Annotated in this window: 50 protein-coding genes (1 of these 50 cut by a window edge); 14 read left to right on the plus strand and 36 right to left on the minus strand. The window is 63.4% G+C overall.

The window, feature by feature from the left end:
- Positions 1-220 precede the first annotated feature (220 nt).
- From HX851_RS32470 to HX851_RS32525, 12 genes are all read right to left on the minus strand, one after another.
- Entirely contained in the window at positions 221-850 is a 630-nt protein-coding gene (locus tag HX851_RS32470) for a class I SAM-dependent methyltransferase (RefSeq protein ID WP_177056173.1), read from the minus strand.
- Between the two features lie 343 nt (positions 851-1,193).
- Positions 1,194-1,838, minus strand: a complete 645-nt coding sequence (locus HX851_RS32475; protein WP_177063571.1) for a methionine ABC transporter permease — start codon at positions 1,836-1,838, stop codon at positions 1,194-1,196.
- Positions 1,828-2,949 carry a methionine ABC transporter ATP-binding protein gene (locus HX851_RS32480; protein WP_177065045.1) on the minus strand — a complete coding sequence of 374 codons (1,122 nt, stop codon included), beginning with the start codon at positions 2,947-2,949 and terminating at the stop codon, positions 1,828-1,830. Before HX851_RS32480 ends, HX851_RS32475 begins: the two co-directional genes overlap by 11 nt.
- Before the next feature lies 1 nt (position 2,950).
- Complete coding sequence (locus tag HX851_RS32485; protein WP_177065047.1) at positions 2,951-3,760, minus strand: MetQ/NlpA family ABC transporter substrate-binding protein; 810 nt, start codon at positions 3,758-3,760, stop codon at positions 2,951-2,953.
- A 196-nt stretch (positions 3,761-3,956) separates the two neighbouring features.
- The gene (locus tag HX851_RS32490) at positions 3,957-5,333 is read right to left on the minus strand and encodes an LLM class flavin-dependent oxidoreductase (protein WP_177065050.1); all 1,377 of its coding nucleotides are present in this window, start codon (positions 5,331-5,333) and stop codon (positions 3,957-3,959) included.
- On the minus strand, positions 5,333-6,529 hold the full coding sequence (locus tag HX851_RS32495; protein ID WP_177065052.1) for an SfnB family sulfur acquisition oxidoreductase: 1,197 nt from the start codon (positions 6,527-6,529) through the stop codon (positions 5,333-5,335). The genes HX851_RS32490 and HX851_RS32495 overlap by 1 nt, the downstream gene beginning before the upstream one ends.
- Positions 6,530-6,549: 20 nt before the next feature.
- Entirely contained in the window at positions 6,550-7,791 is a 1,242-nt protein-coding gene (locus HX851_RS32500) for an SfnB family sulfur acquisition oxidoreductase (protein WP_177063566.1), read from the minus strand.
- A gap of 209 nt (positions 7,792-8,000) precedes the next feature.
- On the minus strand, positions 8,001-8,756 hold the full coding sequence (locus HX851_RS32505) for a hypothetical protein (protein WP_177063565.1): 756 nt from the start codon (positions 8,754-8,756) through the stop codon (positions 8,001-8,003).
- 507 nt (positions 8,757-9,263) lie between these two features.
- Entirely contained in the window at positions 9,264-10,013 is a 750-nt protein-coding gene (gene tcyN, locus HX851_RS32510) for an L-cystine ABC transporter ATP-binding protein TcyN (protein WP_177063564.1), read from the minus strand.
- 3 nt (positions 10,014-10,016) lie between these two features.
- A complete protein-coding gene (gene tcyL, locus HX851_RS32515) occupies positions 10,017-10,682 on the minus strand; it encodes a cystine ABC transporter permease (protein ID WP_017125359.1) in 666 nt (221 codons plus the stop codon).
- Complete coding sequence (gene tcyJ / locus HX851_RS32520) at positions 10,682-11,476, minus strand: cystine ABC transporter substrate-binding protein (RefSeq protein WP_177065054.1); 795 nt, start codon at positions 11,474-11,476, stop codon at positions 10,682-10,684. The genes tcyL and tcyJ overlap by 1 nt, the downstream gene beginning before the upstream one ends.
- A 354-nt stretch (positions 11,477-11,830) precedes the next feature.
- Positions 11,831-12,826 carry a D-cysteine desulfhydrase gene (locus tag HX851_RS32525; protein ID WP_177063562.1) on the minus strand — a complete coding sequence of 332 codons (996 nt, stop codon included), beginning with the start codon at positions 12,824-12,826 and terminating at the stop codon, positions 11,831-11,833.
- Between the two features lie 190 nt (positions 12,827-13,016).
- On the opposite strand from HX851_RS32525, the gene epsC reads away from it, so the two are divergent.
- Positions 13,017-13,946, plus strand: coding sequence for a serine O-acetyltransferase EpsC (epsC, locus tag HX851_RS32530; protein ID WP_177065057.1), 930 nt, complete (start codon positions 13,017-13,019; stop codon positions 13,944-13,946).
- 434 nt (positions 13,947-14,380) lie between these two features.
- The gene (gene betT, locus HX851_RS32535) at positions 14,381-16,342 is read left to right on the plus strand and encodes a choline transporter BetT (protein ID WP_177063577.1); all 1,962 of its coding nucleotides are present in this window, start codon (positions 14,381-14,383) and stop codon (positions 16,340-16,342) included.
- A 31-nt stretch (positions 16,343-16,373) separates the two neighbouring features.
- Here betT and HX851_RS32540 read toward each other — a convergent pair whose 3' ends face one another.
- From HX851_RS32540 to HX851_RS32550, 3 genes are all read right to left on the minus strand, one after another.
- Positions 16,374-16,631: a hypothetical protein gene (locus HX851_RS32540; RefSeq protein ID WP_177065059.1), complete on the minus strand. Its 258-nt coding sequence runs from the start codon at positions 16,629-16,631 to the stop codon at positions 16,374-16,376.
- 203 nt (positions 16,632-16,834) lie between these two features.
- Positions 16,835-17,731 carry an SDR family oxidoreductase gene (locus HX851_RS32545; protein ID WP_177063559.1) on the minus strand — a complete coding sequence of 299 codons (897 nt, stop codon included), beginning with the start codon at positions 17,729-17,731 and terminating at the stop codon, positions 16,835-16,837.
- 89 nt (positions 17,732-17,820) lie between these two features.
- Positions 17,821-18,561 carry an SDR family oxidoreductase gene (locus HX851_RS32550; protein ID WP_177063558.1) on the minus strand — a complete coding sequence of 247 codons (741 nt, stop codon included), beginning with the start codon at positions 18,559-18,561 and terminating at the stop codon, positions 17,821-17,823.
- A 124-nt stretch (positions 18,562-18,685) separates the two neighbouring features.
- On the opposite strand from HX851_RS32550, the gene HX851_RS32555 reads away from it, so the two are divergent.
- Together HX851_RS32555 and mgrA are read left to right on the plus strand one after the other, a co-directional pair.
- Positions 18,686-19,576 carry a LysR family transcriptional regulator gene (locus tag HX851_RS32555; RefSeq protein ID WP_177065061.1) on the plus strand — a complete coding sequence of 297 codons (891 nt, stop codon included), beginning with the start codon at positions 18,686-18,688 and terminating at the stop codon, positions 19,574-19,576.
- A 447-nt stretch (positions 19,577-20,023) separates the two neighbouring features.
- A complete protein-coding gene (gene mgrA, locus HX851_RS32560) occupies positions 20,024-21,061 on the plus strand; it encodes an L-glyceraldehyde 3-phosphate reductase (protein WP_177065063.1) in 1,038 nt (345 codons plus the stop codon).
- Positions 21,062-21,304: 243 nt separating this feature from the next.
- Here mgrA and HX851_RS32565 read toward each other — a convergent pair whose 3' ends face one another.
- Genes HX851_RS32565 through HX851_RS32575 form a run of 3 tightly spaced genes read right to left on the minus strand, consistent with a single transcriptional unit; the run spans position 21,305 to position 26,522 of the window.
- Positions 21,305-24,358 carry an efflux RND transporter permease subunit gene (locus HX851_RS32565; protein WP_177065065.1) on the minus strand — a complete coding sequence of 1,018 codons (3,054 nt, stop codon included), beginning with the start codon at positions 24,356-24,358 and terminating at the stop codon, positions 21,305-21,307.
- Positions 24,355-25,425, minus strand: coding sequence for an efflux RND transporter periplasmic adaptor subunit (locus HX851_RS32570; protein ID WP_177065067.1), 1,071 nt, complete (start codon positions 25,423-25,425; stop codon positions 24,355-24,357). The genes HX851_RS32565 and HX851_RS32570 overlap by 4 nt, the downstream gene beginning before the upstream one ends.
- On the minus strand, positions 25,422-26,522 hold the full coding sequence (locus tag HX851_RS32575) for an efflux RND transporter periplasmic adaptor subunit (protein ID WP_177065069.1): 1,101 nt from the start codon (positions 26,520-26,522) through the stop codon (positions 25,422-25,424). The genes HX851_RS32570 and HX851_RS32575 overlap by 4 nt, the downstream gene beginning before the upstream one ends.
- 348 nt (positions 26,523-26,870) lie before the next feature.
- Between HX851_RS32575 and HX851_RS32580 the strand changes: the two genes are divergently transcribed.
- Both HX851_RS32580 and HX851_RS45260 read left to right on the plus strand, forming a co-directional pair.
- Positions 26,871-28,031: an AAA family ATPase gene (locus tag HX851_RS32580; RefSeq protein ID WP_177063552.1), complete on the plus strand. Its 1,161-nt coding sequence runs from the start codon at positions 26,871-26,873 to the stop codon at positions 28,029-28,031.
- Positions 28,032-28,184: 153 nt separating this feature from the next.
- Positions 28,185-28,319: a hypothetical protein gene (locus tag HX851_RS45260; protein WP_256262608.1), complete on the plus strand. Its 135-nt coding sequence runs from the start codon at positions 28,185-28,187 to the stop codon at positions 28,317-28,319.
- A gap of 146 nt (positions 28,320-28,465) precedes the next feature.
- Here the strand turns inward: HX851_RS45260 and HX851_RS32585 are convergent, their stop codons facing one another.
- The 8 genes from HX851_RS32585 to HX851_RS32620 form a co-directional block, all read right to left on the minus strand.
- A complete protein-coding gene (locus HX851_RS32585; RefSeq protein WP_177063551.1) occupies positions 28,466-29,248 on the minus strand; it encodes a MetQ/NlpA family ABC transporter substrate-binding protein in 783 nt (260 codons plus the stop codon).
- A gap of 241 nt (positions 29,249-29,489) precedes the next feature.
- A complete protein-coding gene (locus HX851_RS32590; RefSeq protein WP_177065071.1) occupies positions 29,490-30,398 on the minus strand; it encodes a sigma 54-interacting transcriptional regulator in 909 nt (302 codons plus the stop codon).
- Between the two features lie 56 nt (positions 30,399-30,454).
- Positions 30,455-31,036, minus strand: a complete 582-nt coding sequence (locus HX851_RS32595) for an alpha/beta hydrolase (RefSeq protein WP_177065073.1) — start codon at positions 31,034-31,036, stop codon at positions 30,455-30,457.
- A 316-nt stretch (positions 31,037-31,352) separates the two neighbouring features.
- Complete coding sequence (locus tag HX851_RS32600; RefSeq protein ID WP_017124728.1) at positions 31,353-31,754, minus strand: ExbD/TolR family protein; 402 nt, start codon at positions 31,752-31,754, stop codon at positions 31,353-31,355.
- A gap of 1 nt (position 31,755) precedes the next feature.
- Positions 31,756-32,481 carry a MotA/TolQ/ExbB proton channel family protein gene (locus HX851_RS32605; protein ID WP_177063548.1) on the minus strand — a complete coding sequence of 242 codons (726 nt, stop codon included), beginning with the start codon at positions 32,479-32,481 and terminating at the stop codon, positions 31,756-31,758.
- Positions 32,482-32,524: 43 nt separating this feature from the next.
- The gene (locus tag HX851_RS32610; protein WP_177065075.1) at positions 32,525-33,343 is read right to left on the minus strand and encodes an energy transducer TonB; all 819 of its coding nucleotides are present in this window, start codon (positions 33,341-33,343) and stop codon (positions 32,525-32,527) included.
- Positions 33,344-33,842: 499 nt separating this feature from the next.
- A complete protein-coding gene (locus tag HX851_RS32615) occupies positions 33,843-34,166 on the minus strand; it encodes a hypothetical protein (protein ID WP_177065077.1) in 324 nt (107 codons plus the stop codon).
- Between the two features lie 209 nt (positions 34,167-34,375).
- Positions 34,376-36,748 carry a TonB-dependent receptor gene (locus HX851_RS32620; protein WP_177065079.1) on the minus strand — a complete coding sequence of 791 codons (2,373 nt, stop codon included), beginning with the start codon at positions 36,746-36,748 and terminating at the stop codon, positions 34,376-34,378.
- A gap of 153 nt (positions 36,749-36,901) precedes the next feature.
- On the opposite strand from HX851_RS32620, the gene HX851_RS32625 reads away from it, so the two are divergent.
- Entirely contained in the window at positions 36,902-37,849 is a 948-nt protein-coding gene (locus tag HX851_RS32625; protein ID WP_177063543.1) for a LysR family transcriptional regulator, read from the plus strand.
- A 205-nt stretch (positions 37,850-38,054) separates the two neighbouring features.
- Positions 38,055-39,659 carry an alkaline phosphatase family protein gene (locus HX851_RS32630; protein WP_177065081.1) on the plus strand — a complete coding sequence of 535 codons (1,605 nt, stop codon included), beginning with the start codon at positions 38,055-38,057 and terminating at the stop codon, positions 39,657-39,659.
- 97 nt (positions 39,660-39,756) lie between these two features.
- Here the strand turns inward: HX851_RS32630 and HX851_RS32635 are convergent, their stop codons facing one another.
- Complete coding sequence (locus HX851_RS32635; protein ID WP_177065083.1) at positions 39,757-40,662, minus strand: TauD/TfdA dioxygenase family protein; 906 nt, start codon at positions 40,660-40,662, stop codon at positions 39,757-39,759.
- 183 nt (positions 40,663-40,845) lie between these two features.
- Here HX851_RS32635 and HX851_RS32640 point away from each other — a divergent pair, with 183 nt between their 5' ends.
- Positions 40,846-41,766, plus strand: coding sequence for a LysR family transcriptional regulator (locus HX851_RS32640; protein WP_177063540.1), 921 nt, complete (start codon positions 40,846-40,848; stop codon positions 41,764-41,766).
- A gap of 35 nt (positions 41,767-41,801) precedes the next feature.
- On the opposite strand, the gene HX851_RS32645 is transcribed toward HX851_RS32640, so the two are convergent.
- Positions 41,802-42,827, minus strand: coding sequence for an ABC transporter substrate-binding protein (locus tag HX851_RS32645; RefSeq protein WP_177065085.1), 1,026 nt, complete (start codon positions 42,825-42,827; stop codon positions 41,802-41,804).
- A 322-nt stretch (positions 42,828-43,149) separates the two neighbouring features.
- On the opposite strand from HX851_RS32645, the gene HX851_RS32650 reads away from it, so the two are divergent.
- The 3 genes from HX851_RS32650 to HX851_RS32660 are packed head-to-tail and all read left to right on the plus strand — an operon-like array spanning position 43,150 to position 47,184.
- Complete coding sequence (locus tag HX851_RS32650; protein ID WP_177063538.1) at positions 43,150-44,748, plus strand: ABC transporter permease; 1,599 nt, start codon at positions 43,150-43,152, stop codon at positions 44,746-44,748.
- Positions 44,745-45,560 (plus strand): ABC transporter ATP-binding protein, encoded by an 816-nt coding sequence (locus tag HX851_RS32655; protein WP_177063537.1) that lies wholly within the window; start codon positions 44,745-44,747, stop codon positions 45,558-45,560. The genes HX851_RS32650 and HX851_RS32655 overlap by 4 nt, the downstream gene beginning before the upstream one ends.
- A gap of 13 nt (positions 45,561-45,573) precedes the next feature.
- Positions 45,574-47,184 (plus strand): arylsulfatase, encoded by a 1,611-nt coding sequence (locus HX851_RS32660; protein ID WP_177065087.1) that lies wholly within the window; start codon positions 45,574-45,576, stop codon positions 47,182-47,184.
- Positions 47,185-47,278: 94 nt separating this feature from the next.
- On the opposite strand, the gene HX851_RS32665 is transcribed toward HX851_RS32660, so the two are convergent.
- Complete coding sequence (locus HX851_RS32665; RefSeq protein WP_177065090.1) at positions 47,279-48,352, minus strand: fatty acid desaturase; 1,074 nt, start codon at positions 48,350-48,352, stop codon at positions 47,279-47,281.
- 96 nt (positions 48,353-48,448) lie between these two features.
- Here HX851_RS32665 and HX851_RS32670 point away from each other — a divergent pair, with 96 nt between their 5' ends.
- Positions 48,449-49,453, plus strand: a complete 1,005-nt coding sequence (locus tag HX851_RS32670) for an AraC family transcriptional regulator (RefSeq protein ID WP_177065092.1) — start codon at positions 48,449-48,451, stop codon at positions 49,451-49,453.
- A gap of 235 nt (positions 49,454-49,688) precedes the next feature.
- Here HX851_RS32670 and HX851_RS32675 read toward each other — a convergent pair whose 3' ends face one another.
- The gene (locus HX851_RS32675) at positions 49,689-50,375 is read right to left on the minus strand and encodes a Crp/Fnr family transcriptional regulator (RefSeq protein ID WP_177063533.1); all 687 of its coding nucleotides are present in this window, start codon (positions 50,373-50,375) and stop codon (positions 49,689-49,691) included.
- A gap of 86 nt (positions 50,376-50,461) precedes the next feature.
- Here HX851_RS32675 and HX851_RS32680 point away from each other — a divergent pair, with 86 nt between their 5' ends.
- Positions 50,462-50,986, plus strand: coding sequence for an Mpo1 family 2-hydroxy fatty acid dioxygenase (locus HX851_RS32680; protein ID WP_177063532.1), 525 nt, complete (start codon positions 50,462-50,464; stop codon positions 50,984-50,986).
- Between the two features lie 174 nt (positions 50,987-51,160).
- Here the strand turns inward: HX851_RS32680 and HX851_RS32685 are convergent, their stop codons facing one another.
- The 6 genes from HX851_RS32685 to dibA all read right to left on the minus strand — a co-directional run.
- Positions 51,161-52,150: a sulfate/molybdate ABC transporter ATP-binding protein gene (locus tag HX851_RS32685; RefSeq protein WP_017124743.1), complete on the minus strand. Its 990-nt coding sequence runs from the start codon at positions 52,148-52,150 to the stop codon at positions 51,161-51,163.
- 3 nt (positions 52,151-52,153) lie between these two features.
- Positions 52,154-53,026: a sulfate ABC transporter permease subunit CysW gene (gene cysW, locus HX851_RS32690; protein ID WP_177063531.1), complete on the minus strand. Its 873-nt coding sequence runs from the start codon at positions 53,024-53,026 to the stop codon at positions 52,154-52,156.
- A gap of 12 nt (positions 53,027-53,038) precedes the next feature.
- Complete coding sequence (gene cysT / locus HX851_RS32695; RefSeq protein ID WP_177063530.1) at positions 53,039-53,857, minus strand: sulfate ABC transporter permease subunit CysT; 819 nt, start codon at positions 53,855-53,857, stop codon at positions 53,039-53,041.
- A gap of 82 nt (positions 53,858-53,939) precedes the next feature.
- The gene (locus HX851_RS32700; protein ID WP_017124746.1) at positions 53,940-54,950 is read right to left on the minus strand and encodes a sulfate ABC transporter substrate-binding protein; all 1,011 of its coding nucleotides are present in this window, start codon (positions 54,948-54,950) and stop codon (positions 53,940-53,942) included.
- 158 nt (positions 54,951-55,108) lie between these two features.
- Positions 55,109-55,291, minus strand: a complete 183-nt coding sequence (gene oscA / locus HX851_RS32705) for a sulfur starvation response protein OscA (RefSeq protein ID WP_007945260.1) — start codon at positions 55,289-55,291, stop codon at positions 55,109-55,111.
- A 551-nt stretch (positions 55,292-55,842) separates the two neighbouring features.
- A protein-coding gene (dibA, locus tag HX851_RS32710; RefSeq protein ID WP_177065094.1) for a phosphodiesterase DibA crosses the window boundary here: on the minus strand, positions 55,843-57,211 show its 3' portion. It continues 551 nt past the right edge of the window; only the last 1,369 of its 1,920 coding nucleotides appear in the window; its start codon lies beyond the right edge, outside the window — the gene reads right to left on this strand; its stop codon occupies positions 55,843-55,845.

The following is a 57,211-nucleotide window of genomic DNA, read 5'->3' on the forward strand; positions in this document are numbered from 1 at the left end:
CCAGTTCAGCTTGCCAGCGATGGGGCCAGTGAGTCTTGCATCGATCTGCCGGACGCCATCGCCGGCAAGCCGGGCTCCTACAGGGGAAGAGTGTCGAACACAAAATCTGCGGATAACGCAAACCTGTGTAGGAGCTGGCTTGCCAGCGATGGGGCCAGTGAGTCTTGCATCGATCTGCCGGACGCCATCGCCGGCAAGCCGGCTCTTACAAGGGAAGGTGTCAGGCCTTGCGCCACACGCTCGCCAACCACGGCTGCTGCTCACGCGGCAGTCCGGCGGGGCGATAGTAGTGTTCCAGTTCGGCAAAACCCGCCGCCGTCAGCAGTTCACGCCAGGCTTCCAGGTCGTGGTACGAACCATAGCGTTCACCGTTCCAGCCCTCCTGGTTTTCCCCGCGCGGATTGGAGCTGAACAGCACGCCGCCCGGCTTGAGCGTCGCATGCAGCTGTCCCAGCACCCGCGGCAGTTCCTGACGCGGGATATGGAACAGCACCGCGTTGGCAAAGATCCCGTCGAAGCGTTCTGGTGGCAGTTCGAGTTCGAGGAAATTCTGTTGCAGCACTTCGCAACCACTGTCCTCGCGGGCCATCTGCGCAAAGCGCTCGGAGCCGTCGAGGCCGACCGCGACATGGCCCATGCGGGTGAATGTCTGCAGATCCCGACCCGGACCGCAGCCGAAGTCCAGCACGGTAAACGGCGCCGTACCCTGGATATGCCGTAGCAGTGCGTCGATGTTCTGGCTCACATCGTGGTCGCGGGTGCCTTCGCGGAAACCCTCGGCACTGCGGTTGTAGTGACCGAGGGTGGTGGAAGCGATCTGTTCGAGGTCGTTGGGGCCGAGGGTTTTCATCGCAGGTCTGCGTTGGGGGAGATGATGCGAATATATCACCAGGCGGGTTTTTGCTGTGGCTGCAAAGGCCCCTTCGCGGGCAAGCCCGCTCCCACAAGGTACCGGGGTGAACCCAAAACCTTTAGGAACGCCTTTTCGCGGGCAGGCCCACTCCCACAAGGCACCGGGGTGAACCCAAAACCTTTAGGAACGCCTTTTCGCGGGCAGGCCCACTCCCACAAGGTACCGGGGTGAACCCACAACCTTTAGGAACGCCTTTTCGTGGGCAAGCCCGCTCCCACAAGGTACCGGGGTGAACGCAAAACCTGTGGGAGCGGGCTTGCCCGCGAAGAGGCCGCCACTCTCAGCGCTTGTTCAGCACCCGCGCCAGGCGATCACCACCGAGCTGGATCACCGCCACCAGGATCACCAGCAACACGATCACCGTCAGCATCACCTGGCTGTCGAAGCGCTGGTAGCCATAACGATAGGCGATATCGCCCAATCCGCCCGCGCCGATGGCACCGGCCATGGCCGAGGAGTTGATCATGGTCACCAGGGTGATGGTGAAGCCGCCGACAATTCCCGGCAATGCCTCGGGCAACAGCACATGCCAGACGATATGCCAGCGCCGGCAACCCATGGCCTGCGCCGCCTCGATCAGGCCATGATCGACCTCGCGCAGGCTCACCTCGGCGATCCGCGCGAAGAACGGCGTGGCGGCGATGGTCAGCGGCACCACGGCGGCCCAGACGCCGTAGGTGGTGCCGACGATCAGCCGGGTAAAGGGAATCAGGGCGACCATCAGGATCAGGAACGGGATCGAACGGAACAGGTTCACGAACGCCCCCAGTACCCGGTTTACCGCAGGGGCCTCGTAGATCCCGCCCTTGTGGCTGGTGACCAGGATCACCGCCAGCGGAATACCCAGCAACAAGGCGATCAGCGAAGACACACCGACCATCAGGAACGTGTCGATCACGCCCTGCCACAACCGATCAAGCCACATAACCCAGTACCTCCACCTGTTGTGCCCACCGGGCCGCGCGCTGCCGCAGTTCCTCGGCACCCAGCGCAGACGCGGTCACCGCCAGCAGCAGTTGCCCCAGCGCATGCCCCTGGATGCGTTCGACACCGCCCTGCAACAGGCGCACACGTCCGCCCAGGGCATTGAACAAGGCCGCCAGGTCCGGCTCGTCGGCGGCACTGCCGGTAAACCGCAGGCGCAATACCACCGCCGCCTCGGGAGATGGCGGCTGTGCCTGCAAGCGGCCTTGCAGCTCCTCGGGCAGCGCATGCTGCAAGGGCGCGAGCAAGGTCTGGCTGACTTCATGCTGCGGATTGCCGAACACCTGCCAGACCGGCCCCTGCTCGACGACCCGACCATGCTCCAGCACCACCACGCGGTCGCAGATATCGCGGATCACCGCCATCTCGTGGGTGATCAGGACGATGGTCAGGCCCAGCCGTCGGTTGATCTCGCGCAGCAGGCCGAGGATCGACTGCGTGGTCTCCGGGTCCAGCGCCGAGGTCGCTTCGTCACACAGCAGGATCGCCGGATCGTGGACCAGCGCGCGGGCAATCCCGACCCGCTGTTTCTGGCCACCGGACAACTGCGCCGGATAGGCCTTGTGCTTGTCCCGCAAGCCCACCAGTTCCAGCAGTTCGCGGACCTTCTGCTCGCGTTGCAGCTTCGGCACGCCGGCCACTTTCAATGGCAGCTCGACGTTCTGCCAGACGGTCTTGGCCGACATCAGGTTGAAGTGCTGGAAGATCATACCGATGCGCCGGCGCAGCTCCACCAGGCGGTTTTCATCGAACTCGCCGATGTCCACCTGGTCGATCAGCACCCGGCCTGAACTGGGTTGTTCCAGGCGGTTGATGGTACGGATCAAGGACGACTTGCCGGCACCGCTGCGGCCGATGATGCCGAACACTTCGCCACGCTGGATCGCCAGGTCGATGCCCTGCAAGGCGTTCACCGGCCCCTGGCTGCCCTCATAGGTCTTGCCCACGCCGATAAAGCGCACATGGGCCAGATTGAGCTCCGGGTGCAACTCGGTCCGTTCGGCCTCGCGTGGCGCGGCGTCCGGCGGACGCTGGAGATTGGCGACACTCATCTCAGCCTTCCCAGCCGGCCTGGTACAGCTTGCCATGGGCTTTATCCAGGGCAGCGCGCACGGCCGGCGAATGTTGGTAGATGTCGACGAACTTGATCAACCGCGGGTCGGTTTTCTCCTTCGGCTGGATCACGAACTGGATCACGTACTCCTTGTGATCGAGGCCGTCGAACAGCAATGCGGAACCGGCATCGAAGGTCTTCGCCAGGCGGATGTAGGCCGGGTAGCCCTGGACCAGATCGGCGTCGTCGTAGGCGCGGACCAGTTGCACGGCCTCGACCTGGAGGATCTTGATCTTCTTCGGGTTGCTGACGATGTCGTCTTCGGTGGCCTTGTAGCCGACACCGGGCTTGAGGGTGATCAGACCGGCCTTGGCCAGCAGTTGCAGACCGCGCCCGCTGTTGATCGGGTCGTTGGCGATGGCCACGGTGGCGCCTTGCGGCAGCTCGTCGAAGCTTTTGTATTTCTTCGAGTAGAGGCCGACGTTGTTGATGATTCCCGGGGCGAAAGGCACCAGGTCAAAACCGGCGGCGGCCTTGGCGTTTTCCAGGAACGGGATGTGCTGGAAATAGTTCACGTCGATATCGCCGGCGGCGAGGCTGACATTGGGCGCGATCCAGTCGGTGAACTCCACCAGCTCGACCTTGAGGCCCTGCTTGCCGGCCTCTTCGACAGCAGCTTCCAGGGGGATGGCGAAGGCGGCGGTGGTGCCGACCTTGAGCGGCGCGTCAGCGGCGTGGGCCACGGCGCTGAAAAGTCCGAGAGCGAGGGCCAGTGCTTTGACTGGGTGGGTGAGACGTGTTGTTTTCATGATGGGTTTCCAGTCAGTCATAAGTATTGTGAGATCTCACTTGTGGCGAGCGGGCTTGCCCGCGCTCGGCTGCGAAGCAGTCGCAAAACCAGACACCTCGTTGTACCTGACACACCGCGATCACTGATTTTGGAGCCGCTTCGCGACCCAGCGCGGGCAAGCCCGCTCGCCACAAGTTGGTGCTGCAGAGAGCCTGTCAGCCAGGAACGAAGCGATAGCCCGCCCCGGCATGCTGTTCGGGCAAATGCGCTGCGTCGTGGAACAGCTTTTCGCGCAAGGTTCCGCCGTCGTAGGCGGTCTTGTACGAACCGCGTCGCTGCAATTCGGGAATCACCAGCTCGATAAAATCGACATAGCTTTCCGGGGTGACGATGCGGGTCAGGTTGAAGCCGTCCAGGCCGGTTTCGGCGATCCACGACTCCAACTCATCGGCCACCTGTGCCGGCGAGCCGACCACGGTGAAATAGCGCCCGCCCAACGCGTGCTGGTCGAGCAACTTGCGCCGGGTCCAGTCGTTGTTCTGCAGATTCTTTGTCGCCGACTGGATCGCGTTGCTCTTCACGTACTGGATCGGTTCGTCCAGTTCGTACTCGGAAAAATCTATGGCCGTGGAGGCCGAGAAATGCGCCACGCCGGCCTCGGCGCTGGCATAACCGAGGTACTCGGCATGCTTGGCCCAGGCCTCCTCCTCGGTCGCGCCGACGATCACGTTCAGGCCCATGAACACCTTGATGCCTTCAGGATCCCTTCCTGCCGCCACCGCGCTGGCACGCACCTTGTCCACCTGGGCCCTGGTCGCGGCCTTGTTCTGCCCGCTGATGAACACGCACTCGGCATGCCGCCCGGCGAACACCAGGCCGCGCTCGGAACTGCCGGCCTGGAACAGCACCGGGGTGCGTTGCGGCGACGGCTCGCAGAGGTGATAACCCTCGACCTGGTAGAACTCGCCCTTGTGCCGCACCTTGTGGACCTTGTCCGGCTGGGCGTAGATCCGCTGCGCAGGGTCGTTGAGCACCGCGCCGTTTTCCCAACTGCCCTCCCAGAGCTTGTAGAGCACCTCCAGGTACTCGTCGGCCTGGTCGTAGCGGCGGTCGTGCTCGGCCTGGCCATCGAGGCCCATGGCCTTGGCGGCACTGTCGAGATAGCCGGTGACGATGTTCCAGCCGACCCGGCCACGCGTCAGGTGATCGAGGGTCGACAGGCGCCGGGCGAACAAGTACGGCGCCTCATAGGTCAGGTTGGCGGTCAGGCCGAAGCCGAGGTTTTTCGTCACCGCGGCCATGGCCGACACCAGCAGCAGCGGGTCGTTGACCGGCAGTTGGATCGACTCTTTGAGAGGCACGGCCACCGACTGCTGGTAGACGTCGTAGACCCCGACGATATCGGCGATAAACAGGCCGTCGAACAGCCCGCGCTCCAGCAACTGCGCCAGCTCGGTCCAGTATTCGAGGGTCTTGTACTGGGTCGAGTTGTCCCGCGGATGAGTCCACAGCCCGTGGTTGATATGCCCGATGCAGTTCATGTTGAAGGCGTTGAGCAGGATCTTCTTCCTGGTTCCTGGAGAGCCGGCCATCAGATCGTGCCCCGCAGCGGCGGATTTTCCGCATTGAGGTAGTAGTTGCCCACCGCGTGGTACTTCCAGCGCACCGGGTCATGCAGGGTGTGCACACGCGCATTGCGCCAGTGGCGATCCAGGCCGTGTTCGGCCAGGGTTGCCTGGCTGCCGGCCAGCTCGAACAGGGTGCTGCCGGCGGCCAGGGAGATTTCCGTGCTGACCGCCCGGGCCTCGGCAACGGCGATGGAAGCTGCCGCCACCGTATCGACAGTGGTGTCGACCTGGGCGCGGTCGAGGAATTCGCCGGCCCGCTCCAGCAGGGCTTCGGCGGCATGCAGGCGAATGCTCAGATGGCCGACGCTTTTCAGGGTCAGCGGATCTTCGCTGGCCTTGTCGTTGCCCGAATCGATCCATGGCCGGGTGCGGGTACGGACGAAATGCAGGGCGTCTTCATAGGCGGCGCGGGCAATTCCGGTGTCGATGGCCGCATGGAGAATCTGCGCCAGCGGGCCGACCGGGGTCGGACGCTCGAAGGCGCTCTGAAAGGGGATCACGTCTTCGGCCGCGACAAACACATCCTCGAACACCACCGAACCGCTGCCGGTGGTGCGCTGGCCGAAACCGGTCCAGTCGTCGATCACCGTCAGCCCGGCGCTTTCGCGGGAGACAAAGGCCAGTTGCTGGACACCCTGCTCATCCACCACCGAGGTGGGAATCCGCTGGGCGTAGAGCGAACCCGTCGAGTAGAACTTGCGGCCGTTGATGCGATAGCCCTCGCCATCGCGACGCAGGTCGGTGACCCGATCGTGCGCCGTTTTCGTACCGAACTCGGCCAGCGCATTGCCGAAGCGGCGACCGGCCAGGACCTCGGCATACAGCCGCCGTTTCTGCGCCTCGCTGCCATTGACCCGCAGGACTTCCAGCGCATAGAAATGGTTCTGCGGAATCTGCCCGAGGGACGCGTCGGCCTCGGCAATCAGTTGCGTGACCTTGGCCAGGGTGACATTCGACACACCGGCACCGCCGTACTCCTTCGGTACGCTGATGCCCCACAGGCCAGAGCGGGAAAACACTTCCAGCTCGGGCAGCGGCAGGCGCCGTTCACGGTCGCGCAGCAGGCTGTCGCGCTTGAAATCCTCGGCCAGGTCACTGGCCACGATCAGGGCTTGCTCGTCGCTGGAAATGACCGCGACGTGTTGGGAAAGCTGTGACATGGGTGTCTCCAGAGGTCTGGTCAGATCCAGGAATGGCGAGCGGGCAAGGTGCCGTTCAGGTGATAGGCGCCGACCGCGTGATACTTCCAGCGCACCGGGTCGTGCAGGGTATGCACCCGGGCGTTGCGCCAGTGCCGGTCGAGATTGAATTCGGCCAGGGTCGCGCGGCTGCCGGCCAGTTCGAACAGCTTCTCGCTGGCCAGCAGGGCGATTTCGGTGGTGAGCACCTTGGCCTCGGCCACGGCGATCGAGGCCCGGGCGGCGGCGGCCACATCCACCGGACCGGCATTGACCTGGTCCAGCACCTGCGCGGCCTTGCGCAGCAGTGCCTCGGCGGCGTGCAGTTCGATTTTCAGTTTGCCGATATCGGCGATCACATAGAGATCGTCGCTGGCGCGTTCGACCTTGGCATCGATCCATGGCCGCGAACGCTCACGGACAAAGGCAATGCTGTCGTCGATGGCGGCGCGGGCGATGCCGGCGTCGATGGCGGCCTGGATCAGTTGCGACACGGCGCCCTGGATATTCGGGGTGTCGCCCTGGCGCCAGTTCTCGACGACATTTTCCGCCTCGACCCGCACGTTGTTCAGCAACACCGTGCCGCTGGCGGTGGTGCGCTGGCCGAAACCGGACCAGTCATCCACCACCCGCAGCCCCGGCGTGCCACGACGGACAAAGGCCATGACCTGGCGACCTTCATCGTTGATCGCCTTGACCGCCACCCAGTGGGCAAACAGCGCGCCGGTGGAATAGAACTTCTGTCCGCTGATGACGTAACCGTCACCGTCGGCGCTGATCCGGGTCTTCAGTTCCAGGGTGTTGCGGGTGCCGCGCTCGGGCCCGGCATTGCCGATCCGCCAACCATCGAGCACGCTCTGGAACAGGTGTTTTTTCTGCCGTTCGGTGGCCGTGCCGAGCAGCAGTTGGAGAATGCCGAAGTGGTTCTGCGGGATCTGCCCCAGGGCCGGATCGGCGGCGGAAATGATCGCGAAGACTTCGGCCACGGTGACGAAGGACACCTGGGGCCCGCCGTACTCGCGGGGAATGGCGATGCTGCCCAAGCCGCTGCGGGTGAACTGCTCGATCTCGGCCCAGGGCAACTTGCGCTGGCGGTCGCGGCGCGCGGCCTGCAGGCGGGCAACCTCGGCCAGTTCACGGGCCGCTTGCAGGGCTTCGGCATCGTTGCGCAGCACCCGGGCCGGCAACAGCAGCGGGGCGATGTCCTGGTCGCTCTGGACCTGTGCTTCGTTCAAGTTAGACATCAACGCCACTCCGTGGCGCGCGCAATGCCCTGGCGATCTGCACGAGGGTGATTGTGTTCCTGACCATACCTACCTCATCTCTCTCTGGAAGCATCGCAACGGCGACGCAGGCGAAATCAAACGGGTCCGGTGGTCCGGTTCATATACCCTAAGCGCGTATAAATATTAAATAAACTAACTTATAGGAATATGCATAGAAGGCCCGGCCCTCACTCCCGGCGGCGCTGGGCGGCGAGTTTGAAGGCCGGTTTGCTTGTGCGGATAAAGTGCCGCGAAGTGCCCACGCGCAACCTTCGCGTCGGTGCCCAGCGAGAGTTGTTGCCGACCCGGTCGATCACGCAATAGGTGATGTCCAACCCACGATCCTCACCGGCTTCCTGGATCACCCCGGCGGGGACGAATACCGTGACCGGCTTGCCGATATCCGCCGGAGCGAGCTTGGGCAGGTCGAGCCGGACGTCGCCCCAGAGCAGGGTGATTTCATCCTCGACCGCCATGTTGAGATAGGGCGCCAGGGTCAACGGCACACCCCGCCTCATCTGGCGCGGGTTGACCCCGTAGCGACCGATGGGCCCGGGGATGATCAGCGGCGCCAGGCCCTGGTTCTCCTCGCCGATCGGCAGGCCGCCGGGGCACGCCAGCTTGACCGGCAGCTTGAGTTCCGGCGAGGCCAGGGCCGCGCTGCCGATGCGCATCAGGCGGTAGTGAATCCGCGCCACCCCTTCGAGGATGAAGCTTTCCGGCACCCGCAGGCTGATCGGCTGGCCGACCTCGGCGGCGAGGACCTGCCTGGACGTCACGTAGCAACCGTCCCAGAACAACTCGACCAGGTCCCCTTCGTCCATATCGGGATAGACCGGGATCGTGATCGACAACTGCTCGGCGGCCAGGCGACCGATGCCGCGCCTGTGGGCCTGGGGAACGGTGGGCAGCGCGAGTCGGGGATGCTCCGCGGGATAATTCATGAAATCGTCCTTTTGATAGTTGCCGAAAGTTCAACTTGCAAGAGGCGACCGAGTCCTTCCGGACAAATACCGCCACTGGCGCTTTCGCCGTTTCCTTACAACCGAAAGATCATGCCGCGGGAATACCGGGACACCCCGGCGGAACTTGAGTGAAATCCGGATAACGCCGCGCAAGTCGTTAAAGGCAGCTAAAAGTTTTGCAACGCAAGTGTCAAGGCGTTAATCGATAATGATTATTATCGCGCAGCTATTCGGACAGGTCCTACTTTGCCCGCCTATAACCACCGGGGCCCGCTGGGACAAGCCACGCATGCGGTAATCAGCGTTCGACATCGCCACGCACAACAACGTCGCGCGGTCCCGACAAGATCGGCTGATAATTCAAGAGGGGATTTTTCCGAAGATCAGGCAGGTCATATAATAAGATGACCCAAGGCTTGTTAAAACAGTCATGCCTTGAATACCGTACTCACTCCCTGAGTACGTTATATCAACTAAAGAACATTCCTACGTATTACCCAGAAACTTACTGAGGAATTGGCGGGTACGTTCTTCTTTCGGATTGGCAAACAGCGCCTTGGCTTCACCCTGTTCGACGATCACGCCCTTGTCGAAGAAGATCACGCGGTTGGCCACGTCGCGGGCAAAACTCATTTCATGGGTGACAATGACCATGGTGCGTTTTTCTTCCGCCAGGCCACGAATGGTTGCCAGCACTTCACCCACCAGTTCCGGGTCCAGGGCCGAAGTCGGCTCGTCGAACAGGATCACCTGTGGCTCCATCGCCAGGGCCCGGGCAATCGCCACCCGTTGCTGCTGCCCACCGGACAGCCGACGCGGATAGGCGTCTTCCTTGCCCGCCAGGCCGACCTTGGCCAGCAGCTTGCGGCCCAGGGCCTCGGCCTGGTCACGCGGGGTCTTCTTGACCACCAGCGGGCCTTCGATGACGTTCTCCAGCGCCGTGCGATGGGGAAACAGGTTGAAGTTCTGGAACACGAAGCCCACCTGCTGGCGCAGCTTGCGCACCAGGTTCTGCTGCTGATTCAGCGGGCGACTGCCATCGATCGCGATGTCGCCGACCTTGATCCGGCCGCTGGAGGGTTCTTCGAGGAAATTCAGGCAACGCAGGAGGGTGGTCTTGCCGGAACCGCTGGGGCCGATGATGGCGACGACTTCGCCTTCCTTGACCTCGAGGTCGATACCGTTGAGCACCACCTGACCCTTGAATTGTTTGGTCAGCTTTTCAACCACGATCATGCTTCAAGACTCCAGGTCATGCCGGTTGACCCGGTCTTCCAGACGATTTTGAAAATGCGCCAGGATGCTTGCCAGTACCCAGTAGATCAGGGCGGCGGACAGATACATGGTGAAAATCTCAAAGGTGCGCGCCGACACCAGTTGGGCCTGGCGGAACAGCTCGGGCACCTGGATCGTGGCCGCCAGCGCCGTGTCCTTGACCAGTGAAATGAAGCTGTTGCCCAAGGGTGGCAGGGCGGTGCGCATCGCCTGCGGCAGGATGGCCCGGCGCAGGGTTTGCGCGCGGGTCATGCCGATACTGGCGGCGGCTTCCCACTGGCCACGCTCGATGGAGGCGATCGCGGCACGCAGGATTTCACAGGCGTAGGCGGCCATGTTCAGCGAAAAGCCGATCATGGCCGCCGGGATCGGATCCAGCTCGATGCCCACTTGCGGCAAGCCGTAGTAGATCAGGAACAGCTGCACCAGCAACGGCGTGCCGCGAAAGAACGACACGTAGACCCGGGCGATCCAACTGAGCAGCTTGAAGCGCGACAGGCGCATCAAGGCCAGCCCGAAGCCCAGCACCAGGCCGAAAAACATCCCGCCAAGGCTGAGAATCACCGTGTAGTACGCGCCCTTGAGCAGAAAGGGCGCGGAGTCCAGCGCGAGTTGGAAACCTGCTTCCATTATTGAGTGACGTCTGCGTTGAAGTATTTCGCGGACAGCTTCTTCAAGGTGCCATCGGCGCGCAGCTTGTCGAGGGCCTTGTTCACCGCATCGAGCAGTTCAGGCTCGCCTTTGCGCAGGGCGATACCGGCTTCCTGACGGGAGAAGGCGTCGCCGGCAGTGGCGGTGTCCGGGGCTTTCTTGGCGTATTCCAGAGCCGCCAGGCGGTCGATCAGGATGGCGTCGATACGGCCGATGCGCAGGTCCTGGAACTTGGTGGGGTCATCGTTGTAGGTCTTGATAATGGCTTTAGGCTGGTTGTCCTTGAGCCATTGTTCGTAGTTGGTGCCCAGGCCCACACCGACTTTCTTGCCGGCCAGGTCGCCAGCGGTCTTGATCGCGTCGACGTTCTTCTTCAGGACCAGCGCCTGGATACCGGAGACGGTGTAAGGCGTGGAGAAATCGTACTTCTTCTTGCGCTCTTCGGAGATGGTGACCTGGTTGACCACGGCGTCCAGGCGCTTGGATTCCAGGGCCGCGAGGATACCGTCCCACGGCGTGGCTTGCAGCTTGACCTTGACGCCCAGCTCCTTGGCCAGCGCCTCGGACAGCTCGACCTCGAAACCGCTGAGCTTGCCGCTTTCATCGACAAAGCTGAACGGCGGGTAGGTGCCTTCCAGGCCGATCTTGATCTCGCCGGCTTTCTTGATCGTGTTCAGTTGTTCACCGGCAACGGCCTGGCCCAGCAGACCGGCGCCGAGCACCAGACCCAGGCTGCCGACCAGCAGACGCTTGCGAAATGCAGAAATATTCATGAAGAGCCCCGTGTGTTTTCTTATGGGAAAGGAAGGCAAACCTGACACTTTGATGACAAGCGCCAATCCTGCCTCAAAGCAGGGTTGGCGTCTCGCATCAAATTCGCCTGAGGCGAAACTATAAAACGACTCTTTTATAATTTTAAATAATATAAAAGAATTTTATTATTCCTTTTTAGCTGGACTCACTAATCGTTCCCACGCTCCCCGTGGGCATGCAGCCCATGACGCTCCGCGTCACAAGAGCGTCCAGTGAGGCGTTCCCACGCAAAGCGTGGGAACGATCGAACGCAGCGCGCCCTTCGCGGGCAAGCCCGCTCCCACACAAGTGGGCATTCAACGATCCGATGCCGCTCAGTCAAACGCCGAATTATAGGCAAACAACGCCGGTGCTCCACCCGTGTGCAGAAAGATGACAGGTCCTTCGTCGAAACGCTGCCGGCCAATGCCGTCGAGCAACCCGGCCATCGCCTTGCCGGTGTACACCGGGTCGAGCAGGATGCCTTCCTGGCTCGCCAGCAACTTGACCGCCGCCAGGGTTCCGGCATTCGGCTCGCCGTAACGCGGGGCGAAATATTCGTCCCAGAGTTCGACCCTGAAGCTGGCCGGCAGCTCCACCCCCAGCAGCTCGGCGGTACGTTCGGCCAGGCCCTGCACTTTCGGCCGTTGCGCCTCGTCGGTACGCGATACCGTCACCCCCACCACCGGCAACTCCGGCAGCGCTTCGCTCAATGCCAGGCCGAGGCCGCTGTGGGTCCCGGCGCTGCCGGAAGCCAGCACCACGGCGGCGAACGCCAGCCCCGTCGCTTCGATCTGCGCCGCCAGCTCCAGCCCGGCGCGCACATAACCCAAAGCACCGAGGGCATTGGAGCCGCCGATCGGTACCACATAGGGCTTGCGGCCATTGTTGCGCAGCCGCTCGGCCAGGGCCTGCAACTGCTCATCGGCATTATCCAGGTTGTCCACCAACTCGACCTTGGCATCGAACAGGTCCAGCAGCAGCCGGTTGCCGTTGCGCAGGTAATTGTCGTCCTCGGTACCGATGGGATTTTCCACCAGAGCCACGCAACCCAGGCCCAGGCGGGCCGCCAACGCGGCGGTCTGGCGCACATGGTTGGACTGGATCGCGCCGGCGGTGACCAGCGTATCGGCACCCACCGCCAGGGCATCGGCAGCGAGGTATTCGAGCTTGCGCAGCTTGTTGCCGCCCAGGGCCAAAGGCGTCAGGTCATCGCGCTTGATGTAGATATCGCGCCCCACCCAGGCCGACAGGCGTTCGAGTTTTTCCAGGGGAGTGGCTTGGGCCAGAAGTTCCAGGCGGTTAAAGCGGGCGAGCTGTTGTTTGATCATGGGTCCGAACTGACGGTAGGAAATGCCTCGACTATAGGCAGGCACTTTTCCCCAGGCAACCACCTTGCGCTTATGTCGGAAAGTTCTGAGCAAAGCACTATTAGTTCTTAATTCCCGTTCGGGGCGGTGCCGTAAAGTGAAAGCCATTCAGGCGACCCGATTGTCTGGTCGCCAGGTCGGAGATTTGATCGTGAGCGAGCGTTCCAGCCATTGGCAACTACAGACCATCGTCAGCCAGCTGCGCAGCGCCCGGGATGAGTGGCGCAGTCGCAACGGCCGGGTCAGCGACGAACAGGGCGGGCGTGAACTACCGTCACGCCAGGCCATGGCCGAGATTCTCGAATCGCTGTGCGGCGCGCTGTTCCCCATGCGCCTGGGGCCGGTGGACCTGCGCGAGGAAAGCGAGGACTTCTATGTCGGCCACACCCTCGATGCCGCCCTCAATGCCCTGCTGGCCCAGGCCCGCCTGGAACTGCGCTACGTGGCGCGACATGGCGGCGAGTCGGACTCCGAGGTCAATGCCAAGGCGGTGCAACTGATCCAGGCATTCGCCATGGCCCTGCCGGAGCTGCGTCGGCTGCTCGATACCGACGTGCTCGCGGCCTACCACGGCGACCCGGCGGCGCGTAGCGTCGATGAAGTGCTGCTGTGCTACCCGGGGATTCTCGCGGTGATCCATCATCGCCTGGCCCACCACCTGTATCGCGCCGGCTTGCCGCTGCTGGCACGGATCAGCGCGGAAATCGCCCACTCGGCCACCGGGATCGACATCCACCCCGGCGCACAGATCGGTCGCAGTTTCTTTATCGACCATGGCACCGGCGTGGTGATCGGCGAAACCGCGATCATCGGCGAGCGGGTCAGGATCTACCAGGCGGTGACCCTGGGTGCCAAGCGCTTCCCGGCGGACGAGGACGGCCAGTTGCAGAAAGGCCATCCGCGCCATCCGATCGTCGAGGACGACGTGGTGATCTATGCCGGGGCGACCATCCTCGGGCGCATCACCATCGGCAAGGGCGCGACCATCGGCGGCAACGTCTGGCTGACCCGTAGCGTGCCGGCCGGCTGCAACCTGACCCAGGCCAATCTGCAGCAGCATGAGAACGAGATCCAGCGCTAGTTATCAGGCCGCCCCTCAACCTGTGGCGAGCGGGCTTGCCCGCGCTCGGCTGCGAAGCAGTCGTAAAACCTGTGACTGCGTTTTGCCTGACACAATGAAGCCGCTGGTTTTAGGGCCGCTTCGCGCCCCAGCGCGGGCAAGCCCGCTCGCCACAAGACTGTGCCCGCCAGGAGGCCGGAACGATTCACCCATGACTACCGTCATACCCCTACCTGAAGCTCAGGTAAGAACAGCGCCGCCCAGCTCCGCGATTAGTCCCGCAAGCCCTATCCGTGTTTAACTTGACCGCTTGTTCAAGTTAAACCGGCGGTTCGCTGCCCGCTCACAACAGGAGGCTTGCCTTTGCTGAGTCCGAGATGCCCAGCCATGTTTCATCCCTTCGAGGTGCCCGTCGCATGAGTACCTCCGCTACCCCGTCAAGCGGTCTGATCCGCATGAACCCACCGGTGTTCTACTTCGCCGCGAGCTTTATCCTGCTGTTCGGCCTGGTGGTCATCAGCCTTCCCGAAGCCGCCGGCCAGTGGCTGCTGGCGGCACAGAACTGGGCGGCCAATACGGTCGGCTGGTATTACCTGCTGGCGATGACCCTGTACCTGGTCTTCGTGGTGGTCACCGCCTTGTCCGGCTACGGCAAGATCAAGCTCGGTGCCGACCACGACGAACCCGAGTTCAGCTACCTGTCCTGGGCCGGCATGCTGTTCGCCGCCGGGATCAGCATCACCCTGTTCTTCTTCTGCGTCTCCGAGCCCCTGACCCACATGCTCCAGCCGCCCCAGGGCGAAGCGGGTGGGCAGGCCGCGGCACGCCAGGCGATGCAGATCCTGTTCCTGCACTGGGGCCTGCACGGCTGGGGCGTATTCGCCTTCGTCGGCATGGCCCTGGCCTACTTCGCCTACCGGCACAACCTGCCGCTGGCCCTGCGCTCGGCGCTCTACCCGCTGATCGGCAAGCGCATCAACGGGCCCATCGGCTACGCGGTGGACGGCTTCGGCATCATCGCCACGGTGTTCGGCCTCGGCGCCGACATGGGCTTCGGCGTCCTGCACCTCAACTCGGGCCTGGACTATCTGTTCAACGTGCCCCACACCCAGTGGATCCAGGTCGGGCTGATCACCCTGATGATGGGCGCGGCGATCCTGGTGGCCGTGGCCGGCGTCGACAAGGGCGTGCGGGTGATGTCCGATATCAACATGCTGCTGGCCTGCGCGCTGTTGCTGTTCGTGCTGTTCGCCGGGCCTACCCAGCACCTGCTCAACACCCTGATCCAGAACCTCGGCGACTACCTGGGCGCCCTGCCGACCAAGAGCTTCGACCTCTACGCCTACGACAAACCCAGCGACTGGCTGGGCGGTTGGACGGTGTTCTACTGGGCCTGGTGGATTGCCTGGTCGCCGTTCGTGGGCCTGTTCATCGCACGGATTTCCCGGGGCCGGACCATCCGCGAATTCGTCTTCGGCGTGCTGCTGATCCCGTTGGGTTTCACCCTGGCGTGGATGTCGATCTTCGGCAACAGCGCCATCGACCAGGTGCTCAACCACGGCATGAGCGCCCTCGGCCAGTCGGCCATCGACGACCCGTCGCGAACCCTGTACCTGCTGCTGGAAACCTATCCCTGGAGCAAGGCGGTGATCGCCGTCACGGTGTTCATCAGCTTCGTGTTCTTCGTCACCTCGGCCGATTCCGGCACCGTGGTGCTCTCGACACTCTCGGCACGTGGCGGCAGCGCCGATGAAGACGGGCCGAAATGGCTGCGGGTGTTCTGGGGCGCGATGACCGCGCTGGTCACCAGTGCGCTGCTGTTCTCGGGCAGCATCGACGCGCTGAAGTCGGCGGTGGTGCTGACCTCGCTGCCGTTCTCGCTGATCCTGCTGTTGATGATGTGGGGACTGCACAAGGCCTTCCACCTCGAATCGCAGAAACGCATTGCCCAACTGCATTCGCTGGCGCCGGTTTCCGGCTCGCGACGCGGCAAGGGCGGCTGGCGCCAGCGCCTGAGCCAGGCCGTGCATTTCCCGTCGCGGGACGAGGTCTATCGGTTCCTCGACCAGACCGTGCGCCCGGCCATCGAGGAAGTCAGCGCGGTGTTTGTCGAGAAGGGCCTGAACGTGATCACCCAGCCCGATCCGGCCAACGACAGCGTCAGCCTGGAAATCGGTCATGGCGACCAGCATCCGTTCGTCTACCAGGTACAGATGCGCGGCTACTTCACACCGTCCTTCGCCCGTGGCGGCATGGGTCCCAAGGAACTGCGCAACCGCCGCTACTACCGCGCCGAAGTGCACCTGAGCGAAGGCAGCCAGGACTATGACCTGATGGGCTACGGCAAGGAGCAGATCATCAACGATATCCTCGACCAGTACGAACGGCACATGCAGTTCCTGCACCTGGTGCGCTGACGCGGCGCCGGGCGAGTTTTCGTACGGAACACTAGGCCTTGTCCAGCAACATGAACAGGGCCATGGCGATGGCCGGCAGGCCGAAGACGGCAATGGCGATCACCAGTTCGGAAATCATCGACTGGTGGGCAATGATCACGCCGATGGCACCGTTGACGATCGTTGCCAGCAACCACATACCGAGGAAACCGAAACCCAGGGTCTGCCGGCTGATGCCCAGGCGCTGGCCGAAGAACAGCGTACAGCCCAGCAGGACCAGGCCGACGGTAAGGATGATGGCGGTGTGCATGGGGATATCCTCCGCAAAGTGCATCCGATCGTTCCCATGCGCAGCAAAGGAATGCGTACCGTGACGCTCTGCGTCACAACGCGGACGCGGAGCGTCCAGGGCAGCATTCCCACGCAGAGCGTGGGAACGATCATCAATGGTTCGACATCAGGAAGTACCGCCCCAACCTCCCTGATTAACACTGTAGATCGAATCCAGCCTCTTCAACGACTACCGACACGCAACAGATCGTCCAGGCCGATGCGCCGGAACATTTCCGCCCGCACCCGATCAGCCATGGCATTGACCACTTCGGCACCGTCCTCGGACGGGTCGATATGGCGTCGGAACGGCCGGCTGCCGTGGGGCAGGTCGACAATCTCGACAATCGCCCGGGCCACCTCGACGACATCCGCATCTGCCGGCTCCAGCGCCGCCAGTCCTTCCAGCGCCTGGGCCGCCACTCCGGCATAAGGCCCCTCGGTGTATTCCAGGGCACGTGCCTTGTCAGCCGGTGAACCGGAATGCACGAAGTGGTTGGTGCCCTTGGTGAACGCCCCCGGCACCACGATCGAGGTTTCAATGCCCCAGCGCACCAGCTCGCTGGCGTAGGACACCGCCAGGGAGTCCATCGCCGCCTTGGCCGCGAAGTACGGCGCGAGGAACGGCGGGGTGCCGCCACGGGCGCTGCTGGACGAGACCCACAGCACCAGTCCCTTGCCCTGCTTGCGCAGTTGCGGCAAGGCGGCGCGGTTGACCCGCTGGGTGCTCAGCACGTTGATGTCGTAGAGCTGGGCGAACTGCTCCGGGGTAAAGGCCTCGGTGGGACCGAAAGACATGTGCCCGGCGTTGTGGATAACCACATCCAGCCGCCCGCAGTCGGCGATGATGCGGGCCACGCCGGCTTCGACCGATTCGCCGGACGCCACGTCCAGTTCGACGCTGCGCAGGTCCACCGCATGCTCGGCGGCATAACGCTGCACCTCGGCCACCTGTGGCGCATTGCGGCCCAGGGTTTCACGCATGCTGGCATAGACGGTGTGGCCGGCATCGGCCAGGGCGCGGGCGGTCAGGGCGCCAAAACCGCTGGAGGCACCGGTAATCAGGATCACGGATTTCATGGGGTTTCACCTCAGGCTCTTGGAGAAAGGGGTTCGCAGGGGCAAGACCGCCCGCGAACCGGGCGATCATTCAGGGAACGAGGTGTCGATCAGACCAGGCCGCCATTGGCACGCAGGACCTGGCCGTTGACCCAGCCGGCAGCCGGGCTGACCAGGAAGGACACCACATTGGCGATATCTTCCGGCTGACCGAGGCGTTCCAGCGGCGGCATCTTGGCGAAGGTCTGGATCTGCTCTTCGCTCTTGCCGTGCAGGAACAGTTCCGTCGCTACCGGGCCGGGGGCCACGGCGTTGACGGTGATCTGGCGACCGCGCAGCTCCTTGGAGAACACGTGGGTGAACGACTCCACCGCCGCCTTGCTGGCGATGTACACCGCGTAGCCGGGCATGTTCAGGGCCACGGTGCTGCTGGAGAAGTTGACGATACGGCCGCCGTCGTTCATCCGGGTGGCCGCGGCACGCAGGGTGTTGAAGGTGCCGCGGGTGTTGATGGCGAAAGTCTGGTCGAACAGTTCGTCGCTGTGCTGGGCCAGCGGCAGGACCTTGAGGATGCCGGCATTGTTGATCAGCACATCGACCTTGCCCAACTGCTGTTCGGTTTCGTCGAACAGGCGGGTGACATCGGCGGAGTTGGCGACATCGGCCTTGATCGCTATGGCCTGATGGCCGGCCTGGCGCAATTCCACCACCAGCGCCGAGGCTTCGGTGGCGCTGCTGGCGTAGTTGATGGCGACGGCAAAACCGTCCGCGGCCAGTTGGCGGGCGATCACCGCGCCGATACCACGCGAGGCGCCGGTGACGATGGCAACTTTCTGAGTCTGGGTAGTCATGTCGAATCTCCTGGGGTGCAAGTGGGTGTGAAGCCAATTTCACATGTTTACCCAGGGCGATAAATGCGCGAGAGTTGCCTTGACTGTTCAATAATTACCAACAATCAATCACAACGGAGCACCCATGGACCAGGTCAAGGCCATGAAGGTCTTTGTACGGATCTACGAGCGCAGCAGCTTCACCCTGGCAGCCGAGGACCTGAACCTGCCTCGCGCAACCCTGACCCACACCCTGAATCAGTTCGAGGCCTGGCTCGGTACCCGGCTCCTGGAGCGTAGTACGCGACGCGTGCGCCCGACCCTCGATGGCGAAGCCTATTACCAGCGCTGCGTGCAGTTGCTGGCGGAACTGGAAGAGGCCGAGCTGGCCTTTCGCACGGTGGCGCCCAAGGGTCGCCTGCGGGTGGACCTGCAGGGGACCCTGGCAAAGTACTTCGTGGTCCCGGCGTTGCCGGCGTTTCTCGAACGCTATCCGGATATCGAAGTCTCGATCAGCGAGGCCAGTCACTTTATCGACCTGATCGCCGAAGGCGTGGATTGCGTACTGCGCTCGGGCAACCTAGGCGACTCGTCGCTGATCGGCCGGCGGGTCGCCAACCTGCGCCAGGTGACCTGTGCCAGCCCGGCGTACCTGCGCAAGCATGGCGAACCGCAGGGCCTCGACGACCTGCGCCGGCACCAGGGTGTGAACTACGTGTCGCGGGCCACCGGCAAGCTGTTTCCGTTCGAGTTCACCGTGAACGGCGAGCTGCGGGAAGTGCCGTTGGCGGGCAAGGTCTCGGTGTTCGGCGCCGAGATCTATGCGGCCTCGGCCGTGGCCGGGCTCGGGCTGATCCAGGTGCCGCATTACCGGGTGGCGGAGCAGATCGCCCAGGGCTTGCTCAAGGAAGTCCTGCCGGACCATCCGCCGCCACCCATGCCGGTTTCCGTGCTCTACCCACAGAACCGGCATATGTCGCCAAGGGTGCGGGTGTTTGTCGACTGGATAAGCGAGGTTTTTGCAAACGCGCACTGATCAAGGGGCCCACATCGGAAAAATCGGCTTATTGCGGCGCCTTTACCTGTACAAACTCATACCATGTAGCATGTGTACCGATCCATAAACTTATGAGTTTCCAGATTTTATTGGATTAAACCTGGATATCCGGCATAGAGAAAAAGTAGGTAGATATGTACCAAGTCGTACTGACAAAAATCCAGGAGTAGAAAGTTCAGGCGGATGTCAATCGTTCATCGCCTGGATAGGCATTGATCATTCAACCCGGGTGACTTCACCAGAGCAGGGAAAACCAGGAACGAACCGCCGAGAATTATGAAACGTTTCAGCAAACCCTCGGCTCCGGGGTTGGCTTGATCTTTCTTGGGCGTATGCTGGGGGACTTCGCCCCCATCAGAGCGATGCCACGCCAGGGGGAAGCGGGCCTGTCCGCGAAGATGTCACACCCCAATGAGAGAGGATTCGATGACTTACCAAGCTGCCGAAAACCGCTACGACTCCATTCCCTACCGCCGCGTCGGCCGCAGCGGCCTGGTGCTGCCGGCCCTGTCCCTGGGCCTGTGGCACAACTTCGGCGACAGCACGCCGATCGACACCCAGCGCGCCCTGCTGCGTACCGCCTTCGACCTGGGCATCAACCACTTCGACCTGGCGAACAACTACGGCCCGCCCTACGGCAGCGCCGAGATCAACTTCGGCCGCCTGCTGCGTGAAGATTTCAAGCAGTACCGCGACGAACTGATCATCTCCAGCAAGGCCGGCTGGGACATGTGGCCGGGTCCGTACGGCCAGGGCGGCGGTTCGCGCAAATACGTGCTCGCCAGCCTCGACCAGAGCCTGCAGCGCCTGGGCCTGGACTATGTGGATATCTTCTATTCGCACCGCTTCGACCCGGATACCCCGCTGGAAGAAACCGCCAGTGCCCTGGCCACCGCCGTGCAGCAGGGCAAGGCGCTGTACATCGGTATCTCGTCGTATTCCGGGGTGAAGACCCGCGAGATGGCGGTGCTGTTGCAGGAATGGAAAGTGCCGCTGCTGATCCACCAGCCGGCCTACAACCTGCTCAACCGCTGGGTGGAAAAGGACCTGCTGGACACCGTCGAAGAGCTGGGTACCGGCGTGATCGCCTTTACGCCGCTGGCCCAGGGCCTGCTGACCGACAAATACCTCAACGGCGTGCCGAAGGATGCGCGGGTCAATCGTCCGGGCGGCGGTTCGTTGCAGGCCTCGCACTTGTCCGAAGCGAATATCGCCCACGTCCGGGCCTTGAACGAGATCGCCCGGCGTCGCGGCCAGAGCCTCGCGCAACTGGCCCTGGCCTGGACCCTGCGTGATCCACGGGTGACCTCGGCCCTGATCGGCGCCAGCCGGCCGGAGCAGATCATCGAGAACGTCGGTGCGCTGAAGAACCTGAGTTTCAGCCAGGAAGAACTGGCGGAAATCGACCGGTTCGCCCAGGAAGGCGGGATCAACCTGTGGGAGAAGCCGTCGACGGCGGAGTGATTCCTCCCCTCGGATGATCGTTCCCACGCTCCAGCGTGGGAATGCCTCACTCGACGCTCTGCGTCCGCTGTTGTGACGCGCAGCGTCACGGGATGCGTTCCCACGCGGAGCGTGGGAACGATCAGAACCAGTGGGAGCCGGCTTGCCGGCGATGGCGTCCGGTCAGGCGATGCAAGGCTCACTGGCCTTATCGCCAGCAAGCCGGCTCCTACACGGGAACTGGGGCCAGCCCCAAAAACCCTGCTAAGCGGCGTCCCGCTTCGGCTCGCGGATCCTGTACCACGCCACATACAGCGCAGGCAGGAACATCAGGGTCAGTACCGTCGCCACCACTATCCCGCCGATCATCGCGTAGGCCATCGGGCCCCAGAACACTTCCCGGGCAATCGGGATCATGCCCAGGCTCGCCGCCGCCGCGGTCAGCAGGATCGGCCGCCGCCGATGCTCCGTCGCTTCCACCACCGCATCCCAGGGCTCATAGCCGTTGCGCTCGTACTCGTCGATCTGGGTCACCAGGATCACCGAGTTACGGATGATGATGCCGATCAGCGCGAGAATCCCGAGAATCGCCACGAAGCCCATCGGCGTCCCCGTCGGCACGAGCGCCAGGACCACGCCGATCAATCCCAGCGGCGCGACACTGGCCACCAGGAACATCTTCTGCACGCTGTGCAGCTGGATCATCAGGAAGGTCGCCATCAGGAACAGCATCAGCGGCACCACCTTGGCGATCGGACCCTGGGCCTTGCCGCTCTCTTCCACCGTACCGCCGGTGACCACCTTGTAGCCCACCGGCAGGCCGGCCGAGAACTTGTCGATCTCGGGCTTCAGTTGCCGGACCAGGTCGGTCGGCTGGATACCCCCGCGGACCCCGGCCTTGAGGGTGATGGTCGGCAGGCGATCACGCCGCCAGACCAGCGGCTGCTCCAGCTCATAACGCACCGTGGCGAACGCCAGCAGCGGAATCGAGGTACCGCCGGGCGTGACGATCTGCAGGTTCTGCAGGGTTTCCGGGGTGCCGCGCTCGCTGTCCACCGCGCGCCCGACCACATTGACCAGGTAGATATCGTCCTTGACCTGGGTGACCGGTGAACCACTGACAATGCTGTTCATCAGCTTCGCCACGTCCTCGGAGGACAGACCGAACTGACGCGCCTTGTCCTGGGCGATATCGATGCGCAGCACCTTGCCCGGCTCGTTCCAGTCGTAGATGGTTTCGCCGACATTGCGGTTGCTGTCGAGGATGGTCGCCAGCTCGATGGCGTGCTTGCGCACCTGGTCGATGTCCTTGCCGCTGACCCGGTATTGCAATGGCCGGCCCACCGGCGGGCCCATTTCCAGGGTCTGGACAAAGCTGCCGATACCGACGAAATCATCGCGCAGGCGCTTGTTCAGGCGATCCATCAACGCCGCCCGTTGCTCCAGGCCCTTGCTGACGATGATCAGCTGGGCGTAGTAGGGATTCTGCAATTGCTGGTCGAGGGGCAGGTAGAAACGGATCGCGCCCTCGCCGATATAGGTGCTCCAGCGCAGGATATCCGGGTCGTCCTTGAGACTGGCCTCAAGCTTGTCGACTGCCTTGCGCGTCTCGTTGATCGAGGCGTTCTGCGGCAGGTTGAGGTCGACGAGGATTTCCGGGCGGTCCGAGGAAGGGAAGAACTGGTTCTGCACGAAGCGCATGCAGAACACCGACAAGGCGAAGATCAGCACCGTGAGGCCGATGGCCCACCAGCGGTTGCGCAACGACCACAGCAGCCCCGCATTGAAGGCCCGCGCAACGCGCCCCGCCTCCGCATCATGGCCCTTCACCTTTTCACTGAGGATATGCACGCCGATCACCGGCGCGAACAGCACGGCGACGATCCACGACACCAGCATCGCCACCGCGATCACCGCGAACAGGGTGAAGGTGTATTCCCCCGCCGAGCTGGCATTGAGGCCGATGGGCACGAAGCCGGCGACGGTGACCAGGGTCCCGGTAAGCATCGGGAAGGCCGTGGAGGTGTAGGCGAAGGTCGCCGCCTGTTCCTTGCTGTCGCCCTTCTCCAACCGCGTGACCATCATTTCCACGGTGATCATCGCATCGTCCACCAGCAGGCCGAGGGCGATGATCAGCGCCCCGAGGGAAATCCGCTGCATGGTGATGCCGCTGTACTCCATGAACACGAAGACCATCGCCAGCACCAGCGGGATCGAGCAGGCCACCACCAGCCCGGCGCGCAGGCCGAGGGCGACAAAACTCACCACCAGCACGATGATCACCGCTTCGAACAGGGCGCTGGTAAAGCCGCCGACGGCCTTTTCCACCACCTCGGCCTGGTCGGACACCTTGTGCACGCCGACACCCACCGGCAGTTCGGCGGTCAGGCTGTCCATGCGTTCGTGCAGGCTGCGGCCGAAGTCCTGGATATTGCCGCCCTTCTTCATGGCAATGGCCAGGCCGATGGCCGTCTGGCCGTTGTAGCGGAACAGCGGGGTCGGCGGGTCGACGTAGCCGCGCGTGATCTCGGCGATATCCGCCAGCCGGTAGAAACGATCGTTGAGCTTGAGGTTGACCGCTTCCAGGTCCTTCTCCGAAGCGTATTGCCCGGAGGCCCGCACCGAGATCCGCTCGGGCCCGGCTTCGATCACCCCGGCCGGAGTCACCGCATTCTGTGCTTGCAGGCTCTGCACCACCTGGCGCTGGTCGATGCCCAGGGCCGCCAGCTTGCGGGTCGAGAAGTTCAGGTAGAGCACTTCGTTCTGCTCACCGATCATCTCGATCTTGCCCAGCCCCGGCACATCGCGGATCTGCGCCCGTACCTGCTCCACGTAGTCACGCAGCTGGCGCATGCTCAGGCCGTCACTGGTAAAGGCGTAGACCGAACCGAACACATCGCCGAACTCGTCGTTGAACCCCGGCCCCTGGATACCCTGGGGGAATTGGCCCCGGATATCGTCGATCTTCTTGCGCACCTGGTACCAGATCTGCGGGATATCCTTGCCGCTGGTGGTGTCGCGCAGGAACACGAACACCGTCGACTCGCCGGGCCGGGTGTAGCTTTTCACGTAGTCGAGGGAGTCGAGTTCTTCGAGCTTTTTCTCGATGCGGTCGGTGACTTGCTCCAGGGTTTCATCCACCGTGGCGCCCGGCCAGGTGGTCTGGATGATCATGGTCTTGATGGTGAAGGACGGGTCTTCCTCGCGCCCCAGGTTGATATAGGAAAACACCCCCATCAACAACGCGACGAACATCAGGTACCAGACGAACGACTGGTGCTTGAGGGCCCACTCGGACAGGTTGAAGCTCCCTTTCATTGTGGGTGTTCCTCGTCGATTTTGACTTTCTGCCCGGGCTTGAGGCTGTTCACCCCGGCGCTCACCACTTTCTCGCCGGCCTTGACCCCCGAGGCCAGCAGCATCGTCTCACCCTCGCGGCCGAGTACCTGGACATCACGGGGCGAGACGGTGTGGGCCTGGGGTTCGATGATCCAGATCTGTGTCTTGCCGTCATGCTCCCAGAGGGCCGACAGCGGCAACTGGGTGCGCGGCTCGATGGCCGAACTCAGGGTGACGCTGATGGAGGTGCCCAGGCGGAAGGCCGCCGGCGTCTCGGCCAGCGTCAGGCGAGCCCGCCGGGTCCGCGTGGCGCTGTCGGCCTGGGGTTCGATTTCCCGCAGCCGTGCGGTGGTGTTGACACTCGGATCGAGCTGGCCGGCGACACGGAATTCGACGCCCTCGCTGAGCTGCTCGGCCAATACCGCCGGCAGGTCGATCACCGCTTCCTTGATATCCGGGCGCGCCAGGGTGACCACTTCCTGGCCGGCACTGACCACCTGGCCGGCCTCGACTTTCCAGTCGGTCACCACCGCGGCGTGGTCGCTGTGCAGCTCGGTGTAGCCCAACTGATCGTTGGCCTGGCTGAGCGAGGCGCGGGCCTGTTCGAGGGACGCGCCAGTGGTCTTCAGGTCGGTCTGGGCCACATCCAGCTGGGCCTGGGCGCCGACGCCACGGTCGAACAATTCCTGCTGGCGACGGGCATTGGCCTGGGCGTTGATCCACTGCGCCTGGATCCGCGACAGGTCGCCCTGGGCCGCGCGCAACTGGTTCTGCTGATCAGTGGGGTCGAGGCTCGCCAGCAAGGCGCCCTGGGCCACTTCACTGCCGACATCGACATAGCGCCGGGCGATCCGCCCCGCGACCCGGAAGCCCAGGGTGCTTTCATAACGCGCCTGGATGCTGCCGGCAAAACGCCCGAGGTTCTGCACCGACTCCGGCGTAACCTCGACAAACAGCACCGGCCGTACCGGCTCGGGTGGCGGTTCCTGCTTCGAACACGCGGCGAGCAACAGGCCGCCCAGCAGGACCAGCGACAAGCGCTTCATGGCTGCGCTCCCGAGGCGGTTGCCGGACTCGGCCGGGCGATCTCCACCAACATGCCCGGATGCAGCAACTGGCCGCCGGCGATCACGACGTTCTCGCCGCCCTCCAGGCCTTCGCTGATCATCACATGGCCAGTCAGGTAACGCCCGACCTTGACCCGGTGCAGGCTGACCTTGCCGTCGGCGTCCACCAGCCACACCGCCGGTTCGCTGACATCCTTGGTCAGGGCCGACCAGGGCAATTCGATACTCGATCTGGCCGGCGCCGTGGCGGTGGCGCTGACCACCGAGCCCAGGTCCATACCCGCCGGCAGTTCGCCCAGGGCCACCTTGACCTGCACCGTACCGCTCTGGGCCGAGACCGCCGGGGTCACTTCACGGACCTTGCCCACGGCCTTGATCGCCGGGTTGTCGAGCAGCGTCACGGTGATCGGCCGGTCATCCGGCGGCTCCACCAGCAGCGACTCGTAGACATTGAACACCGCATCGCGCTCGCCATCGCGGGCCAGGCTGAAGATCGGCATGGTCGCCTGCACCACCTGCCCGACCTCGGCCTGGCGGGCGGTGATCACCCCGGGGGCTTCGGCGATCAGCGCGGTATAGCCCAACTGCTCGCGGGCATTGGCGAGCTGGGCCTGGGCCGCCGTCAGGGCGCTCCTGGCGCTGAGCACGCCGGCCTGGGCGGCGTCATATTCGCTGCGGCTGGTGTAGCCCTTGGGCAGCAACTTCTGCTGCCGGACAAAGGCCGCGCTGGTCTGCTGCACTCGCGCCTGCTCGGCGTTGACCTCGGCCTGGGCCGTGTCGACATTGGTCTGCAGATCCTTGGGGTCGAGCTTGGCGAGCACTTGGCGGGCGGAGATCCGCGCCCCGACATCGACACTGCGCTGGATGATCTTGCCGCCGACGCGGAATGACAGGTCGGTCTGTACCCGGGCCTGAATGTCGCCGGTCAGGGTCACGGCGGCCCCGAAGTCCTTGCGCTGCACCTGCTCGACAAAGACCCGTGGTCGTTCGGGCTCCGGAGGCTTTTCATGACCGCAACCGCTCAGGAGCGCCACAAGCACCAGAGCCACTTCCCATTTCACTCGATGCTCTTTCATACACACTCCTTCGCGTAATGCTTACCCGCCGTGTCGTTACGACTGTTAGCGTAGAACAGGGTTCCTTCCCTGCACGGACAGAAAGGCGCACATAACTCCGTGGCGAGCGGGCTTACCCTGAGACCGCTCGGTCATGGAAATGGGAACTTGAAAACGCTGCATAACCCGTAGGAGCCGGCTTGCCGGCGATGAGGTCCTCAAGCCGTGCAGCGCCCATGCGAACGCCATCGCCGGCAAGCCGACTCCTACAGGAATCGCATCAGGGCAAGCCCGCTCGCCACAAGGCCGGCTATTTTTCACGCCTGGCAATCGGGCAAACTATTCATTCGCTCGCCAGGACTTTCACTCATGCTCAAGACCCTCGCGGTGGCCAACTACCGCTCCATCAACAAGCTGGTGGTGCCGCTCGACCGCTTGAACCTGATCACCGGTCCCAACGGCAGCGGCAAGTCCAACCTGTACCGGGCCTTGCGCCTGCTGGCGGAAACGGCCCAGGGCGGCGTGGTCAACGCGCTGGCGCGCGAAGGCGGGCTGGATTCGACCTTCTGGGCCGGACCGGAAGCCATCAGCCGGCGCATGCGCAACGGCGAAGTGGCGGTGCAGGGCCTGGTACGCCAGGGTGCAAAACGCCTGCGCCTGGGCTTTGCCGGCGAAGACTTCAGCTACGCGATTTCCCTCGGCCTGCCGGAGCCGAGTTCCTCGCAGTTCTCCCTGGACCCGGAGATCAAGCGCGAATGCATCTGGGCCGGCCCGCTGTATCGTCCGGCCAGCCTGCTGGTGGGCCGCTCAGGCCCCATGGTCAAGGCCCGCGAAGGGCGCGACTGGGAAGTGCTGGCACAGCACACGCCGGCCTTCGACAGCCTGTTCGACCAGGTCGGCAATCTGCGCGGCTCGCCGGAAGTGTTGTTGCTGCGCGAGAGCATTCGCGGCTGGCGCTTCTACGATCATTTTCGCAGCGATGCCGAGGCTCCGGTGCGCCAACCCCAGTTGGGTACACGCACGCCGGTGCTGCATCACGACGGGCGCGACCTGGCGGCGGCGCTACGGACCATTATCGAGATCGGCGATCCCCAGGCCCTGCAGGCGGCGATCAGCGATGCCTTTCCCGGCTCACGACTGGAGATCGCGCCATTGCAGGGCGCACGCTTTGCCATCGAATTCTATCAGGAAGGGCTGCTGCGACCGCTGTCCGCCGCCGAGCTGTCAGACGGCACCTTGCGTTACCTGCTGCTGGTGGCGGCGCTGCTCACCCCCAGGCCGCCGACCCTGATGGTGCTAAACGAACCGGAAACCAGCCTGCACCCGGACCTGCTGCCGGCGCTGGCGCGCCTGATCATCCGTGCTTGCGAACGTTGCCAGGTGTGGGTGGTGTCCCACGCCAGCCGCCTGATCGCAGCGTTGCAGCAGGACCCCGGCTGCAACTCCATCGTCCTGGAAAAAATCCTCGGCCAGACCGGGATTGTCGGACAAGGCATGCTCGACGAGCCGGCCTGGAACTGGCCGGACTGACCCTTCGCGCCATCCCGCCCAACGGATTTGCCGGATGCTCGGCAGAGGGCTACCTTGCTTTTCATCGCGACACGGATCTTTTGTGCCGATGGACGCTCCAACCACGGACGAAAACAGCTTGCCCAATGGCCAGCCGATAACAAGGAAGATGATATGGACCAGGCAAAAGCACCGGAAAAGCTCGATCCGCAGGACATCGTGAAACTGCTGGTGGCCTTGCGCCGGGCCGTCAGGCCCCAGCCCGGGTCGCGCTCCGGCGATGCGCTGTACAAGGCCTGCATCGACTAGCCGGCGCCTACGGTTAACGATCGTTCTCACGCTCTGCGTGGGAATGCCGTCCCGGACGCTCCGCGTCCCCCCGCAAATCCGGACAATAAAAAACGCCGACGCTGGTTGCTCGTCGGCGTTCAAACCTTGAAGGGGTTATTGGCGAATCAGAACGCCGGCAACACCGCGCCCTTGTACTTCGAATCGATGAACGCTTTCACTTCCGGGCTGGTCAGGGCCTTGGCCAGCTTCTGGATCGCGTCGCTGTCCTTGTTGTCCGGACGGGCAACCAGGAAGTTCACGTAAGGCGAATCGGCGCCTTCGATCAGCAGTGCGTCTTTAGCCGGGTTCAGACCCGCTTCCAGCGCATAGTTGGTGTTGATCAGGTCCAGGTCGACCTGGTCCAGGACCCGCGGCAGCAGGGCCGATTCCAGTTCCTTGAACTTGAAGTGGCGCGGGTTCTTGGCGATGTCTTTCGGCGTCGACAGGGCGTTTTTCGGATCCTTGAGTTCGATCAGGCCTTTGCTTTGCAGCAGCAACAGGGCACGACCGGCGTTGCTGCCTTCGTTCGGAATCGCGATGGTCGCGCCATCCTTCAGCTCGTCCAGGCTCTTGACCTTCTTCGAGTAGCCGCCGAAAGGTTCGACATGGACGCCGATCACGGTGACCAGGTTGGTACCCTTGCCCTTGTTGAAGTTATCCAGGTAAGGCTTGGTCTGGAAGTAGTTGGCGTCCAGGTGCTTCTCGGCAACCTGGGTGTTCGGCTGTACGTAGTCGGTGAAGACCTTGATTTCCAGGTCCACGCCTTCTTTGGCCAGGGTCGGCTTGATCAGCTCGAGGATCTCGGCGTGGGGGATCGGCGTTGCCGCCACCACCAGTTTCTCGCCGGCCTGGGCCAGGCCAGCGGTCAGAGCAGCCGCCAATGCGGTAAACAACAGAACCTTTTTCATGCAGTGTCCTTATCGAGAATCTTGGTCGTCACTGACGACAGCCCGGAGAAGAGAGCGGTGCCAGCAAAGTGATATCGCTGGCGTGGAGCAGAAGATACCGATATTTTTTATTCCAGAACAATATCTTTTATTCACCTTCATATTCCATTTTGTTCATGTAGCCTGGGTACAACACCACCCTGTGGGAGGGGGCTTGCCCCCGAAGCTTTTTAGCTCCCACACGTTTCGCACCGGCAAAAAGTCAGGCCTTTGTATGCGCCAACAGCCCCTTGAGCGCCGCCAGTTCCTCGGGGGAACTGCTGCTGATGAATTGTCCGATCAACGCCAACGGCTCCGGCAGGTTCAGATGCTCCGGCAGGATCTCGTCGCCGCTGCTCACCAGCAAGGCGAAGTGAATGACGTTCTCCAGCTCGCGGGTATTGCCCGGCCAGCTGTGGCGCTCCAGCGCGCGCTGGGCGCTGTCGCTGATCAGCGGCACCGGCAGGCTCAGGCGCTGGCTGTAGATGCCGAGGAAGTACTCGGCCAGGGACAGGATATCGCCGACCCGCTCACGCAACGCCGGCAACTCCAGCCGGCCTTCGCTGAGGTAGTGATAGAGCCGCTCGTGGAATTTTCCCGCCGCCACCGCCTGGGCCAGGTCGATGCTGGTCGCCGCCACCAGGCGCACATCCACCGGGCTGGGCTGCTGCGCACCGACCCGGGTCACCTCGTGATTTTCCAGGGCCGCCAGCAATTTGGTCTGGATCGGCAGCGGCAGGTCGCCGATCTCGTCCAGGTACAGGGTCCCGCCATTGGCCGAACCGAACCAGCCCGCCCGGCTGCTCACCGAACTGCTGTGGGCACCCGCCGCATAACCGAACAACTCGGCATCGGCGTAAGTGGGGCTGATGGCCCCGCAGTTGACCGAGACAAACAGCCCGGTACGGTCGCTGGCGCGGTGGATATGTCGGGCCAGCAGCTCCTTGCCGCTGCCGGTTTCGCCGCGGATCAGCACCGGCAGTGCCTTGGGCGCCAGTTGTTCGAGTTCTTCGCGCAACTGGCGCGAACGTGGATCGACGAACACCAGCGCCTTGGCGCGGATGCTCAGCGGGCTTTTTTCCGCATCGGGAAAGGTCAGCAAAGGCTGGCCGAAGGTTTCATGCAGGCTCATGGCAGACTCCCGCCCCGACCGCCTCGCGGCGGGGGACGTTCAAGCAAAGGAAAAAATCAGGCGCGGCGCAGGGAATGCTGTTCCATGCGGGTTTGCAGGCGGTACAGGTAGGCGAACCCCTGCTCCCAGCGCTGGTGGCCGGATTTCACATTGATATGCCCGGCACCACTGATGATGCCGGCTTCGGCGCCCCAGCGACGGGCCAGTTCGAGGGCCCGCGGGGCGCTGACGGCGGCATCGTTGTCGGAGGCGATGACCTGGCTCGGGAACGGCAGCAGGTCGCCCGGGATTGGCGCGAAATTACGCAACGCCGGGGCGCAGGCAGGCCGTTCGACATCGGCCGGGGCCACCAGCAAGGCACCATGGACCTGCCGCAACAGGTGCAACGGCGCGGTCTGTGCCCAGTGCGCGACCGTGATGCAACCCAGGCTGTGGGCGATCAGGATCACCGGCGTGTTGTCGGCGGCAATGGCTTCGGCCAGGGCCGCGACCCAGTCTTCGCGACGGGGCGTCAGCCAGTCGGCCTGCTCCACCCGCGCACTGTTGGGCAGGCTGTTCTGCCAATGGGTTTGCCAATGATCTTCTGGCGATCCTTGCCAGCCCGGCACGATCAGATAACGAATCGACTCGTTGCGCATGGGGTACACCTCCTCCAGCGTTTGCGTTCCGGATCGAGTATAGGGAGGAGAGTTATATTCGTTAAGGAATAAGAAGCTATTTATTAAGATCACAAAGAAATATAAAGCACACGAATCATTGTCTGCTGACACAACCCCCCGTAGGAGCCGGCTTGCCGGCGATGAGGCCCTTGAGACGTGTATCGCCCGCACGGACGCCATCGCCGGCAAGCCGGGCTCCCACAGGTTTTGCGCCGCCCCATCATTGCGCGGAAAACAAAAAAAGGGCCGCACCCTGCCAAGGAGACGGCCCGAGAAACTCGAGGATCGGTTGCGTTCAGCGGGCGGTGATCACCGATAACTTGGTGATTCCGGCCCGCTCGATGGACGCCATGGCCCGGGCCACTTCGCCGTAGTTCACGCCATTGTCGGCCTGCAGTTGGACCCGCAGGTCCGGGTCCTTGGCCTTGGCGGCCTGCAGGTTGAACTCCAGCAGTTCTGGCTTGATTTCGTCCTTGTTGAGAAACAGCTTGCCGGTCCCGTCGATGCTCACCACCAGCGGGTCCTTCTGCTCCACCGGCGCCACAGCCTCGGTCTTGGGCAGGTTGATCGGAATCGCGTTGGTCAGCAGCGGCGCGGTGACGATAAACACCACCAGCAGCACCAGCATCACGTCCACCAGCGGCGTGACGTTGATCTCGCTCAGCACTTCATCGCTGTCTTGGGTGGAAAAGGCCATGTCAGGACGCCTCCTTCACTTTCTGTGCGGAGCCCTGTGCGGCGCTCTTGTTCGCCGTCGGATGGATCAGCACACGGAACGAGCTCTTCTGCGCCAGGCTGTAGAAGTCATGGGCGAAGTCGTCGAGGTCGGCGGCGGTGAGCTTCAGGCGGCGCAGGAAGTAGTTGTAGACCAGCACCGCGGGCACCGCGACGGCGATCCCCACTCCGGTCGCGACCAGCGCGGCACCGATTGGCCCGGCCACGGTTTCCAGGCTCGCGGAGCCGGCGGCGCTGATGCCTTTCAAGGCTTCCATGATCCCCCACACAGTGCCGAACAGGCCAATGAACGGCGAGGTACTGCCGATACTGGCGACCACCGCCAGACCGGTTTCCAGGGAGCGCCGTTCACGCACGATCTGCTGGCGCAGGGCGCGTTCCAGGCGGTCCTGGTGATTGATCGCCTGACTCAGGTCGGCGGCGTGCGGCGCCTCGCCGACCTGGATCGCGGCATAGCCGGCCTGGGCCACACGGGCGGCGGCACCGGGCTGGGTTTCGCTCAGTTCGGCCGCCGAGTCGAGGCTGGAAGCCGCCCAGAATTGTTTGTGGAACTTGCGATCCTGGCCCTTCAGGCGACCGAACTGCACGGCCTTGAGCAGGGCCAGGCCCCAGGTGGCGACGGAAAAGACCACCAGTAGCCAGATCACCGCGCTTTCGATGGATTGGAGTGGAGATGCCAGTAACGTCATGATGTGTTCCCTCTGTAAAAGCGTTCAGCGCGTGGGTTGCCGATCAGTGGATCTTGAAGTCGATGGGTACGCTGACCCAGCCGACCTGGGCGACATCGCCCTGTTTGGCCGGGACAAAGCTCCAACGCTTCACCGCTGCCAGGGCGGCCTCGTCGAGTTGCTCGCGACCACTGCTTTTCTGAATCTGGATCTCGCCCGGTTTACCGCTGGCCAGCACCTGGACCCGCAGCAGCACCGTGCCTTCCCAACCGCGACGCTGGGCCAGCGACGGATACTCCGGCGCCGGGTTCTTCAGGTACGCGGCACTGGCCGAAGCCGGGGTCACCGGGGCCGGGCTGGGCGGAGCCGGTGGCGCGGGTGGCGCTGCCGGTTGTGGCGGTGCCGGCAGCTGTTCGACCGGTTTCGGTGCGGGCTTGGGCTCAGGCTTGGGCACCGGTTTTGGCTTCGGTACGGGTTTGGGTTTGGGCGGCGGTGGCGGCTTGACCGCCAGTTCGTCGACCACCGGCGGTGGCGGCTCGACCACCGGTGGCGGTGGTGGTGGCGGCACGGGCGGCGGCGGCTCGACCACGGGCGGTGCCGGTTGGGAAAACTCGATGGTCATCGGCGGGATTTCCGGCGGTACCACCGGCAGCACCGGGGTCTGCTGCTGGCTCAGCCAGTAGATCACCGCGCCATGCAGCACCAGCGCGAAGACACCGAGCAAGATCGCCTCGCGTCGGCTGAGGATGCCCTTGGGCACTTTCTGCAGACGCAACTGCCCCAGCGGCGCGCGATGGAGCCGGCCGATATCGACCAACTCGCCACCCGGTGCCTGAGGCCTGCGCACCTCATGTGCACTGGCAGCGGTCTGGACATTGCCCATTGAATAACTCCTGCGGTCTTCAGCAAAAAATCATCGAGGCGCGCTTGGCGACGTCGAGGTGCCGATGATCCACGGAGGCTGTTTAGTCCTTAAAGTAATATTTGAAGTTATAGATAGATCGAAAATGAATATTGAGTTTTACCGATTCGCGCAAAGCCCCGTGTTTCAAGGGCTCCAGCCCAGCGCGCGAAAATCGATGCTTTTCAGGCATTGAAAATATTCCCTGAAGGCATTCTTTCAGAGCCGGAAAACCTCTGTGCACGCCGATAGTTCCGAACACAGGCAACTCTCGCCACGCCACCGAGCGCGCGGACAATAAACAAGAAGAGATAAATGAATGATGGGATAGTTACAACTGAAAGCGCAGGAACCAACTTTTATTTATTCACAGGCACGACAACACATACTGCCAGATTTCCAATAGGACAAGCGCGAAAACCCGCTTGTCCTTTCGTTGGTCTGGCAGTATGTCGGTATTGCCATTGTTACCGCTGGACGGCTACTGTTTCACAAACTCGCCACCCAACCCGACCACCTGACCATCAAAGCTGGCCCGTGATCCGCTGGCGCGCAGTTTCACGTAGATATGGTCAGGGGAGTAGGCGGTAAACGCCACGTAGCCCTTGTCGCTGTTGGTGCCGATAAAGGAAATGGTGGTGGGATTGCCGGTGCTGTTCTGGAAGTGGTAGTGACCGGTGACGCTGTAGTTCACACCTGCCTGGGTGATTTGCCCGTTGAAGGTACCGTTCGAATCGTTGCCATCGGTGACCACCAGTTTGGCGTCGGCGTTGTTATTCAGATAAGTTCCGTTGATGCTCGACATGATGCGTTCTCCTTATGTCGTTAATACGCTCTTCCGTTGAAAGCGAGTCTCTCCTGAAACTCACGACTTCCAGAATGGTTGGACTTCCAAGTTCTGTCCAACCGCGCCATGCGGTATTTATCAATTGATTGGCTATATGTACCATGAAGGTTGTGAATAACTTATATCCGGCATGTGTCTTATTACAGCCGGCATGTCATCACGACGGATCAGAAGTCATAGCGCCCGGTGACCCCCAGGGTCCGCGGCGTGCCGAGCAGCCCTTCATAACCGCCGTTGCCGCCGGTCCAGAGGGTGGTGTAGTAGGTCTTGTCGAACGCGTTCTTCAGCCACAGCGAGACATCCCACTGGCCCTGGTTGAAATCCCCGCGCAATCCGGTGGACAGGTTGACCACCGCATAGCTGGGAATCTGTCCGTAGGTCGAATCCTCGACGGTGCCGACGGCCTTGGAGCGGAAGGCGTAGCTGGCAGTAACATACTCTTCCCAGCCGTTATCCAGGTTCCACTTGTACTCGCCGTTGGCATTGCCGATCCATTTCGACGCGCCGACCACCTGGTGCCCACTCAGGTCGCAGGAAGCGGGAGCGCCCGGTTGCAGGCTGACCTCTGGTGGGCACGGCGCATCCTTGTAGGACAGGTAGCGGACATCATTGTAGGAGCCGTTGAGGTTGAGCGTCAGGCCGCGCAGGGGAATCACGGTGCTCTCGACTTCCAGCCCGCGTGAACGCACGGAGCCGGCATTGGTCAGGTACTGCACGCGGTTGTCGGCATCGTAGGCGTTGGTCTGGTAACCGTTGACCTGGGTCCAGAACAGGTTGGCATTGAGTTGCAGGCGCTTGTCCCACAGCGTGCTCTTGAAGCCCAGCTCGGCGTTGTTGGCACGCTCGGTGCCGATCAGCAGCGAATCGGCGCCCGCCGTCGGGGCCGAGCCCACCGCGAGGTTCACGCCTCCGGATTTTTCCCCGTGGGACAAGGTGGCGTAACCCAGCAGGTCATCGCTGAAGCGATAGCTCAGGTTCAACAGGCCGGACGGGCTGGTGCTGTACTGGCTCAGGTTGCCGGAGTCATAGAGACCGGCACGACCGCGGCGGGCGGTGGCGGCGGCCCCCGTCACGGCAGCACCGCCGACCGGCGCGTCACGGGTCACCCAGGCGCTTTTTTCCTCGTAGCTGCCGCGCAGGCCGGCGGTGAAATCCAGGCGCTCGGTCAGGTGCCAGGTGCCCTGGGCAAAAAGCGCGAAACTGTCGGTATCGATATGCCCGTTGCCGATGCTGGTGACGTTGTTCAGCGCCCCGGTGGGAGTGCCGTTCCAGATGTCGGCCTGGGGGCCGTAGTAGCTGAAGCTCTTGTTATCGAGCTTCGAACCGAAGTAGTACGCGCCCAGCACATAGTCGAAGAAACCGCCCGTGGGCGATGCCAGGCGAAACTCCTGGGACCACTGTTTATCTTCCACCGAGACCCCGGCGTTATAGGCCGCCGGGACATTGAGGCCATCGTCGTTGCGCGGGGTGAAGTTCCACCAGCGATAGGCGCTGACGGAGGTCAGGGTGAAATCGTTGGGCAGGGTCCAGTTGGCCTCCAGGGAGCTGCCACCCTGGAATACCGTGACATGCTGCTGGCCGTCGAGATTCACCTCGCGATGGGGGCCGTTGGCGAGGGTCGCCCCGGCGGCATTGGCCCGCGACTGGTAGAGGTTGACGCCATTGATGGTCGGACCGGTGCTGTACAGCACGCGGGTCCCGGCACTGGAGTCCTCTTCGTTGTAGTCGCCGATCCAGCGCAGGTTGAAGTTCTCGTTGGGCTTGTACAGCAGTTGGGCACGGAAGCCGTCGCGGGAGCCGCCGTTCAACTCGTGACCGTCGTATTCGTTCTTGATATCGCCGTCGCTGCGGGTGCGATAGGCCGACAGGCGACCGGCCAGCTGATCGTTGAGCGGGCCGGAAATCGTGCCCTTGCTCTGGAAGTAACCGTCCTCGCCGACCGAACTTTCGATACTGCGCTCCGGGGTGAAGCTCGGCGCCCGGGTGTTGATATTGATCACCCCGGCGGTGGTGTTCTTGCCGAACAGCGTACCCTGGGGACCGCGCAGGACTTCCAGTTGCTCGATATCCATCAGGTCGAACACCGCCATGCCCGGACGCCCCAGGTAGACGTTGTCGATGTACAGCCCGACGCTGCCTTCCAGGCCGTCGCTGGCCGGGTTGTTGCCCAGCCCGCGAATCGACACGCTGGACTGGCGCGCATGCATGTAGGCGACGTTGACGCTGGGCACCAGTTGCTGCAGATCCTGGATGCGATAGACCCGCTGGCTTTCCAGGGCCTGGCCGCCTATCACGCTGATGGGCGTGGGCACGCTCTGGGAGCTTTCCTCGCGGCGCCGGGCGGTGACGGTCACGGTTTCCAGCCGGCCGCTGTCAGCCTTGGGCTTGCTGCTGGTGGCGACGGGAGCCGCCTCCACCGGGGTTTCGCTTTCGGCGGCATGGCCTAGCGACCAGCTGGCACTCCCCGCCAGCAACAGGGCCAGGGGCAAGCGCTTGAGCCGCCGCGAGGGGTGATGCACAGCAGGTTTGAACGAACTCATGGGCGGCTCCTGGTCAAAAAATACACAAGACGTATATTCTTTAAAGTTATTTATTTATGTTTTTACAAAGATTTACTGCATAAGAGATTGCCTTTATAAGGAGTTGACCTAATGCATAGCCAATGCATTTCCCCGATATTTTTTATGTGAAAAATGCATATCGATCTGCGCCAACTTCGCCACTTCATCGCCCTCGCCGAGCAGCGCAGTTTTGTCGCCGCCGCGCTCGCGGTGAACCTGTCGCAGTCGGCGTTCAGTCGCAGCATCCAGGCGCTTGAACACAGTGCCGGCTGCCAGTTGGTGGATCGCGGACGCAAGGACCTGGCACCGACCAAACAGGGCCAGGTACTGCTCGAACATGCCCGGCGACTGGTCAGCGGGGCCCAGCAACTGGCCAATGAAATCAGCCAGTTCAACGGCCTCGAGGCCGGGGAGTTGCGCTTCGGTTGCGGGCCGGCGCCGGCCTCGGGACTGATCCCGCGGGCCATCGGGCATTTCATCGGGCGCTACCCGAAAGCCCGGGTGCAGTTCCAGGTGGATGACTGGCAGAGCCTGAGCAAGCGCCTGCTGAACGAGGAGTTCGAATTCTTTGTCGCCGACACCCGCAGCTTCGAAGCCAACCCGGATTACCTGACCCAACGCCTGCGCCCGCGCAAATGGCATTTCTGCTGCCGGGCCGGGCATCCGCTGGCGGCGCAAGCGAGCGTCACCGCCGAACAGTTGCTGAGCTATCCGCTGGCCTCGACGATTCGTCCGCCGAACCTGCGCAAGGTGATCGTCGACCTCAGCGGACGCCCGGACTTCACCCCGCAGGTGGAGTGCGAAAGTGCGTTCAGCCTGCTGGGCGTGGTGTTGCGTTCGGATGCCATCGGCATCTGCGGGGAGAACAGCGACGCTTGGGAATACGCCCGCGGCGAGCTGCGGCGGCTGAAGATCGAGGGGCTGGCGGACGATCTGGAGGAGCTGTACACCCGCTACGGCATCGTCAGCCGGGCCGGGTATCGGCTGTCACCGCTGGCCGAGGCGATGATCGAGCAGATCAAGAGCGAGGATGCGCTGGAAGTGGATGAGGTGTGCAACCTGGAACAGGTTGCCGTCTGAACCGGCCCTTTCGCGGGTAAGCCCGCTCCCACAGGGGGGCGAACACTGCGGGCATTGTGGGGGCTTGCCCGCGAAGAGGCCCTCGGCATCAGCACAAATCGCCCCCCATGCACACCATGCATCGAAAACAGTCGCCAAATGCGCTTGCCGAAAATCGCACCGGAACGCGAAATCCTCCCCCTGTCTTCCGCTGCGGTGAACCCTTATGCCCCACGTGCGCAACGTGCTCTACATCATGTGCGACCAACTGCGTCGCGACTACCTGTCCTGCTACGGCCATCCCCATCTGCACACGCCGAACATCGACCGTCTGGCCGCCGCCGGCGTGCGCTTCAGCCGTGCCTATACCCAGGGCACCATCTGCGGGCCGTCGCGGATGTCGGCCTATACCGGGCGTTATGTCAGCAGCCACCAGGTGGCCTGGAACGCCGTGCCGCTGCCCCTGGAAGAGCTGACCATCGGCGACTACCTGCGGCCCCACGGCATCCGCACCGCCCTGGTCGGCAAGACCCACGCCACGCCCAATCTCGACGCCCTGCAGCGACTGGCCATCGACCCCGACAGCGCCCAGGCCGAACCCCTGAACGAAGTCGGCTTCGAAACCTGGATGCGCCACGACGGCATCTACCCCGACAGCCCGTTGTTCGACGACAAGCGCGAGTCGGCGCCCTATACCCATTACCTGCGCGCTCTCGGTTATGGCGGCAACAACCCCTGGCATGACTGGGCCAACGCCGCCGAAGGCAGCGACGGCGAAATCCTCAGCGGCTGGAAAATGCGCCACGCCCATCTGCCCGCGCGCATCCCGCAGCAGCATTCGGAGACGGTGTACACCACCGACCGCGCCATCGAGTTCATCGACCAGCAGGGCGAGCAGCCGTGGTGCCTGCACCTGTCGTACATCAAGCCGCATTGGCCGTACCTCGCCCCCGCGCCGTACCACGCGCTCTACAGCCGCGAGCAGGTGTTGCCGGCAGTGCGTGCACAACCTGGAACGGCCAGCGATCACCCGGTCTACAAGGCTTTCCGCGAGCACGAGGAAAGCCTGAATTTCTCCCGGGACGAGGTGCGGCTGAATGTGGTGCCGACCTACATGGGCCTGATCAAGCAGGTGGATGATCAACTCGGGCGACTATTCGAGGTCCTCGAAAGCAGCGGGCGCTGGGATGACACCCTGATCGTGTTCACCAGCGACCACGGCGATTTTCTCGGCGACCATTTTCTCGGGGAAAAGGAGTTCCTGCTGGAGCCGGCGGTCGGTGTGCCATTGATCGTGCGCGACCCACGGGCGGCGGCGAACAGCACACGCGGCACGGTGGACGAACGCCTGGTGGAAACCATCGATGCGCTGCCGACCTTTCTCGACGCGCTGGGCCTGCCGACGGCGGAACATCGCCTGGAGGGTCGTTCGCTGGTGCCGTTGCTGCAGGGCGGGCAACCGGACTGGCGCCGCTATGCCATCGCCGAATACGACTACGCCTTCCAGGCCCCGGCCCGGGAGCGGCTGGGGCAGGCGATCGATCGTTGCCGGATGACCATGGTGCGCAGCGAACGCTGGAAATACCTGGCGTATGACGGGTTCCGGCCGCAGTTGTTCGATCTGCAGAACGACCCGCAGGAACTGCATGACCTGGGAGCCGATCCGGCGTTCGCGGCGGTGCGTGAAGAGCACCTGGGTTATCTGCTCGACTGGCTGCGCGGCCTGAAGCGCCGGACCACTATCAGCCATGAGGAAATCGACCTGCGCGGACAGCGCTTTCGTTATGGCGAGCCGGAGGTGGAAAAGGTGGTGCAGATCGGGGTGTGGTAACCCCCTGAGGGCCGCCAGCCCAATATGCTCTCAAGCCAGCAGGGGGATGTGGCGAGCGGGCTTGCCCGCTCGCCACCTATCCTCGCCCGCGCCAAACTCAAGCGCCCTTGAGCGTCTGGCTGCGCTGCCCCTGCACGCCCACCGGCACTTCGCCCTTGAGCGTCACCCGCCGTACGATCCGCTCCTGGGTGCCATAGTCGTCCACCGCGTAATGCTGGGTCGAACGGTTGTCCCAGATCGCCACGTCGCCGCTCTGCCAACGCCAGCGCACGGTGTTTTCCAGGCGGGTCACATGGCTCTGCAACAGGTTGAACAGGTGCGCCGAATCCGCCAGCGAATAGCCCTTGATGCGTTTGACGAAGTGCCCCAGCAACAGGCTCTTCTCGCCGCTGACAGGGTGCACCCGCACCACCGGATGCTCGGTCTCGTACACCGTCGAAGTGAAGATCTGGCGATAGCGCTCAAGCTTTTCCGCCGAGACATTCGGCCGCGAGCCGGCATAGTCGTATTCGTTGCTGTGCACTGCCCAGAGCTTGTCCGCCAACTCGCGCAGTTCCGCCGGCAATTCCTCGTAGGCCGCCGCCGTATTCGCCCACACGGTGTCGCCACCGGAAGTCGGCGCCAGCACCGAGCGCAGGATCGAGGCCTTCGGATAGGCATCGACGAAGGTCACGTCGGTGTGCCAGGAATTGGCCCGCTGGCCTTGCGCACCATCCAGCTCCAGCAGGTAGCGCGTGCCATCGCGCACCGGCACCGTCGGGTGCGCCACCGGCTCGCCGAGCAAGTGCGAAAAGGCTTCCTGGCTCTGGTCGTCGAGGTGGCTCTGGCCGCGAAAGAAAATCACCTTGTACTGCACCAGCGCTTGCTGGATCGCCTCGATGAGGCCGGCCTCCAAGGCACCGGAAAGCTCAAGGCCGCGGATCTCGGCACCGATACGGCCGGCCACCGGATGAATATCCAGGGTGTGCACAGCGGGTTTTACAGCAAGTGCGGCATTGCTCATGGGGGAACCCTCGTCGGACTGCTTACGGTTTGAGCCGCAGCGAAACAACGCTCTATCTATATTCAATTTAGGTCTAATAGATAATAACATGCTTCGTTGACGGAATAAGAGCTTGCATTTAAAACCTCAAGCCTCACTCGTCGCAAATGCCTTCGAGCTATTTTTCGGATGCCGGGAAAGCATATGGATCTTCGCCAACTGCGCTATTTCATCGCCCTCAACGAACACCGCAGTTTTGTCCGCGCGGCGGACGCCATGGGCATCACCCAGCCGGCCTTCAGTCGCAGCATCCAGGGGCTGGAACAGGAGTTCGGCTGCGTGCTGGTGGACCGTGGCAACAAGGACCTGCGCCCGACACCGGAAGGCCAGGTGGTGCTGCAACACGCCCTGACCCTGGTCCAGGGCGCGGCGTTGCTGAACGCCGAAGTGACCCAGATGACCAAGCTCGATGCCGGCGAACTGCGCTTCGGTTGCGGCCCGGCGCCGGCGGTGAAGCTGGTACCGGAAGCGGTGGCGCGGTTTATCGACGCCCACCCGAAAGTGCGTACCCGGTTCCAGGTGGATAACTGGGAAAAACTCAGCCGCAGCCTGAGCCGCGAGGAGATCGAATTCTTTATCGCCGACATCCGTCATTTCGAGGCCGACCCGAATTTCCAGACCCAGGCGCTGACACCCCGGCGCGGGGTGTTTTTCTGCCGCCCCGGACACCCGTTGCTGGCCAAGGACAGCCTGTCGACCAACGATATGTTCGACTATCCGCTGGCGACCACGCTGATCCCGCCGGGCATCCGCAAGCTGCTGGCGAACCTCAGCGGGCGCACGGATTTTTCGCCGAATATCGAGACCGAGCATTTTCCGGCGCTGGTGAAGATCGTTCGCCAGTCCAATGCGATTGGCGTCGGAACCCACGAGGCGTTTGTCGAGGATGTGGCCCAGGGCTCGCTGGTGTTGCTGCACTGGCGCAACCTGCCGCAGAACATCGAGAGCATGAACGCCCGCTGCGGGATCGTCAGCCGCACCGGCTTCCGGCTGTCGCCGGCGGCGCGGGCGATGATCGAGACGCTGGTGGCGGTGGACAGCCAGGAAGATCGCGTCGCCGTTTAGGACCTCTTCGCGGGCAAGCCCTCAGGCGCCACGGATCACAACCCTGCCGCCGCCAGGTTCGGTGCCACCCAGTCGGTCACCTTGAACGGCTTGCGGATCAGCTTCTGCCGGACCGCCAGATCCACCGAATCCTGCAGTTTGCCAAGGAACACCGGGTCCAGTTGCGAAGGGAAAATCTCGCTGAGTTTCTCGTCCTTCAGGTCCTGCTGGAGAATCACCGGTGGATAACTGGCCAGTCCCGAGACCAGTTGGACATAGGCATCCTTGTTGCCATCCTCGGTCAGCCACTCCACGGCTTGCTGCTGGGCCTTGAGCAGCTTGTCGACCACATCCGGATGGGCATCGACAAACGCCCCGGAACCCACCAGCACACTCTGGATACTACCGGCCCCGCCCAGCGCCTTGGTGTTCACCGGCAATTCGGCCAGGCCCTTGGCCTGCAAGGCCGTCAGGTTCGAACTGCCCCACGACGCATCGATCTGCTTCGCCGCCAAGGCCGCCACCGCCGCGCTGAAATCCAGGTTGATGACCTTGAAGTCCTTCTCGCTCAGGCCCTGGCTGGCCAGCGCGGCATCGAAGGAGAGCTGGCTGGCGGTGCCACGGAATACCGCCACGCGCTTGTCCTTGAGGTCCTCCAGGGTCTTGATCCCCGAACCGGGCACCACGCCCAGGTACTGCTTGACGCCACGCGCCGACGCGCTCAGCAACCGCGTATCCAGCCCGTTCGACTTGCCGATGATCGCCGCCAGGTCGCCCAGGTAAGCGAAGTCCACCTGGCCGTTGGCGAAAGCTTCATTGATCACCGGGCCGGCACCCTTGAAGAAATTCCATTGCACCTTGATGCCCTGGTCGGCAAAGGCCTTTTCGTAGATCTGCCGGCTGCGCAGCACATCCACCACACCGCCGCCACTGTGTTCGGTGCCGGCACTCAGGTCAGGCACGGCAATACGGATCTCCTTGATCTCGGCCGCCTCGCCCGACAGCGGCAGGTAGCCCAGCACGCCGGCCAGGGCGGTGGTGGCGAACAGGCGGGCAACGCTGCCCTTGAACAGGGTTTTCATGGGGTGGTGCTCCTTTGCGACAGGCTTCGAGGCGCTGAAGGTAGGCACAGCCATGACCAACAATAAAATACTAATAATTCACATTTTAGTAACTTTAAAGAATATATACGCTGGAACAGGGCTCCCATCACGGTATGCATAACGCGCATCGAAAATATTCTTCGAATGCATTGGATGCTTGCCCTGCGCAGGCCTTAAATGGCCTTTCCTTATCTCCCAATAGAATCGATAAGATTTTTTATAGATCGAACAAGCATATTCAAACGAGCTCGTTCAAATCAGCGCCGTGCATCGCCCGGAACACCGACAACGGAGGTCTGCCATGGCCCGTGTATCTCTCCTCAGCCTGCCCCTGGCACTGCCGCCCGCCGGGAAGCAGCGGTCATGGCCCAACCTCGGCCCGCGGGCCTTGCCCTGGCTGCTGCCACTGACGCTCGCGGCCCTGTGGTGGATCGCCAGCCGTGAGCGCTGGATGAGCGAGCAGATCCTGCCGCCGCCATCGCTGGTCTGGCAAAGCGCCCTGGACCTGGCCGGCGGCGAATTGTGGAGCCACCTGTGGATCAGCCTGCAACGCCTGCTGCGCGGCTTGCTCGCCGGGGTCGGCATCGGTGCCCTGCTGGGCGGCTTGCTGGGTTTCAGTCGGCGTGCCGAACGCTGGGTGTTCCCCACCTTCAGCGCCCTCGCACAAATCCCGACCCTGGCCTGGATTCCGCTGTTCATGGTGTTTTTCGGCATCGGCGAAATGCTCAAGCTGGTGGTGCTGATCAAGGCCGTCGTGGTGCCGGTGACCCTGCATACCCTGGTTGGCGTGCGTGATGCCCAACCGAGACTGCGCGAGGCTGCAGCGGTCCTGCGGCTACCGCCGTACCTGCTGGTCCGCCGGCTGATCCTGCCGGCCGCGCTGCCGGCGTTCATGGCCGGCCTGCGCCTGGCGCTGGCCGCCGGCTGGACCTCGCTGCTGGCCGTGGAACTGCTGGCCTCCAGCGAGGGCATCGGCTACCTGATGGTCTATGCCCGGCAACTGTTCATGCTGGATATCGTCTTTGTCTGCATCCTGGTCATCGGTGTGCTCGGCGTGCTGATGGATCGCGGCATCGCCCTGCTCGACCGGCGCCTGGTGCACTGGCCGCATCCGGCCACCGCGCAGATTCCCCGTGGCCCGCGCTATCGGGGCTGGCAACGCCTGCAACCCTGGGCGTTGCCGCTGATGCTGCTGGTGCTCTGGCAACTGGCGAGCGACCAGCAGTGGGTCGACGCGAATATCCTGGTCAGCCCGTTGGCGGTGCTGCACAGCCTCTGGAACGGCACTCTCGACAACAGCCTGCCCGCCAGCCTGGGCCTGAGCCTGAAACGCACCCTGGCCGGCCTGCTGCTCGGCGGATCCCTGGGCTTTGGTCTCGGACTGCTCCTGGGACTGTCGAAAATCGGCGAGCGCCTGCTCGGCCCGAGTCTGTCGGCGCTGCGCCAGATCGCGATTTTCGCCTGGGTGCCGTTGATCACCGCCTGGTTCGGCCTGGGCGAACTGGCCAAGGCGGTGTTCGTCGCCCTGGCCGCCTTCTTCCCGTTGTTTATCGCCACCCAGCGCAGCGTCGCCAACCTCTCGCCGCAACTGACCGAAGCCGCCCAGGTACTGCGCCTGGACCTCTGGCAGCGCCTGCGCAAGCTGGTGCTGCCCGGCGCCGCCCCGGGGATTTTCGCCGGGCTGCGCCTGAGCCTGATCTACGCGTGGCTCGGCACCCTCGGCGCCGAATACTTCATGCCGTCCAACGGCGGTATCGGCGCGGTGATGATCGGCGCCCAGCAACTGCTGCGCATGGACGTGATCATGGCCGGCATGCTCCTGGTCGGCCTCACCGGCGCCCTGATCAACCTGCTCGGCCAACGCCTCGAAACCCGCGCCACCCGCTGGAGACACGCATGAACGCACCGATTGTCAGCTTCAACCAGGTCGGCAAATCCTTCGCCGTCGACGGCGCCGAACTGCAGGCCATCGACGAATTCAGCCTGGACATCGCCGAGGGCGAATTCGTCGCCATCGTCGGCTCCAGCGGTTGCGGCAAATCCACCTTGCTGCGCCTGCTGATCGGCCTGGACACCGCCTTTCGCGGCGAGATCCGGGTCGATGGCCAGGCGATCAAGGGCATCGGCAGCGAACGCGGCATCGTGTTCCAGGAACACCGGCTGTTTCCCTGGCTGACGGTCGAGGAAAACATCGGCCTGGGTCTGGTCAACGAACCGTTGGGTAACGCCGAACGCCAGCAACGCATCAACGATTTCATCCAGTTGGTGGGGCTCGGCGATTTCACCCGCGCCTATCCGCACCAGCTCTCCGGCGGCATGGCCCAGCGCGTGGCGATTGCCCGCGGCCTGGTGGCCAGCCCGCGCATCCTGCTGCTGGACGAACCCTTCGGCGCCCTCGACGCCCTGACCCGCCAGCAGATGCAGGACGAGCTGCTGGCCATCCGCGCCCGGGCCAGGATCACCACGCTGCTGGTCACCCACGATGTCGAGGAAGCGATTTTCCTCGCCGACCGCGTGGTGGTGATGGAGCCGCGCCCCGGCCGGATCAAGCAGGTGGTCGAAGTCGCCCTGCCCCACCCGCGCCAGCGCAGCAGCTTCGATTTTCACCAACTGCGCGAAGAACTGCTCCACGAACTCACCAGCGACGACCACTACCAGCCGCCGGCTCCCGAACAGATTCGCGACCTGCCCCTGACCTTCATTGCCTGCTGAGAGGAACCCCGACATGGCGCAACGCCCGAATTTCCTGGTGATCCTGGCCGACGACCTCGGCTTCTCCGATATCGGTGCCTTCGGCGGCGAGATCGCCACGCCGAACCTCGATGCGCTGGCCCACGGCGGCCTGCGCCTGACCGACTTCCACACCGCACCGACCTGTTCGCCGACGCGCTCGATGCTGCTGACCGGCACCGATCACCACATCGCCGGGATCGGCACCATGGCCGAGGCGCTGACCCCTGAGCTGATCGGCAAGCCGGGCTACGAGGGTTATCTCAACGATCGCGTGGTGGCCCTGCCCGAACTACTGCGCGAAGCCGGCTACCAGACCCTGATGAGCGGCAAATGGCACCTGGGCCTGACCGCCGGGCTGGCGCCCCATGCCCGTGGTTTCGAGCGTTCGTTCTCGCTGTTGCCCGGTGCGGCCAACCATTACGGCTTCGAGCCGAGCTACGACGACAGCACCCCGGGACTGCTCAAATCGACCCCGGCGCTGTACATCGAAGACGACCGTTTCGTCGAGCAACTGCCGGCGGATTTCTATTCTTCCGATGCCTTCGGCGACAAGCTGCTGCAGTACCTCAAGGAGCGCGACCAGACCCGGCCGTTCTTCGCCTACCTGCCGTTTTCCGCGCCGCACTGGCCGTTGCAGGCACCGGCCGAAGTGGTCGCCCGGTACAAGGGGCGCTATGACGCAGGGCCGGAGGTGCTGCGCCTGGAACGCCTGGAAAAGCTCAGGCGACTGGGACTGATCGACACGGACGTGGAGCCGCATCCGCTGCTGGGCCTGAATACCGAATGGGCAGCCTTGAGCGAGGAACAGCGCCAGCTGTCCGCACGGGCCATGGAGGTCTATGCGGCGATGGTCGAGCGGATGGACTGGAATATCGGCCGGGTAGTGAGCTACCTGCGCAACCAGGGCCTGCTGGACAACACCTTTATCCTGTTCATGTCCGACAACGGCGCCGAAGGCGCGCTGCTGGAGGCCTTCCCCAAGTTCGGCCCGGAACTGCTGAGCTACCTGAACCAGCACTACGACAACAGCCTGGCGAATATCGGCCGGGCCAACTCCTATGTCTGGTACGGTCCGGCCTGGGCCCAGGCGGCGACGGCACCGTCCCGGCTGTTCAAGGCCTTCACCACCGAAGGCGGGATCCGCGTGCCGGCGTTGCTGCACTATCCGGCGCTGACCCGGCCGGGGCAGATCAGCCATGGTTTTTCGACGGTGATGGATATCACCCCGACCATTCTCGACCTGGCCGGCGTGCGCCATCCGGGCAAGCGCTGGCGCGGCAAGGAAGTGGCGCCGCTGCGCGGCAAGTCGTGGCTGGGCTTCCTCTCGGGCGAGACGGCGCAGGTGCACGACGAACACACGGTCACCGGCTGGGAGCTGTTCGGCCGGCGGGCGATTCGCCAGGGGCACTGGAAGGCGGTGTATATCCCAGGCCCCGTGGGGCCGGCGACCTGGCAGCTGTATGACCTGAGTGTCGACCCCGGGGAAATCCACGACCTGGCCCAGGCCCTGCCGGACAAGCTCGCCACCCTGATCGGGCATTGGCAGCGCTACGTCGAGGAGACGGGGGTGATCCTCAGTGCTTCGCCGTTCCAGCCGGATTGAGACAAGAGCAAAACCTGTAGGAGCCGGCTTGCCGGCGATGGCGCCCTTGAGGACAACACAAGACTGACCGGCCTCATCGCCGGCAAGCCGGCTCCTACAAGGTTGAGGTGCTCGCCGCTTGCGGGCTGCGCCGCTCCTGCCCGGCAAACCGGTTCGCCCGGCCGAACGTGCCGAGATCATTGAAGCGCACGCCCATCTCGGCCATCACCTTGTGCGCCACCGACGCGGTCATCTGGCGGATATAGAACGGCTCCTTGACCACGAAATGATGAATCCCGTGGGTGCTGCCGAAGTTGCAGCAGAACGCCTGCAACGGCCACAGCCACCAGGGATTGAGCACCTGGGTCTGCTGGATCACGTTGCCCGGCTCGACATCGCCGTAGTAGTGCATGTTCGAGCTGATGAAATGCAGGCAGAAGGTACGCAGCACGTTCGGCCCGATCAGCACCACCACGGCGATATCGATCACCCGCATCACCGCCAGGGTAGCGGCCGACCAGTCGATAGGCGCCCCGAGCAGGCTGGCGAGGCCATTGGCGCCATGAAAGCCGAGGAATACATACCACGCGCCCCAGTGCAGCAGGGCCAACGGCGCATAGACCAGGAACACTCGCTTGAGAATGCTGCGCCGGTGCGCCCAGGTCTTGGCGCGGGACATGCGGATCAGCGCCGACATCATGTTGTCACCCACCATCAGCAGCCGCGCCAGGCCCCAGGGCTCGCCGTTGGTGATCGCCCGCTCCTCCATGTCGGCCTCGGTGCCGGAGACCTTGTGGTGGTTGAGGTGCAGGTGACGACGGACCCACGGGTTGATGGTGCTCGGCCGCGCCAGCCAGACCAGCGCCAGCATCAGGTTGTGGGGCAGCCGCTGCTTGCGGAAGTACATGCTGTGGATCAGGTCGTGTTCCAGCTCGTGGGTCAGCGACGCCAGGAACGCATTCAGCAACAGGCACGCCCACCAGGCCAGGTAGCCACTCAGGTAGAGCGTCGCCGAGCCGAGCATGCCGGCCAGGGCAAAGGCCAGGATGCCGGCGCCCAGGGCGTCCTGGTGGTTGAGCAGCGGGTAGCGCCGACGCAACTCCACGCCCCGGGCCATGACCACTTCACGAATGTGTGCGCTGCGTTGCTGAGCATTCAGGCGCTCGGGACTTGCGTAAACACCCTCCATGATTCCATCCTCTGGTTATTGATGTTGGCATCCTGCGCCGCGCCGTCACCCAACGTAGTAGCCGCGAACGCCAACCTGTTGACCGGATGCGCCAACATGCCTGAACCGACCTCGCTTTCCAGCTGGACCCGCGCCCTGCGCAAGCAGCTCGACGCCCTCGGCCTCGACAGCGCCGCCCTGTGCCGCGAGGCCGGGCTCGATCCGCAGTTGATGGACGACCCCAACGCCCGCTACCCGCTGTCGGCCACCACGCGCCTGTGGCAACTGGCGGTGACGGCCAGCGGCGATCCGGCGATCGGCTTGCGGGTCTCGCGCTTCGTCAGCCCCACCACCTTCCACGCCCTCGGTTATGCCCTGGTCGCCAGCGGCAGCCTGCGCGAGGTGTTCGAACGTATCGTGCGCTATCACCAGGTGGTCAGCGACGCCCTGGAGCTGGAACTGAGCCGCGAGGGCGAGTGCTACCGCTTTCGCCTGCAGGTGCCCAAGGACAGCCCGACACCGGCGCCGGAAGCCATCGACGCCTTCGCCGCGATCTACGTGCGCACCTGCCGCAACCGCCTGGGCCGCGAATACGCACCGCTGGCGGTGCATCTGCGCCGGCCCGAACCGGCCGATCCGAAGCCTTGGCACACGGTGTTCCGCGCCCCGGTGTTCTTCGCCGCCGAGGAAGATCGCCTGGAGTTCGCCTGTGCCGACTTCGACAGCCATCTGGACGACGCCAACCCGGAACTGGCCGAGCATAACGAAGCAGTACTCAACCGCACCCTGGCGCAGCTCAAGCCGCTGACCTGGGAACGCAAGGTGCGCCAGGCCATCGAGGCGCAGTTACCGGAAGGCGAGCCGTCCGCCGAACGCATCGCCCAGGCCCTGCACCTGAGCCTGCGCAGCCTGCAACGGCACCTGGCCGACGAGGGCTGCCGCTACGACACGCTGCTCAACGAATGCCGGGAAAACCTCGCGCTGCTGCACCTGCGCGACCCGCAGTGCTCGCTGAGCGAGGTCAGCTACCTGCTCGGCTTTGCCGATACCAGCAGCTTCAGCCGGGCGTTCAAGCGCTGGACCGGAATCACCCCGGGACAGTTCCGCGACGGGCTGCGCTGACCCTTTGCAATACTGGCTGTGGTCTGGCTGCGAGCCTACGGTGACGATCACTGTGGCGAGCGGGCTTGCCCGCGCTGGGCTGCGAAGCGGCCCTAAAATCGGCGAACCCGGTATATCAGGCAGACCAAGTTGTTCGGTTTTGCGGCTGCTGCGCAGCCGAACGCGGGCAAGCCCGCTCGCCACAGAAGCGCCTCATCGCCACAAGACGGCGGCTCGTCGCAGATTGCCGCGATACTCAGTTGCTGGCCGCCGCCCGCAGGCGTTCCAGGTCGAGAATCTCGATTTCACCGTAGTTCAGGTGGACGATGCCTTCGTCCTGCAAGCCCTGGAGAATCTGGTTGGTGGTCTGGCGTGACAGCGACAGCATCGACGCCAACTGATCCTGGGCCAGCGGGATCAGTTGCCGCGAGCGATTGAGCTCGCCATAGCCTTCGGCGATCTGCAGCAGCCGATGCGCCAGGCGCGCGGGGGCCGGCAGCAGGCTCAACTGTTCCAGGCCGATAAAGGTCAGGCGCAGTTTCTGGCTCATCAGCAGGGCGAACTGCCGCCAGTATTCCGGGTGCTCTTCCAACAGTTCCAGCAGGACACTCTGCGGCACCTGCAACAGGATGGTGTGGCCGACCGCGTAGGCATCGTGGGTCCGGGGCAGGCCGTCGAACAGGGAAATCTCGCCGAACCAGTACGGCAGCTCGATCAGGCTGAGCAGCGCTTCCTTGCCTTTTTCACTGACGGCGCCGACCCGTATCGAGCCTTCGAGGACCGCATACAGGCCGCACGGCGGGTCACCACGCTTGAACAGGCGCTGACCCGGCGTCAGGCGCCGCCCCTTGGCCGCGGCCAGCAAGCTATCCTGCAAGTGAGCAGGCAGGTTGCTGAACCAGTGACCCGTCAGCAGGCGCGAGCGCCAGGCAGATACGTCCATGAGAACTCCAAAACGATTGTCGTCTAGCCGACAGTGCAAATTTTCCGGTTGGGGCATGATCCCATCACCCTACAGGAGGAATAACAATGAAAAACCTCGTCGAGCATCTCAGTCAATACGCGGCGTACCACCGTGATCCGCGCAATATCGCCAGTCACTTCATCGGTATTCCGCTGATCGTGGTCGCCGTCGCGGTGCTGCTGTCACGGCCGGGATGGCCGGTGGCCGGGCTCTGGCTGACCCCGGCGGTGGTTTTGGCGGTGGTCTCGGCGTGGTTCTATCTGCGCCTGGAAGTGGCCCTCGGGCTGCTGATGACGGTGCTGCTCGGCCTATCCGTTTGGCTAGGCCAGATACTTGCCGCGCAGAGCACGATGGTCTGGTTGAGCAGCGGCCTGGGCCTGTTCGTGCTCGGTTGGGCGATCCAGTTTGTCGGGCATTACTACGAAGGGCGCAAGCCGGCGTTTGTCGACGACCTGAGCGGATTGATCGTCGGACCACTGTTCGTGGTGACGGAACTGGCGTTCCTGCTGGGGCTGCGCAAGGCGCTCAAGCATGAAATCGAGGCGCGGGCGGGAGTGGTGCGGTTGCGGGAGAAAAACGTCAGGGCTTGAAATGATCATGGTGGCGAGCGGGCTTGCCCGCGCTGGGGCGCGAAGCGCCCCCCAAAACCTGAGAACTCGGTGCATCGGATAGGCCGAGCTCCAAGGTTTTACGACTGCTGCGCAGCCGAGAGCGGCGGTGCGGCGTTCCGACAAGCCCGCTCGCCACACGTATTGCAGGGCCGATCAGATATTGGCCAGTTTCTGCCAGACCTTGGGCTTGAAGAACAGCGTCTCGCCCCGCGCCAGGCCGATCAGGCTGTCGTGGTCCTTCACCACTTCGGCCTCGATCAGTTCGCTCTGGCCCTCGACCTTCAGCGTCACCCGGGTGGTCGCGCCCAACGGACGGATATCGCGCACTTCGGCCGCATGATGGTCTTCCAGTTCATGCCGCGACAACGACACCTCGTGGGGACGGAACAGCACATGGTTGTCCTCGCCCAGGTGCAGGCGGTTGGAGTCGCCGAGGAAGTGGTAGACGAAATCGCTGGCCGGGTTCTCGTAGACCTCGCCCGGTGAGCCGATCTGCTCGATCACACCCTTGTTCATCACCACGATGCGATCGGCGACTTCCATCGCTTCTTCCTGGTCGTGGGTCACGAACACCGACGTCAGGTTGATGTCTTCATGCAGACGCGCCAGCCAGCGCCGCAATTCCTTGCGCACCTTGGCATCCAGGGCACCGAACGGCTCGTCCAGCAGCAGCACCTTGGGTTCCACCGCCAGGGCCCGGGCCAGGGCGATCCGCTGGCGCTGGCCACCGGACAGCTGTTCCGGGTAACGGTCGGACAGCCAGTCCAGTTGCACCATGTTCAGCAGTTCATGGACCTTGGTGGCGATCTGGCTTTCGCTCGGGCGCTGGTTCTTCGGCTTCATGCGCAGACCGAAGGCGACGTTGTCGAACACGGTCATATGGCGGAACAGCGCGTAGTGCTGGAACACGAAGCCGACGTTGCGATCACGCACGTCGTGACCGGAAACGTCTTCGCCGTGGAACACGATGCTGCCGTCATCCGGGGTTTCCAGCCCGGCGATGATCCGCAGCAGGGTGGTCTTGCCGCAGCCGGACGGGCCGAGCAAAGCCACCAGCTCGCCGCTCTGGATATCCAGGTTGATGCTGTTCAGGGCCTTGAAGGCATTGAAGTTCTTGCTGACATTACGGACTTCGATCGACATGACTTATTCCTCCGCGGCGCTGGCGCGCAGGCGGTTGATTCGGTTTTCGCTCCACTGCTTGAGCAGCAGGATGAAGAGCGCCAGGATCAGCAACAGGCTCGCCACGGCGAACGCGGCCACGTGGTTGTATTCGTTGTAGAGGATCTCGACGTGCAGCGGCAGGGTGTTGGTCACCCCGCGAATGTGCCCGGAAACCACCGACACCGCGCCAAACTCACCCATCGCCCGCGCCGTGCAGAGCACGACGCCGTAGATCAGGCCCCACTTGATGTTCGGCACGGTGACATGCCAGAACATCTGCCAGCCGTTGGCGCCCAGCAATCGCGCCGCCTCTTCTTCCTGGGTGCCCTGCTCCTGCATCAGCGGGATCAGTTCACGGGCAACGAAGGGCACGGTGACGAAGATGGTCGCCAGGACGATGCCCGGCAAGGCGAAGACGATCTGGATATCGTGGTCCGCCAGCCACGGGCCGAACAGGCCCTGGGCGCCGAACATCAGCACATAGACGAGACCGGCGATCACCGGCGAGACCGAGAACGGCAGGTCGATCAGCGTGACCAGCATGCTCTTGCCGCGAAAGCTGTACTTGCTCACGCACCAGGCGGCGCTGACGCCGAATACCAGGTTCAGCGGCACCGAGATCAGCACGGCGATCACCGTCAGTTTCAACGCCGACAGGGCGTCCGGCTCGAAAATCGCGGTGAAGAACGCGCCGAGGCCGAGCTTGAGGCCCTGGGATACCACGATAAACAGCGGCAGCAGCAGGAACAGGGCAAAAATCAGCCAGCCGAGGCCGATCAGGAGCCGTCGCGAAACGGCACTGCCACGACGGGCAGCATTGGCCGAGGAAGCGGCGCTTATGGACGATTGGGACATGTTCGCGCCTCCTTATGGGGTTTCGATACGCCGCTGCAGCAAGTTGATCAGCAGCAACAGGACAAAGGAAACCACCAGCATCATTACGCCGATGGAGGTCGCGCCGGTGTAGTCGTACTGGTCGAGCTTGACCATGATCAGCAGCGGCAGGATTTCAGTCTTCATCGGCATGTTGCCGGCGATGAAGATCACCGAGCCGTACTCGCCGACGCCACGGGCAAAGGCCAGGGCGAAGCCGGTCAACCAGGCGGGCAGCAGCGCCGGCACGAGGATATGGCGGAACACCTGCAGGGGCTTGGCGCCCAGGCAGGCCGCGGCTTCCTCGACTTCACGGGGAATATCGGCGAGCACCGGCTGTACCGTGCGGACCACGAACGGCAGGGTCACGAAGGTCAGCGCCAGGGTGATGCCCAGCGGGGTGTAGGCGATCTTGAAGCCCAGGTCGGCGGCGAACTGCCCGACCAGGCCGGTGGGCGTGTACAGCGCGGTCAGCGCGATACCGGCGACGGCGGTGGGCAGGGCGAACGGCAGGTCGATCATCGCATCGATGATCTTGCGTCCCGGGAAGGTGTAGCGCACCAGCACCCAGGCCAGCAGCGTACCGATAATGCCGTTGATGATGGCCGCATACAGCGCGGTGCCGAAGCTCAGCTTCAGGGCCGCGAGCACCCGCGGTGCGGAAATGATCGCCCAGAACTGTTCCCAGGTGAGTTGGGCGGCGTGCACGAACATCGCCGCCAGCGGTATGAGCACAATCAGGCTGAGGTACACCAAGGTGTAGCCCAGCGTCAGCCCGAAGCCGGGTATGACGGGGGAGATACGACGTGACATAAAAGTCCTTGGTTGTGACGCACAAAAGCCCCGAATGAAATCCGGGGCTCCGAGCTTGGCTTACTGTAGGTTACCGTTTCAGTTACTGGGCCTGGTAGATCTGGTCGAACACGCCACCGTCATTGAAGAATTTCGGTTGCGCCGACTTCCAGCCGCCGAAGTCCTTGTCGATGGTCACCAGGTCAAGTTTCGGGAACTGCTTCTCGTACTTGGCGGCGACCTTCTCGTCACGTGGACGGTAGAAGTTCTTCGCGGCGATTTCCTGGCCGGCCGGGCTGTACAGGTGCTTGAGGTATTCGGTGGCGATCTCGGTGTTGCCTTTCTTCTCGGCATTCTTGTCGACGACAGCCACCGGCGGTTCGGCGAGGATCGACAGGGAAGGCACGACGATATCGAACTTGTCGGCGCCGCCGTCTTCCTTGAGGGCCAGGAACGCTTCGTTTTCCCAGGCCAGCAACACGTCGCCCTGACCGTTGTTGACGAAGGTGATGGTCGAGCCACGGGCGCCGGTGTCGAGGATCGGCACGTGCTTGAACAGTTCCTTCACGTACTCCTGGGCCTTGGCTTCGCTGCCGCCGGCTTTCAGGCCGTAGGCCCAGGCGGCGAGGAAGTTCCAGCGGGCGCCGCCGGAGGTTTTCGGATTCGGGGTGATGACCGAGACGTCTTTCTTGATCAGGTCGTTCCAGTCCTTGATGCCCTTGGGATTACCCTTGCGCACCAGGAACACGATGGTCGAGGTGTAGGGGGTGCTGGCGTCCGGCAGGCGCTTCTGCCAGTCCTCGGGCAGGGTCTTGCCGAGCTTGGCGATTTCGTCGATGTCGCCGGCCAGGGCCAGGGTCACCACGTCGGCACGCAGGCCGTCGATCACGGCACGGCCCTGCTTGCCGGAACCGCCGTGGGATTGCTGGATCTTCACGTTGTCGCCGGGATGAGCCTGCTTCCAGAAGCTGGTGAACTCGGCGTTGTAGTCCTGGTACAGCTCACGGGTCGGGTCGTAGGACACGTTGAGCAGTTCATAATCCTTGGCAACAGCGGAACCGGCAAACACGGCACTGGCGAGCGCGGCCAGGGCGTAACGGCGAATCGACGACATGGTGAAGCTCCCGAAATTTTTTGGTGTGTTGGCTTTTTTCTTATGGCGCTTCAAGCCCGCATTCGTGCTTGAACGCTGCAGTTTTTTCTGGGGGGCATGGATGACGCCCTCCGGTTGACCAGTCGGGCCTCTGACGAACTCAGAGGGTGATGCGCAATTCAGCTGGGTTTGTTGCTGGGGTTTTGCAGACGGAACTTTTCCTTGCGTTCGATCTGTACTACCTGAGCGTTGTGGACGGTGATTTCCACCGCACCAAAACGCAGGTCGCGCAAGGCGCTCTGGATCTCACGCAGGATGGTTGCTTCGTCCTGGCCGTCAACGCTACGCAGAGATGCGCTCATGGTCGTGCTCCTGAAATAAGGGTTGCCCCGGCAGTGGCGGAACTGCTTATGGCGTGGAGGCAATCTTAGACAGGCGAAGTTATTCTTAAAAATACTATTTAAGAATTTTAATATAACCAAATTGTCATCAGGGGAATATGGAGAGCTGGCCGCCGCTGCGCGTCGGTTCGCCGGCAAGCCGGCTCCTACAGGTTCTGGGTGTATGCAGCTCTCTGGCAGGGCTCAAACCGTGCAGGAGCCGGCTTGCCGGCTCCTGCAGGTTCTGGGTGTACGCAGCTCTCTGGCAGGGCTCAAACCGTGCAGGAGCCGGCTTGCCGGCTCCTGCAGGTTCTGGGTGTATGCAGCCCTCTGGCACGGCTCGAACCGTGCAGGAGCCGGCTTGCCGGCTCCTGCAGGTTCTGGGTGTACGCAGCTCTCTGGCACGGCTCGAACCGTGTAGGAGCCGGCTTGCCGGCTCCTGCAGGTTCTGGGTGTATGCAGCCCTCTGGCACGGCTCGAACCGTGTAGGAGCCGGCTTGCCGGCGATGGCGCCCGATCAGGCGCCACAAGGCTCAGACGATAGACGGCGCTCTCAGCCAATCGAGCTTTTGCGCCGGCATCGGCCGACCGAACCAGTAGCCCTGTCCCAGATCGCAACTCTGTTCGAGCAGGAACCGCGCCTGTTCCTGCTGTTCGATGCCCTCGGCATGCACCTGCATGCCCATGCTCTGCGCCAGCGCGATCACCACGCGGACAATCGCCGCATCGTCCTCATCCCACGGCAGGCCGGCGACGAAGCCCTGGTCGATCTTGAGTTTCTGCACCGGCAGGCGCTTGAGTCGCAGCAACGAGGAATAACCGGTGCCGAAATCGTCGATCGCCAGGCTCACCCCCAGTTCACGCAGGCGATGCAGTTGCTCCAGCGCCACCTCGGGATCCTCCATCACCGCGCTTTCCGTCACTTCCAGTTCCAGCAGCGCCGGGTCCAGGCCGGTGTCGTCCAGCACCTTCGCCACCTGCTGGTACAGCTCGCGACGGGCAAACAGCCGGCTGGAGACGTTGACCGCGATAAACGCCAGCGCCACCCCCTCGCTCAGCCACTGGCACATCTGCCGGCAGGCCTGCTCCATGACCCAGGCATCGATCTCGGCGATCAGCCCGGTCCGTTCGGCAATCGGGATGAACTCGCCGGGCGACACCAGTCCGCGTTGCGGGTGCTCCCAGCGCACCAGGGCCTCGACCCCGATCAGCCGGCTGCTGCCGAGCTCGTGCACCGGCTGGTAATAGACCCGCAGCTCATCCTGCTCCAGGGCCCGGCGCAGCTCACTGGCCATTTCCACCCGGTGCTGGGCGTGGGCCGTCAGTTCCTCGGTGTACAAGGCATAACCTTCACGACCGGCGCTCTTGGCCTTGAACAGGGCCGAGTCGGCATTGCGCAGCAACTGTTCGGCATTCAGTGCATCGCTGGGAAACAGGCTGATGCCGATGCTGGCGTTGATGAACAACTGGTGCTCGTCGAACTGGAACGGTTCCTTCAGGCCTTCGATCACCCGCTGGGCCAGGGCCGCCGCCTGGACCACCTGCGGGCAGTTCTCGGCCAGTACCGCGAATTCGTCACCGCCCAGCCGCGCCAGAGTGATACCGCCGCCGAACAGGCCTTGCAGGCGCTCGCCCACCGCCTTGAGCAACTGATCGCCGATATTGTGGCCCAGGCTGTCATTGATGATCTTGAAGTGGTCGAGGTCGATCAGCAGCAAGGCGCAACCGCGCTTGTGCACCTGCGCCGAGGCCAGCGCCTGGGCGGCACGGTCGGAGAACAGCAGGCGATTGGGCAGGCCGGTCAGCGGGTCGTAGTGCGCCAGCTGGCTCAGCTCGTACTGGGAATCCTTGATCGCACTGATATCGGAAAATACCGCGACATAGTGGCTGAGCTGGCCCTGG

It is taken from the genome of Pseudomonas gingeri (genome assembly GCF_013385635.1).
Lineage (GTDB): Bacteria > Pseudomonadota > Gammaproteobacteria > Pseudomonadales > Pseudomonadaceae > Aquipseudomonas > Aquipseudomonas gingeri_A.

Bases quoted from the DNA above. Each gene is read 5' to 3' on its own strand.
- HX851_RS32490 (WP_177065050.1), bottom strand. From the start codon at position 5,333: ATGGCCGGCTCTCCAGGAACCAGGAAGAAGATCCTGCTCAACGCCTTC.
- HX851_RS32595 (WP_177065073.1), bottom strand. From the start codon at position 31,036: ATGCGCAACGAGTCGATTCGTTATCTGATCGTGCCGGGCTGGCAAGGA.
- HX851_RS32485 (WP_177065047.1), bottom strand. From the start codon at position 3,760: ATGAAAACAACACGTCTCACCCACCCAGTCAAAGCACTGGCCCTCGCT.
- HX851_RS32570 (WP_177065067.1), bottom strand. From the start codon at position 25,425: ATGAAGCGCTTGTCGCTGGTCCTGCTGGGCGGCCTGTTGCTCGCCGCG.
- HX851_RS45260 (WP_256262608.1), top strand. From the start codon at position 28,185: ATGGACCAGGCAAAAGCACCGGAAAAGCTCGATCCGCAGGACATCGTG.
- HX851_RS32470 (WP_177056173.1), bottom strand. From the start codon at position 850: ATGAAAACCCTCGGCCCCAACGACCTCGAACAGATCGCTTCCACCACC.
- HX851_RS32640 (WP_177063540.1), top strand. From the start codon at position 40,846: ATGGATCTTCGCCAACTGCGCTATTTCATCGCCCTCAACGAACACCGC.
- HX851_RS32630 (WP_177065081.1), top strand. From the start codon at position 38,055: ATGCCCCACGTGCGCAACGTGCTCTACATCATGTGCGACCAACTGCGT.
- HX851_RS32650 (WP_177063538.1), top strand. From the start codon at position 43,150: ATGGCCCGTGTATCTCTCCTCAGCCTGCCCCTGGCACTGCCGCCCGCC.
- HX851_RS32575 (WP_177065069.1), bottom strand. From the start codon at position 26,522: ATGAAAGAGCATCGAGTGAAATGGGAAGTGGCTCTGGTGCTTGTGGCG.
- mgrA (WP_177065063.1), top strand. From the start codon at position 20,024: ATGACTTACCAAGCTGCCGAAAACCGCTACGACTCCATTCCCTACCGC.
- HX851_RS32675 (WP_177063533.1), bottom strand. From the start codon at position 50,375: ATGGACGTATCTGCCTGGCGCTCGCGCCTGCTGACGGGTCACTGGTTC.
- HX851_RS32550 (WP_177063558.1), bottom strand. From the start codon at position 18,561: ATGACTACCCAGACTCAGAAAGTTGCCATCGTCACCGGCGCCTCGCGT.
- tcyJ (WP_177065054.1), bottom strand. From the start codon at position 11,476: ATGAATATTTCTGCATTTCGCAAGCGTCTGCTGGTCGGCAGCCTGGGT.
- HX851_RS32670 (WP_177065092.1), top strand. From the start codon at position 48,449: ATGCCTGAACCGACCTCGCTTTCCAGCTGGACCCGCGCCCTGCGCAAG.
- cysT (WP_177063530.1), bottom strand. From the start codon at position 53,857: ATGTCACGTCGTATCTCCCCCGTCATACCCGGCTTCGGGCTGACGCTG.
- HX851_RS32505 (WP_177063565.1), bottom strand. From the start codon at position 8,756: ATGAATTATCCCGCGGAGCATCCCCGACTCGCGCTGCCCACCGTTCCC.
- HX851_RS32585 (WP_177063551.1), bottom strand. From the start codon at position 29,248: ATGAAAAAGGTTCTGTTGTTTACCGCATTGGCGGCTGCTCTGACCGCT.
- HX851_RS32600 (WP_017124728.1), bottom strand. From the start codon at position 31,754: ATGGCCTTTTCCACCCAAGACAGCGATGAAGTGCTGAGCGAGATCAAC.
- HX851_RS32620 (WP_177065079.1), bottom strand. From the start codon at position 36,748: ATGAGTTCGTTCAAACCTGCTGTGCATCACCCCTCGCGGCGGCTCAAG.
- HX851_RS32540 (WP_177065059.1), bottom strand. From the start codon at position 16,631: ATGCACACCGCCATCATCCTTACCGTCGGCCTGGTCCTGCTGGGCTGT.
- HX851_RS32580 (WP_177063552.1), top strand. From the start codon at position 26,871: ATGCTCAAGACCCTCGCGGTGGCCAACTACCGCTCCATCAACAAGCTG.
- HX851_RS32525 (WP_177063562.1), bottom strand. From the start codon at position 12,826: ATGATCAAACAACAGCTCGCCCGCTTTAACCGCCTGGAACTTCTGGCC.
- HX851_RS32610 (WP_177065075.1), bottom strand. From the start codon at position 33,343: ATGGGCAATGTCCAGACCGCTGCCAGTGCACATGAGGTGCGCAGGCCT.
- HX851_RS32545 (WP_177063559.1), bottom strand. From the start codon at position 17,731: ATGAAATCCGTGATCCTGATTACCGGTGCCTCCAGCGGTTTTGGCGCC.
- HX851_RS32680 (WP_177063532.1), top strand. From the start codon at position 50,462: ATGAAAAACCTCGTCGAGCATCTCAGTCAATACGCGGCGTACCACCGT.
- HX851_RS32615 (WP_177065077.1), bottom strand. From the start codon at position 34,166: ATGTCGAGCATCAACGGAACTTATCTGAATAACAACGCCGACGCCAAA.
- HX851_RS32605 (WP_177063548.1), bottom strand. From the start codon at position 32,481: ATGACGTTACTGGCATCTCCACTCCAATCCATCGAAAGCGCGGTGATC.
- HX851_RS32590 (WP_177065071.1), bottom strand. From the start codon at position 30,398: ATGAGCCTGCATGAAACCTTCGGCCAGCCTTTGCTGACCTTTCCCGAT.
- oscA (WP_007945260.1), bottom strand. From the start codon at position 55,291: ATGAGCGCATCTCTGCGTAGCGTTGACGGCCAGGACGAAGCAACCATC.
- HX851_RS32635 (WP_177065083.1), bottom strand. From the start codon at position 40,662: ATGAGCAATGCCGCACTTGCTGTAAAACCCGCTGTGCACACCCTGGAT.
- tcyL (WP_017125359.1), bottom strand. From the start codon at position 10,682: ATGGAAGCAGGTTTCCAACTCGCGCTGGACTCCGCGCCCTTTCTGCTC.
- HX851_RS32655 (WP_177063537.1), top strand. From the start codon at position 44,745: ATGAACGCACCGATTGTCAGCTTCAACCAGGTCGGCAAATCCTTCGCC.
- HX851_RS32480 (WP_177065045.1), bottom strand. From the start codon at position 2,949: ATGAGTGTCGCCAATCTCCAGCGTCCGCCGGACGCCGCGCCACGCGAG.
- HX851_RS32555 (WP_177065061.1), top strand. From the start codon at position 18,686: ATGGACCAGGTCAAGGCCATGAAGGTCTTTGTACGGATCTACGAGCGC.
- HX851_RS32645 (WP_177065085.1), bottom strand. From the start codon at position 42,827: ATGAAAACCCTGTTCAAGGGCAGCGTTGCCCGCCTGTTCGCCACCACC.
- HX851_RS32500 (WP_177063566.1), bottom strand. From the start codon at position 7,791: ATGTCTAACTTGAACGAAGCACAGGTCCAGAGCGACCAGGACATCGCC.
- cysW (WP_177063531.1), bottom strand. From the start codon at position 53,026: ATGTCCCAATCGTCCATAAGCGCCGCTTCCTCGGCCAATGCTGCCCGT.
- tcyN (WP_177063564.1), bottom strand. From the start codon at position 10,013: ATGATCGTGGTTGAAAAGCTGACCAAACAATTCAAGGGTCAGGTGGTG.
- HX851_RS32495 (WP_177065052.1), bottom strand. From the start codon at position 6,529: ATGTCACAGCTTTCCCAACACGTCGCGGTCATTTCCAGCGACGAGCAA.
- HX851_RS32625 (WP_177063543.1), top strand. From the start codon at position 36,902: ATGCATATCGATCTGCGCCAACTTCGCCACTTCATCGCCCTCGCCGAG.
- HX851_RS32700 (WP_017124746.1), bottom strand. From the start codon at position 54,950: ATGTCGTCGATTCGCCGTTACGCCCTGGCCGCGCTCGCCAGTGCCGTG.
- HX851_RS32660 (WP_177065087.1), top strand. From the start codon at position 45,574: ATGGCGCAACGCCCGAATTTCCTGGTGATCCTGGCCGACGACCTCGGC.
- HX851_RS32475 (WP_177063571.1), bottom strand. From the start codon at position 1,838: ATGTGGCTTGATCGGTTGTGGCAGGGCGTGATCGACACGTTCCTGATG.
- HX851_RS32685 (WP_017124743.1), bottom strand. From the start codon at position 52,150: ATGTCGATCGAAGTCCGTAATGTCAGCAAGAACTTCAATGCCTTCAAG.
- HX851_RS32565 (WP_177065065.1), bottom strand. From the start codon at position 24,358: ATGAAAGGGAGCTTCAACCTGTCCGAGTGGGCCCTCAAGCACCAGTCG.
- betT (WP_177063577.1), top strand. From the start codon at position 14,381: ATGAACCCACCGGTGTTCTACTTCGCCGCGAGCTTTATCCTGCTGTTC.
- HX851_RS32665 (WP_177065090.1), bottom strand. From the start codon at position 48,352: ATGGAGGGTGTTTACGCAAGTCCCGAGCGCCTGAATGCTCAGCAACGC.